The sequence below is a fragment of the Pseudomonas sp. 2,4-D genome, assembly GCF_030418155.1.
GTDB lineage: Bacteria > Pseudomonadota > Gammaproteobacteria > Pseudomonadales > Pseudomonadaceae > Aquipseudomonas > Aquipseudomonas alloputida.
In genome coordinates this window covers 115,344-158,061 of record NZ_JAUHUI010000008.1, presented here as the reverse complement: position 1 = coordinate 158,061, position 42,718 = coordinate 115,344, and the positions used below count along the sequence as shown (strand labels likewise).

Genomic DNA, 42,718 nt, shown 5'->3' with positions numbered 1-42,718 from the left:
ACAGGGCTGCGCGGAACCTGTAGGAGCGGGTTCACCCGCGAAGAGGCCGCCTCAGGAAATAGAAACGCCCCGGCGAGCCGGGGCGTTCTGGGAATCACACGGCGTTCAGTGATTTCAGCTTAGCGAATACCCGACTGACGCAGCGCCGCTGGCTGGAAATCGGCCTTGCTGGCACTGAAGCCGAAGTCGTAGGCACGTTTCTCTTCGTTCTTCATCCCAAGGGCCAGGTACCGACCGGACTGCAGGTCGTAGATGGCTTCCAGGGTGTACCAAGGCACTTCCATGTTGTAATAAGGCTGAGCATGGGCCTCGGACACGCGCCACAGTTGGCCGCGGCCGTCGTACTGGTCGATCACTGCGGCCTGCCAGGTGTCTTCGTCGATGTAGAAATCACGCTTGGCGTAGATGTGCCGCTGGCCTGGCTTCAGGGTTGCAACCACGTGCCAGACGCGGCGCAGCTCGTAACGGGACAGGTCCTGGTTGATGTGCCCGGCCTTGATGATGTCGGCGTACTTCAGCTTGGGGTCATCCAGCTTGAAGGCGTTGGAGGCGATGTACAGTTCCTTCTTGCCTTCCAGCTTCCAGTCGTAGCGGTCTGGCGCACCGTTGAACATGTCCAGGTTGTCCGACGTACGCAGGCCGTCGGCGGCGGTACCCGGGCCGTCGTACGACACTTGCGGTGCCTGGCGCACACGGCGTTGGCCGGCGTTGTAGATCCACGCCTTGCGCGGCTCCTTCACCTGGTCGAGGGTTTCGTGCACCAGCAGCACGGTCCCGGCCAGGCGCGCTGGCGCGGTCACTTCCTGCTTGAAGTAGAACAGGATGTTGCCTGGGTTGTTCGGGTCGTAGTCCTTCATCTTGTCGCGGAAGACGAACTGGTCGGAGAAGTATACGGGGTTGAACGAGCCATTCTGCTGCGGCGTGGCCTGGGTCACCAGGCGGCTGACACTGCCGCCGCGGTAGCGGGTGATGTGGTTCCAGATCACCTCAAGGCCGCTTTTCGGGATAGGGAACGGCACCGCCGTGCGGAAGTTGCTCAGGCCGTTGCCGCCTTCCACCAGGGTGGTTTTGGTGGCGTTTTCCTTGATGGCAGCAAACACATCGGCCGGGACGGTTGCGCCGCGATGGGTCTTGAACACCGGGATCTTGTAGGTGTTCGGGTAGCGTTTGAACATGGCCAATTGGCCGGGCGAGAGCTTGTCCTTGTACTGGTCGGCATTCTGCGCCGTGATGGTGAACAGCGGTTTTTCACTGCCGTACGGGTCGGACAGGAAGCCCTTGCCGTCGACGCTGCCTGCGGTCTTCGAAAGCGGCTCCCACGGGCCGATGGAGCCGTCGGCGTTGCCGGCCTTCTCGGCACCCATCGGGGTCAGGGTGCTGCCCAGCTTGGCCGCCTCATCGGCGGATACCGCAGCCATGACGCTGGTCGCCAGCAGGGACAGGCCCAGTACACCGGCTTGCAGCAGACTTCTGGTCTTGTTCATGTCGTGTCGTCCTGGATCTGTATGCTTAGAAGTTCACGCCGAAGCTGAGGGCGACGAAGTCGCGGTCATCCACGGTGCTGTACTTGCCGTCGAAGAAGTTGGTATACGACAGGCTCGCCGTATAGGTGTTCTGGTACTCGGCGTCCAGGCCCAGGCTGACAGCCTTGCGGCCTTCCTCGAAGTTGGCGCCAGGGCCAGGCGAATAGCCGGACACATCATGCGACCAGGCCACGCTCGGCTTCAGGTTGATACCCGCGAAAACGTCGTTGTAGTCCCAGATGACACGGCCGCGGTAACCCCAGGAAGTGCTGGTGGTGTAGCCGTCGTTCTCGCATTTACGGTTCAGGTTGGTGGTGGATGCCCCCGCACCAGCGCCAGCGATGGTGCTGCCGTTGAGCGCCTGGCAGGTATCGGCGCCACCGGTGGATGGCAACGGACCTGGGCCGAACACCGGGTCGCGACCGTAGCGGGTATCGTGGGCATTCTCCAGGCCGCCGACATGGGTAACACCCACTTCACCGACTACAGTCATCCGGCTGGCACCCATCACCTGGTCGAAGAAATGGGTCAGGGTGGTCTGGAACTGGGTGATCTCCTTACGGCGATACCCATGCAGGTCTTGCCCCGGAGTACCGGTCAGCAACGATGCGTTGCTCAACGCGCCGCCAATGGGACGGACACCGGCGAACAGGATATCCGTGGTATTGAGCTGCACTGGCGCATTGGGGCGGTAGCTGACTTCGCCGCTCCAGGCGGTGCCAGTGGGTAACGTGGTGGAGAAACTCAAGCCATAAAGGCGGATGTCCTCGGGGTATTCCACAAAGTACTCGGAATTACCCGCCACGATCAGAGGCGCCAATGCACGCAGCTGCGCAGGCAGGGCACTCAGCCCGGCGAACACGGACGGCGGGGCCCCTGTGGCACTGAAGATGGGTGCACGGCTATGGTAATTCATGAAGTAGGCGCCGAACTCCGTGTCCAACGGCTCGAACATATAGCGCATGGCCACACCGAACTGGCCGCTGTCACGCGCATCGCGGTCGGCACCACGGCGCACCATCACACCCTCTTCGTTGATGTTCACGCCCCGCGTGGCAAGGAACTGCTGCGCAGCGCCCGGCACCGTGCGGCTGCTATTGAGCACGCGCAAGTTGTCGGTACAGCCGTCGGCAATGATGTCCGGCTGGGAGAAGAAGGTGCCGCAGTTGTCGACGACCGTCTGGTCCCATTCGAGCTGGTAGAAGGCCTCGGCCGACAGGTTGTCGGTCAGGCTCTGCGAGATGTAGAACATGTTGACCGGAATCAGGCCTTCCTTGATCTCGGCCCCGGGACGGCGGAACGCCGACACGTCGATGGGGTTGATCGAGTTGATGCCGCCGCCGATGAAGGTACTTTCGCCCCAGCTCACTACCTGCTTGCCAAAACGCACCGAGCCAGGCTGATCGCCGATGGAGTAGTTGTGGTAGACAAAGGCGTCGAGCAGCTCGGCGCCGGACGACTTGGCGCCTTCCTTGCGGTTGGAGTCGCTGATGTCCTTGAACTCGCGGTTTTCGTCCTTCAGTTCGAAGTCGTACCAGTACTTGCCGCGCACGAACACACCGGTGTCGCCGTACTTGAGCTCCAGGTCATGAATGCCCTTGAAGATCTTGGAGAAGGTTTCGCCCTTCTTGAAGTTCAGGTGGCCATCGTCGGATGTCTGTGACAGGCCCTTGCCGCCGTTGTTCACCCCTATCAGGTTCTTGTTGGGGTTGGCCGTCGACCAGCTGGCGCCGATGGAGAGCGACGAGTCGAACTGGCCTTCGATTTCACCAATGTTGAAACTGACAGCGAAAGCAGGACTTGCGAGCGTGGAAGCAAGGCTGACGGCCAAGGGCAGCTTGGCCCGGCGCCAGAACAGGTTTGCAGATTTCATCGACGCTACTCCATGTACTTTTTTGTTATGGCAGTGAGTCCTTTCAAGAACGGCCCGAGCGACCGGATTGCAGGCTTGCACCTGCGGCGACACAGCTTGCGCATGTCGCCCTCCCCCATTCCTGAAAATCCCCTGGCCCCGACTATAGCCAGCAGGCACAGGCGCTTGATCCCTCTAAAGTGTGATTTGCGCTCCATGCCACCAACTCGCTGCAGTTTTGCTTCGGTTGCGGGCTGGTAGTGCTCAAGGATGGCGCATTTCTGTCGTTTGGCAAGGCGGCGGGCTCTCTAGCATGCGGGTCAGGCTCTGACGTGCGCGACCCGCACAATGGTTACAACGTGGAAAGGAACGCGCTGTTGCTGGCCTGCCACTGGACGATGTCCTGGCGGATGCGTTTCTTGTCGAGCTTGCCGACACTGGTCTTGGGAATTTCAGTAACAACGGCGATCTGGCTAGGAATCGCCCACTTGTTGATATGACCTTGCTCGACGAATGGCTTGAGGTGTTCCTTCAGCGCCTTGGCGTCGATATCGTGGCCGTCACGTACCACCAGCAGGGCAAACGGGCGCTCACCCCACTGCGGGTCGGCCACCCCCACCACCGCCACTTCGCGCACAGCCGGGTGGCGGCTGATCAGGTCTTCCAGGTCGAGCGAGGAAACCCACTCGCCACCGGTCTTGATCACATCCTTGATGCGGTCGCGGATGTCGATGTAGCCCATGCCGTCGAGGGTGGCGACGTCACCGGTGTGCAGCCAGCCGCCCTGCCACAGCTCCTCGCTCTTCTCCGGTTCCTTGAAGTAGCCCATGGTCAGCCACGGCGCACGCAGTACCAGCTCGCCCTGGGTTTCACCATCAGCGGGCAGGAAGTTGCCTTTGCCGTCGACGATGGCCGCTTCGACCAACGGCACCGGCACACCGGCCTTGATACGGTAAGTGACGCGCTCATCCTCGCTGCCGACCTGCAGTTCATCGTTCAGGTGTGCCGCGGAGATAAGCGGGCAGGTTTCCGACATGCCATACGCGGCGGTCAGCTGGATGCCGCGCGCCAGGGCGGCCTGGTACAGCGAACGGTTGAGCGAGCTGCCGCCGATGATGATCTTCCAGCCGCCGAAGTCCTGCCCCTGGGCGTTCGGGCAGTTGAGCAGCATCTGCAGGATGGTCGGTACGCAGTGGGAGAAGGTGACCTTCTCTTCACGCCAAAGCTTGACCAGCATGTCCGGCTCGTAGCGCCCCGGGTACACCTGCTTCATGCCGAGCATGGTGGCAGCGTAGGGGATGCCCCAGGCATGTACGTGAAACATCGGGGTGATGGGCATGTACACGTCGTTGCTGCCCAGCAGGCGCACGCTGTCGATACTGCCGGTGACCGAGGCCTCGGCCAGGGTGTGCAGCACCAGCTGGCGGTGACTGAAATACACGCCCTTGGGGTTACCGGTGGTGCCAGTGGTGTAGAAGGTAGTGGCCACCGAGTTCTCGTCGAAATCCGGGAAGTCGTAGCGCGGGCTGGCAGCAGCCAGCAGCTGCTCATACTCGCCGACCAGACCGGGCAGTTCGGCAGTCTTGTCCGGGCCATCGGTCAGCAGCAGGGTCTTGTCGACAGTGGTCAGCTGCCCGGCGATGGCCTGGTACAGGCCGACGAAGTCGCTGTTGACCAGCACCACGCGGTCTTCGGCATGGTTCATGGTGTAGAGGATCTGCTCGGGCGACAGGCGCACGTTGATGGTGTGCACTACAGCGCCGATCATCGGGATGGCAAACATGCATTCCAGGTAGCGATGGCTGTCCCAGTCCATCACCGCCACGGTGTCACCGGCCTTGACCCCGGCCTCCGTCAGCACATTGGCCAGGCGGGCAATGCGCTCGTTGAGCTGTGGATACGTCAGCCGCATCTGGTCGCGGTAGACGATTTCCCGGGTCTTTTCATAGCGGCTGCCGGACATCAGCAGGCGCTTGATCAGCAATGGATAGGCATAGGCGCCCTCGGCGGGCTTGATGATGCGTGTCTGCAACATGGGGATCCCTTTTCTGAAAAGCGGGCCGGACAAGTCTGGGTTTACTGTAGTTCGCCAATGTGACGGCCAAATCAGCCGAAGGAATGATTTGCGCGGCAAAGGTATGAGTGGCGGGCGTTGACGGGCAGCAAGGTTGAGCTAGACACTGCGGCGGCGGCTTCAGGTTTGCGCCGAAGCCGAGGGCCTCTTCGCCGGCAAGCCCGCTCCTGCAAGGTTTGTGGGGGCGAGCATGCCCGCAAATGGCCACAACGCCCTTATCCCTCCCTGCCACCGGAGATCTTCATGCCCAGCCCGCGTCGCGCCGTGTTTCTCGATCACCAGTCCCTGGACCTTGGCGACCTCGACCTTTCGCCCCTGAAGCAGCAGTTCGACCAGTTCGAACTGTTCGCCACCACCCGCCCGGAACAGGTCGCGGAACGCTTGCAGGGCGCCGTGGCAGTGGTCAGCAACAAGGTCATGCTCGACGCCGCAGCCCTGGCCGCCAACCCGCAATTGAAGCTGATCCTGGTGGCCGCCACCGGCACCAACAATGTCGACCTGGCCGCCGCCCGCGCCCAGGGCATCACCGTGTGCAACTGCCAGGGCTACGGCACGCCGTCTGTCGCCCAGCATACCCTGGCCCTGCTGTTGGCCCTGGCCACTCGGCTGTGCGACTACAACCAGGCGGTGGCCGATGGCCAGTGGGCCAAGGCCAGCCAGTTCTGCCTGCTGGACTTTCCTATCGTCGAACTGGAGGGCAAAACCCTCGGCCTGCTCGGCCACGGCGAACTGGGCGGCGCAGTGGCGAGGCTGGCCGAAGCCTTCGGTATGCGTGTACTGAGCGGGCAGATCCCTGGCCGCCCGGAGCGCGCCGATCGGCTGCCGCTGGACGAGCTGCTGCCGCAAGTCGATGCACTGACCCTGCACTGCCCGCTGAACGAGCACACCCGGCATATGCTCGGTGCCCGCGAACTGGCCCTGCTCAAGCCCAACGCGCTGGTGGTCAACACCGCCCGTGGCGGCCTGATCGACGAACAGGCGTTGGCCGACGCCCTGCGCGGTGGTCACTTGGGCGGCGCGGCCACCGACGTGCTGAGCGTGGAGCCGCCGGTCAACGGCAACCCGCTGCTGGAGCCCGGCATCCCGCGCCTGATCATCACCCCGCACAGCGCCTGGGGTGCCGTGGAGTCGCGCCAGCGCATCGTCGGCCAGCTCAGCGAGAACGCCCAGGCCTTCTTCGCCGGGCAGCCACGCCGCGTGGTCAGCTGAGCCAGGCGCCCGCCTCTGCTACACTGCGCCACTTTTTTCCAGGAGACGTCGTCCATGGACCCGCGCAGTGAAGTATTGCTCCGTCAGGCAGAGCTGTTTCAGGGGCCGCTGCTGATCGCCGGCGCCCCCGCCGACGACCTGCTCGGCCAGTTGCCTCAGGCCCAGGCCTGGACCTGGCATGCCGGCGATCAGGCCATGCTCGAAAGCCGCTTCGCAGGCCGCAGCCATTACGGCGTCGAGGCTCCTGAAGCAGCATTCGACAGCGCCGTGCTGTTCCTGCCCAAATCCCGCGATCTGGCCGCCTATCTGCTCAACGCCCTGGCATCGCGCCTGGCTGGCCGCGAGCTGTACCTGGTCGGCGAGAAGCGCGGCGGCATCGAGGGCGCGGCCAAGCAGCTGCAGGCCTTTGGCAAGCCACGCAAACTCGATAGCGCCCGGCACTGCCAGCTGTGGCAAGTGACCATCGACCAGGCACCGCAGGCAAAACCGCTGGAAAGCCTGGCCGAGCGCTTCGAGCTGGCCCTCGAAGACGGCCCGTTGCAGGTGGTCAGCCTGCCCGGGGTATTCAGCCATGGCCGACTCGACCGAGGTACCGCCCTGCTCCTGAAGCATCTTGACGGCCTGCCCGGTGGCCACATGCTGGACTTTGGCTGCGGTGCCGGGGTGCTGGGTGCCACGCTCAAACGCCGTTACCCACAAAGCCGGGTAACCTTGCTGGACGTGGATGCCTTCGCCGTGGCAGCCAGCCGCCTGACGCTGGCTGCCAACGGCCTGGAAGGCGAAGTGATCAGCGGCGATGGCATCGACGCCGCCCCTACCGAACTGAGCCTTATCCTGAGCAACCCGCCATTCCACACCGGCGTTCATACCAACTATCAGGCTTCAGAAAACTTGCTGAAAAAATCGGCCGTTCATCTTCGAAAAGGTGGCGAAATGCGCTTGGTCGCCAACAGTTTCCTGCGCTACCAGCCACTGATCGAAGGGGCGTTGGGCAACTGCCAGGTACGTGACGAGGCCGACGGTTTCCGCATCTACCAGGCAACTCGCGGATAAAAAACAGCGCTTGCCGAAAACGTTTTGCCTAGGCAGAATCCGCACCGTCCTAGGGGAGTAGTCTCCCGCGAGCACCCAGCTCGCCCGGTACGCGTCAACATACTTGGTCCACAGACCATGGCGCGTGCGACCCACCATGCACGCCTGCATGGCGAGATCCGCATAGACGGATCGAGGGTTTGACAAGACCTATGACACGCACACCTTACCCGGGGCGGGGAGGCTGTACGTGTCATAGCCGTGTCGACCCGCCCCCGTAGGAATCCTGATGCTGGAATCACTGCTGGTCCCCACCGCTATCGTTGCCCTGGCCGAGATCGGCGACAAGACGCAACTGCTCGCACTCATTCTCGCTGCTCGCTTCCGCAAACCCTGGCCGATCATCGCCGGCATCATCGCCGCCACCCTGGCCAACCATGCCGCAGCCGGTGCGGTGGGGGCGTGGGTCGGCAGCTTCTTCAGCGATTCGGCACTGCACTGGATCCTGGCCGCGAGCTTTACCGCCACCGCACTGTGGACCCTGGTACCGGACAAGATGGATGACGACGAGAACCCGGCTCGCCGTTTCGGGCCATTCCTGACAACACTGATTGCGTTCTTCCTGGCCGAAATCGGTGACAAGACCCAGGTCGCCACCGTGATGCTGGCTGCGCAGTATCCACACCTGATCATGGTCATTGTCGGCACTACCCTGGGTATGCTGATTGCCAACGTGCCGGTGGTACTGGCGGGTAACTTCGCGGCTGACAAACTGCCGTTGACGTTGATTCGCCGCCTGGCGGCTACGGCGTTCTTCGTGCTGGCGATCGTGGCCGTCTATTCGGCAATGAAGGCCAGTGGCTGGATTGGGTAAAGGGAAAACCGGGGCTGCCATGCAGCCCCAGGATTCAGGCATTTACTGCTTGGCGGCAGCCTGATAAAGCGGCATCACCTTCGGAATCGCCGCCTGCAGCGAAGCAATACGGCTCGCGGACGCCGGGTGAGTACTCATGAACTCAGGCGGTGCACCTTCGGAAGCCTTGCTCATCTTGTTCCACAGGGTGATCGCGGCATTCGGGTCGTAGCCGGCACGGGCCGACAGCTCCAGGCCAATCAGGTCGGCCTCGTTTTCGTTGGCCCGGCTGTTGGGCAAGGTCATGGCGTAGTTCACCACCGTGTCGGCCATGGCCATGCTGCTCTGGCCGAGGCCAAAGATGGCACCGGCACCCTGGCGAGCCATTTCCACACCGTATGCCTTGGACATGGCCTCGCGGCTATGCTCGCGCAAAGCGTGGGCAATTTCGTGCCCAACCACTGCGGCAATTTCCGCATCGGTGAGCTTGAGCTGATCGATCAGCCCGGTGTAGACGATGATCTTGCCGCCCGGGCCGCAGTTGGCGTTCAGTTCGTCACTCTTGATCACGTTGACTTGCCAGTCCCACTGCGCGGCATCCGGGCGGAATTTGGGTGCCTGGGCGATCAGGCGGTTGGCAATGGCCTGCACACGCTTGGCATCGGCGCTGGACTTGTCGAGCACACCCTTGCTCGACGCCTCACCCAGGGTCTGCTGATACGACTGCGCGTACATCTGGTTGACCTCATCGGTCGAGAGCATGCTGAACATGTACTGCTGGCGCTCGACGCCAACAGCACCGCCGCTGGTGGTATTCACCGCCTGGCAGCCGGCCAGCAGGATGCCAGCACTCAGCAGGCTGATGACAAAAGACTTACGCATGAAAACACTCCCTATCCACATGCGCCGTATCCTAGGCCGAGTCGCCAATGGCTGCCATAGCCGCAGGGAAGATTTTCGTCGCCTGTACCGGCCTCTTCGCGGGCAAGCCCGCTCCTACAGGGGTAACACGATCGTGGGTAGGAGCGGGCTTGCCCGCGAAAGGGCCGGTACAGGCACCCCATCAAGCCGGGGTAAGACACTCCGGCGCATCCAGCTTCGGGTCATTGACGAAATTGGCCAAGGCCCGTTCACGCAACGTCGCAGGTGGGCTGGCCAGCAGCTCGTGCAAGCGGGTAATCGGCGTGTCCGGGTCAAGCCAGGCCGCCTGCCCCGCTTCGTCGAGGATGAGCGGCCGACGCTGATTCATGGCCGCCTGAGTCACCACCGCGCAACTCAGCCAAACCTGGTCCTGCACCGGGTAGGCCTCCCACACCGCCGCAAAGTACAGCGACGCGCCCTCCCCCGGGGTCAACCAGAACGGGCGTTTGCGCACGCTGCCACGCCATTCGTAAAAGCCGTTGGCCGGCATCAGGCAGCGGCGCTGACGAAATGCATCGCGAAACATCGGCTGTTCGGCCAGCGTTTCGGCGCGGGCATGGGCAGGGGTGCGGGACAGGTCGGTGAGCCAGGCCGGGGTCAACCCCCAGCGCGCCTTGGCCAGTTGCTGCTGGCCATCAAGCTGACGCTGGATCAGCACCGACGCCCCAGGCGATATATTCCATTGGGCCGGCTGGCCGACGGGAAAGCCCGGCAGACTGGCAAGGGCCTGGGGCCAGCGAAACAGGGCATAACGTCCACACATGGGCGAATTCAGAACCTAGCAGATCAAGGTACCGGGGACATTCTCCGGTTCGTCGCCAACCAGTGGCTGGGCATCATTGTACGCATCGATCAGCAGCCGTGCGCATTCGGCCTGCTCATCAGCCGCGACGAGCCCCAGCAGGCCCTGCAAGGGCAGCTCGCCGGCGGCACCGAGCAGGTCGCGGCCTACCACGTGTACATCGATCCCCTCACTGGCAAGCATGCCCACCAGCATTTGCGCCTCGAGCAGGCTTTCCGGTTCGTAGATGCGCTGCATCAGGTGTCGTCCTCGCGGCGGACTTCAAGCATCCATTCGTCACCATGCACCTGCAGAATGCACACCACAGGCTGGCAGCACACCTGGCAATCCTCGGTATAAACCTGGTCGCCCGCAGACAGATCGACGGTAGTTTCCACACGTTCGCCACAATAAGGGCAATCATAGAAGTCGGTTTCCAGCATCGCGGCCTCCGCAGTGACTTATGCGTATAATTGCCGGTCTGTTTACAGGGTCTGTGTGCGTCCGAGCCGTTTTTCGGAGCCCGTCCCTACCTTATTACCCTAGCCGTTTCCAACAAGAGAGCATGATGGGCGAATTCGATGCCATCCGACCGTACGACGACGCTGAGGTCCCTGCCGTTCTGGCACGCCTGCTCAGCGACCCGGCATTCCTCGATATCCTCACTCACTTCCGCTTTCCGCGTGCGGCCGGTGCTCTCGGCTGGTTGCTCAAGCCCTTGATCGCACGCCGCCTGCGCAAGGAATTCGCCGGCGTTACCTGTGTCTCGACCCTGCAGGACAAAGTCGAGTACTACGTCGACCAGACCATCGATCGCGCCACCGACGGCGTCACCTACTCGGGTGTGGAACAGCTCAAGGCCGGCACCGCCTACCTGTTCCTGGCCAACCACCGTGATATCGTCATGGACCCGGCCTTCGTCAACTATGCCGTGTACCACGCCGGCCTGCCCACGCCGCGCATCGCCATTGGCGACAACTTGCTGCAAAAGCCCTTTGTCAGCGACATGATGCGCCTGAACAAAAGCTTCATCGTGCACCGTTCGATCAGCGGGCGGCGCGAAAAACTGGCTGCTTACCAACTGCTGTCGGCTTACATCAACCACTCGATCCGCAACGATGCCACCTCGATCTGGATCGCCCAGGCCGAAGGTCGGGCCAAGGACGGTGACGACCGTACCGACTCGGCGATCCTCAAAATGTTCCACATGAGCCGCAAGGACGAACCGTTCGGTGCAGTGATCCAGAGCCTGAACCTGACCCCGGTGTCGATCAGCTACGAATACGACCCGTGCGACCAGGCCAAGGCCCGCGAGCTGTACATCCGCGCCACAACCGGCACCTACAAGAAGGCGCCGGGCGAAGATGACAACAGCATTGCCAAAGGCATTACCGGCTACAAGGGCCGAGTCCACATCAACTTCGCGCCGCCGGTAACCGAGTACCACGAAGACACAAAACAGCTGGCGGCAGAGATCGACCGGCAGATTCTGGGGGGCTACCGACTGTTCCCGGTGCATTACCTGGCGTATGCGATGTGGGAGGGCAAGGACGAAGCCCTGCAGGTGCCAAGCGCCGAGAAGGTGTTCCCGGCGGATGAGCTGGCCAAGGCCAAGGAAGAATGGCAACGGCGTCTGGATGCCTGCCCGCAAGAGCAGCGGCCGTACCTGGTGTTGCAGTATGCGACGCCAGTGCGCAACCAGTATCAGGTCAGGCAGCAGGCACCTGTAGCCTGATCAGGTTTGGGGCTGCGTTGCAGCCCCGATGGTGCTCAGATCCAGGTGCTGAACCAGGACAGCAGCAGCGCCATCGCCAGGCACGAAAAGCCCAGGATGTAGAAGTATTTCGGCACCCGAAGTTCGAAAGCGTCCACTACCCCCTCGTCTACGGCCATGTACTCGCGGGTTTCGGCCTCGCGCCGCCGCGCACTGTGCAGCAGCAAACCGCCCGGGCAGGTCAGCAGCAGCGCCAGCAGGTTGATCAGCTTGGTGGGATGGGCGGCCAGGAACCCCCAGAGCACTTGCAAGGACATCACGCAACCTCGGTGTGAGCAGTGGCAAAGGCCAGCATTCTACCCAAGTCGCACCGTGGCGCCCGGCCTTGGCGACAAACTGTCATTAAATTTCATCTGTCATCCGCTCGTCATCCATACAGGCGACCCTGTCGACCTTTTGATGACCCGGAGCTTTTTCATGTTGCACGCCGAAAACCAGGACCGCCTCTACCTCGTTGCCCAGAGCGATGAACAACAGGCGCTGATCGATGGTTTTGCCATCAATGTGCAGGACCGCCAGTGGCTGGTCTACTGTGCGCTTGGCGGACATGTGCATGAGGACTTGCCTGAAGTGGATGCCGGCACCGGGTTCAGCTTGCTGGATTTCCACATAGAAGCTGCATAAATCTGTGCCGGCCAGACAACAAAAAACCCGCTGCCTGTCACTCTGGCAGCGGGTTTTCTTGCACAACCTGAAGCTTACTGACCCAGCACCTGCCCAATGCTCGGGTCCTTGAACAGGCGGGTCAGGGCATCGCTCAGCACATCACCCACCAGCTGGGTGTTGGTGTCCTGATTCGGCGCCATGCCGAAACGCTGGTCCAGCGAAGCGCCATAACGGCCGCTGTAACGGCGGCCGCCATTGATCACATCAGCGCGGAAGGTGGCGCCGATGGTGGCCTCGGTCACGTAAAGGTTGTCTTTCGGCGACTGGTACTTCAGCTCGGCCAGGGTCACGGTCAGCTGCGGTGCATTGCCGGCGTTCGGGGTCGGGGTGAAGCCGAGCAGGCGCACAGCAGCTTCAGCCTGAGCCTGCAGCTTGGGCACCACGTCATTACCGCTGACGCTGATGGTGCTGGTCTCGGGGTACATGCCACCGCGGGTACCCAGGGACTGCGAAGGCCGGCCATCAACTACCCGGACCACCACCGGCTGGCCATGACCGACCGGGGCCAGCTGGGCTTTGAGCGTGGGTTGCGGGTTGAGTTGTTGCGGACTGTGGGCACAACCGACCAGGCTAAGGCTGGCCACGGCGATCAAACCGAACAACAGACGTTGCAACATGCGCGTTTCTCCAGAAAATGCGGCAAAGGCCCACAGTATACCTAGCCAGGCACAGACCAGTCATCGGCCCGGCCCGCTTGTCACAATCGTTTCATCGCCACACCCTTATCCTTGCGCCAAGCCCTAACGCAAAGGACTCGCCGCCATGACCTCGCTCTGGACTCAGCTCTTCCAACGGCCGCGCTACAACGCTTATGCCCGCCTTGACGCTGATGGCAAATGCCTGGCGTTCAAGCAATGCAGCCAGGCACCAAGCGGCATCGACTGGGTGCAGATCAGCGAAATTCAGCTGGCCTGGCTGGGGCGCGAGCTGCCCATCGAAGCCCGGGTTTGCGCCCGCGCAAACCGCCGTTGGCACCAGCGCCTCCTCGCTGCCTGACAAACGCTGCAATAAAAACCACGAATGGCGACATTTCTGCCCGCGACATCGCTATAATCTCCCCCCGATTATAAGGACGTCTCCTGATCGGGCCCCGCATTCGCCGATTGACCCCGGCAACTTCACCGCTTCGCCCACAGAGAGCCTTCCACTCAGGTCTTGCATCGGCTGTCGTGCCTGCTTTTTCCGGCCCTTCACACTGCATGAACCTGCGGGTTGCCATCGCGCAGTCCCCTTTTGAGGTTCACGTCTCCAAAAGAGCGTGAAAAAACGGTTTTCACAACTTCACAAGAGTGTGGCGAGCAAATGAACAGTCTGGCATGTGCAAAAGCGGCAGATGTGTCCCGAACAGCCCTGAACAGGCGGCAGATGCGCTCATCCCGTATGAGTGTCTGAACCGTTCCATAACGCACGCACGACACCTTGACCATAAGTCGAATTGCCGCACCTGTGGCAAACGGCGTTCAATACACGAACCCGAAGACTGATTGGCGGTGTCCGCGGAAGTTGCAAGAACTGCGAAAAGTCGGACATGGCGACCCTGGCAAACCCAGGTCCTATGCTGTCAATTAGGTAGCTGTAGATTGTGGAGACGCGTTAAATGGCGCAGAACGAATCGGTTGATGTGGTACTGGTAGGCGCGGGCATCATGAGTGCCACCCTGGCCGTACTGCTCAAGGAGCTTGACCCGACCCTGAAGCTTGAGGTCGTCGAGGCGATGGACTCCGGGGCCGCGGAAAGCTCCAACCCCTGGAACAACGCAGGCACCGGCCACGCCGGCCTGTGCGAGCTGAACTACACGCCGCAGGCCGCCGATGGCAGCATCGACATCAAGAAGGCCGTGCACATCAACACCCAGTTCGAGGTTTCGCGCCAGTTCTGGGCCTACCTGACCAAGAAGGGCAACTTCGGCTCGGCGCGTGCCTTCATCAACCCTGTCCCGCACCTGAGTTACGTCGAGGGTGACAAGGGTGTTTCCTTCCTCAAGAAGCGCTTCGAGCTGCTCAAGCAGCACCACGCCTTCGCCGAGATGGAATACACCGAAGACAAGGCCGTGATGAACGACTGGATGCCGCTGATGATGCCTGGCCGCCCGGCCGACCAGCACATCGCCGCTACCCGCGTGGCCAAAGGCACCGACGTCAACTTCGGCGCACTGACCAACAAGCTGCTCAAGCTGCTGGGCGACTCGCCGGACGCGCAGGTCAAGTACAGCAAGAAGGTGGTCGGCCTGCGCCGTAACTGCAGCGGCTGGACCGTGAGCATCAAGGACGTCAACAGCGGCGGTAGCCGTGAAGTCGACGCCCGCTTCGTCTTCCTCGGCGCCGGCGGCGCGGCCCTGCCGCTGCTGCAGTTGTCCGGCATCCCGGAAAGCAAAGGCTTCGGCGGCTTCCCTGTCAGCGGCCAGTGGCTACGTTGCGACAACCCGGAGATCGTCAAGCAGCACCAGGCCAAGGTCTACAGCCAGGCCGCTGTCGGCGCCCCGCCGATGTCGGTGCCGCACCTGGACACCCGCGTCGTGGACGGCAAGACTTCGCTGCTGTTCGGCCCGTATGCCGGTTTCACTACCAAGTTCCTCAAGCACGGCTCGCTGATGGACCTGCCGCTGTCGGTGCGCATGGGCAACATCGGCCCGATGCTGGCCGTGGCCCGCGACAACATGGACCTGACCAAGTACCTGGTCAGCGAAGTGATGCAGTCGATGGAGCAGCGCCTGGAAGCCCTGCGTCGTTTCTATCCGCAGGCCAAGGCCGAGGACTGGCGCCTGGAAGTGGCGGGTCAGCGCGTGCAGATCATCAAGAAAGACCCGAAAAAAGGCGGCGTGCTGCAGTTCGGTACCGAGCTGGTCTCGGCCCAGGACGGCAGCCTGGCAGCACTGCTCGGCGCATCGCCAGGTGCCTCGGTAACCGTATCGATCATGCTGGAACTGATCGAGCGCTGCTTCCCCGAGCAGGCCAAGGGCGCCTGGGCTGCCAAGCTCAAGGAAATCTTCCCGGCTCGCGAGAAGACCCTGGCAACCGATGCTGCGCTGTACCACAAGATCAGTGCCGATAACGACGCGGCGCTGGATCTGGCAGAGAGCAGCCCGGCGGCCAAGCATTACGCCTGAACCGCCCGCTAACGAAAAAACGCCCCTCGGGGCGTTTTTTTGTGCCTGGCGCTTGATCAGCCTGTACCGGCCTCTTCGCGGGCATGCCCGCTCCCACAGGTTCGGTAATGCCCGCAGGTGCGACGCGACTCCTGTGGGAGCGGGCGCGCCCGCGAAGAGGCCGGCACTGGCTACAGATCAGCCGCGGGCTTTATCGATGATCTCGATGTACTCAGGGGCATTGCGCTGGTCGGCAATCTGCTCGACGAAGGTCTTGCCGTGCTCGTCCTTGCCATCCAGGTCCAGGCCAGCTTCGACGAAGAAGCCTACAAAGCGCTCGAAGTCGTCCACGCGCAGGCCACGGTAAGCCTTGACCAGCTTGTGCAGCGACGGCGAAGTCACACCATCGGCCGGCTCGAACTGAAGGAACGACTTGATGTAGTCGTCGCTGATTTCGTCACCGATTACCTGTTTCTTGTCTTTACGCATTGCCGACTCCAACTGGACCATCACGGAATTTCGAAGGCCGGCAGTTTACCCCCCGCAGGCTTCGCGCCTCAACGCGTACGTACCGTCCCGGTGTGCAAGTCGGCCCAGATGTGGCCGTTGCCGTAAGTCAGAAACTGCACGTACAGGGTTTCGTTACGCAGCAGGTCCATGACCACCCGGTAGTTGCTCACCGGGTAGTTCAGGCTCAAGGTGCGGTTTTTAGCGTCATACACAGGCTTTTTCAGGCTTTTGGCCGCTTCACCATCGAACGTCAGCAGCACCTGGGCAATGGTCGCACCCTTGCTCAGCGGCTTGCCCTTCAGGCGCACCTGCAACGACGATGTGATCGGGATCGGCTGCTGATCGGACTGGCGCTGGGCCCCTACAACCACCGAATAGTCAGTCACTTGCAGCAATTGCTGGCTGGTCGGTGCTTCCTGGCGCAGGGACTGGTCATCAGGAGGCAGGAACTGACTGTGCAGCGGTGCGGCAGCGAGCGGCAGGCTAACCACCAGCAGGAGGGGAAGAATCGCACGCATGTGAGGCTCCTTGTATGAAGGAGCACTCTAGCACGCCGGGTACAGGCGATATCAATCGAACTGCGCGCGCATCCAAGCCTGGTAATCGGCCACGCCGGCTTCACCCTCGCGCGGCGCCCAGTGTGCGTGCTCGCCCTCGCCCACTGGTCGGTATGGCCCAGCCTTGCACTCGAACAGAATACTGTCCGGCTCCAGCACCACCAAGCCATGGTAGGTACCAGGCGCAAGATCCACACCCAGACAGTCGCCACCGGCCTGCAGCACCCGCTTGTCAGTCACCGCGCCTTGTTCATCGAAGATCAACAGGCCAAAACGCCCCTTGAGCGCTATCAAGGTTTCAGCCTTGTCGGCGCTCAAATGGCGATGCGGCGGAATGTAGGTGCTCGGTTGCAGCCCGACAGCCATGCGGTGGCAGGGCTCTTCCATATCGTGAAAGTTATGGTGCTGCCGCCCGCGCGGGTTGGCAGCGGCCTTTTCGGCCAGCCCGGCGAACAGCGATTGGTCGATGAACGCAGGCTGGCGCACGGTTACAGCCCCTTTACGGCGAAGATGCCGTTAGCGTTGCGCCAGTAACCTTTGTAGTCCATGCCGTAACCGAAGATATAGCGATCGACACAAGGCAGGCCCACATAGTTGGCCTTGAGGTCAGGGCTTGCCTTGCGGTCGTGGTCCTTGTCGATCAGCACAACGGTGTACACCGAGCGGGCGCCGGCATGCTTGCAAAACTCGATGATGGCGCTGAGGGTGTGGCCTTCGTCGAGGATATCGTCAACGATCAACACGTCACGGTCGATGAACGACACTTCCGGCTTGGCCTTCCAGAAAAGCTCGCCACCGCTGGTCTGGTTGCGGTAGCGGGTAGCGTGCAGGTACGAGGCTTCCAGCGGGAACTGCAGGTGGGTCAGCAGTTTGCCGGAGAAGATGAGGCCACCATTCATCACGCAGAACACAACCGGGTTCTTGTCGTGCAGGTCCTTGCAGATCTGCTCGCCCACTTTGGCGATGGCCGCTTCGACTTCGGCTTCGGTGTACAGGCAGTCAGCTTCATGCATGACTTGACGGATATGCTCGAGATCGGCGGACATGGCGCGCTCCGGGGGGCATTTTGGAAAAGCGGGCAAAGGTACGCATCCGCTCGTCACAGATCAAGCATTTATGGACTAACGTCCAGAATGACCAGACGACAGCACAGGCTGAATAGATTAATCTAGCGCGGTTTTTTTGCCCGCCTTTCGGAGCCCTCCCCTATGCCCACTCGTGAGATCCGCCATCCGCTGATCCGCCACAAGCTTGGCCTGATGCGCCGTGCCGATATCAGCACCAAAAATTTTCGCGAACTCGCCCAGGAAGTCGGCGCGCTCCTGACGTATGAAGCCACTCAGGACCTGCCCCTCGAAACCTACGAGATCGACGGCTGGTGTGGCAAGGTCTCGGTTGAAAAAATCGCCGGCAAGAAGATCACCGTAGTACCGATCCTGCGCGCCGGCATCGGCATGCTCGACGGCGTGCTCAGCCTGATCCCGGGTGCCAAGGTCAGCGCCGTCGGCGTTGCCCGAAACGAAGAAACGCTCGAAGCCCACACCTATCTGGAAAAGCTCGCGCCGGACATCAACCAGCGCCTGGCCCTGATCATCGACCCGATGCTGGCCACCGGCGGCTCGATGGTTGCCACCATCGACCTGCTGAAAAAGGCCGGCTGCAAAGAGATTCGCGCCATGGTGCTGGTCGCCGCACCAGAAGGCATCGAGGTGGTGGAAAAAGCCCACCCGGACGTGAAGATCTACACCGCCTCGATCGACCAGCGCCTGAACGAGCACGGCTACATCGTGCCAGGCCTGGGTGATGCCGGTGACAAGATCTTCGGCACCAAGCAAAAGGACGCCTGACCATGCAGGACGGCTTCAACGACCCGCTCTGGCGCCAGGTCGTTTCGGGCGCGCAGATGCTCTTCGTGGCATTCGGCGCGCTGGTGCTGATGCCCCTGATCACCGGCCTCGACCCGAACGTCGCGCTGTTCACCGCCGGCATCGGCACCCTGCTATTCCAGCTGGTCACCGGTCGTCAGGTACCGGTGTTCCTGGCCTCGAGCTTTGCCTTCATCACGCCGATCATTCTTGCCAAAGGCCAGTTCGGCCTTGCCGAGACCATGGGTGGCGTAATGGCTGCCGGCTTCGTGTACACCTTCATGGGGCTGATGGTAAAAATCAAAGGCACCGGTTTCATCGACCGCATGCTGCCGCCGGTGGTGATCGGCCCGGTGATCATCTCCATCGGCCTGGCCATGGCACCGATCGCCGCCAACATGGCAATGGGCAAAGGTGGGGACGGTACGGCACTGATGCCTTACAAGACGGCCATGCTGATCTCGATGCCAGCGCTGCTGACAACCTTGATCGTTGCCGTATTCGGCAAGGGCATTTTCCGCCTGGTACCCATCATCTCCGGCGTGCTGGTGGGCTTTGCCCTGTCGTTCGCTTTTGGGGTGGTCGATACCGCCAGGATCGCTGCTGCACCGTGGCTGGAAATTCCCAATTTCACCGCCCCTGCGTTCAACTGGCAGGCCATTCTGTTCATCGTCCCGGTTGCGCTGGCGCCGGCGATCGAGCATATCGGCGGGGTGATCGCAGTGGGCAGCGTGACCGGCCGTGACTACCTGAAAAAGCCTGGCCTGCACCGGACGTTGCTGGGCGACGGCCTGGCTACCACTGCAGCCGGCCTGTTCGGCGGCCCGCCCAACACCACCTACGCCGAAGTGACCGGCGCGGTGATGCTGACCAAGAACTACAACCCGAAGATCATGACCTGGGCGGCGGTCTTCGCCATTACCCTGGCATTCATCGGCAAGTTCGGCGCGCTGCTGCAGAGCATCCCGGTGCCGGTGATGGGCGGCATTCTGTGCCTGCTGTTCGGCTCGATCGCAGCGGTGGGCATGAACACCATGATCCGCCACAAGATTGACCTGGGTGAGGCACGCAACCTGGTGATCGTCTCGGTGACACTGGTGTTCGGTATCGGCGGCGTGCTGATCGGCAGCGGTGACGGCCCGGATGACTGGGGCCTGAAGGGCATCGCCCTGTGCGCCATTGTGGCTATTGCGCTGAACCTGATTCTGCCGGGTAATGACAGCTGGAAGCACAAGAAGCTGGATGTATAACCGGTCGGAAGGGGCCGCAAAGCGGCCCCTTCGATTCAGGCCTTCTCACACATATCAGCCAACACCCTCACCCACTCCGGGTGATCATTCAGGCACGGCACCAGCACCAGCTCCTGGCCGCCCGCCTCGACAAACTGCTCGCTGCCACGCATCCCTATCTCTTCCAGCGTCTCGATGCAATCCGCCACAAACGCCGGGCACATCACCAGCAGCTTCTTCACACCAGCCTTGGCCAACTCATCCAGCCGCGTCTCGGTGTAGGGTTCGATCCACTTGTCCCGGCCCAGCCGCGACTGGAACGATACCGACCATTTGCCATCCGGTATGCCCATGCTCTGCGCAAAGGCTTTGGCAGTAGCCAGGCATTGCCCGCGATAGCAAACCGAACGTACTTCGGCGGTTGCACCGTGGCAGCAATCGGCAGCGCGCAGGTCGTGCTTGACCCCCTTCGGAAACAGTTTCTTCAGGTGCCGTTCCGGCAAACCATGGAAGCTCAGCAGCAGGTGGTCGTAACCCTGCTCCAGGTATGGCCGGGCGCTGGCTGCCAGCGCCTCGATGTAAGCCGGGTGCTCGTAGAACGGCTGCAGCACGCGCATCTGCAACGGTAACTGGCGCTCGCTGACCGTCTGTTTTGCCTGCTCGATCACAGTGGTCACCGTGCTGTCGGCGAACTGTGGATAAAGCGGTGCCAAAGTCACCTTGCGCACACCTTGGGCGGCCAGCCGCGCCAACACATCAGGCAAGGCCGGCTGGCCGTAGCGCATGGCGATTTCCACCGGGCCATGGGGCCAGTGCTCGGCCATCGCTGCCTGCAGGCGACGGGTCAGCACAACCAGAGGCGAGCCCTCCTCCCACCAGATCGAAGCGTAGGCATGTGCCGACTGCTCCGGGCGCTTGATCAGGACCAGCGACACCAGCAAGCGCCGCACCGGCCACGGCAGGTCGATCACGTACGGGTCCATGAGGAACTGGTTGAGGTAGCGGCGCACATCGGCCACCGAGGTGGAGGCCGGGGAACCCAGGTTGACCAGCAGCAGGGCGTGATCGGTCATGCAGCGTCCTATGTCAGAGGCGACTGGACAGGTTGTCCAGCGCCGATTGCAGATCGTTGAAGCGGAAGGTGAAGCCGGCTTCCAGCAAGCGTACCGGGCGCGCCCGCTGGCCTCCCAGCAGCAAGGTGGACATCTCGCCAAGCCCGGCCTTGAGCAGCAATGCCGGCACTGGCAACAGCGCCGGCCGATGCAGGGCGCGGCCCAGTCGTCTGGCAAACTCACGGTTACGCACAGGCTCCGGCGCGCAGGCATTATAAGGACCGCTGGCATCCTTGTGCTGCAAGAGAAAATCAATCAGGGCGACCTGGTCGTCTATATGAACCCAGGGCATCCACTGCCGCCCATTGCCCAAAGGCCCGCCCAGCCCCAGCTTGAAGGGCATGCGCAGGCGCGACAAAAAGCCGCCATCGCTGGCCAGCACCAGGCCGGTACGGACCAGTACCACGCGTATCCCCTGCGCTTGCGAACGCTGGGCGGTCTCTTCCCAGGCAATACACAACTGGCTGGCGAAATCTTCACGCACCGGGGGGGAAGCCTCGGTCAGTTCGCGTTCGCCACCGTCTCCGTACCAACCTACCGCAGAGCCGGAGATCAACACGTCCGGGCGCTGCTCACGGGTGCCCAACCAAGCCAGCAATTGCTCGGTAAGGGTGACACGGCTGGCCCACAGCACGCTGCGCCGGGCGGCCGTCCAGGGCCTGTCGGCAATCGGCGCACCGGCAAGGTTGACCACCGCATCAAGATGATCGTCGGCCTCCAGCTGCTCCAGGCGCGCGATACCACGCACCCCGCTACCACAGATTTTCGCCACCTGTTCAGGACGCCTGCTCCAAACCGTAAGCCGATGCCCTTGGCCCAGCCAGTACTGGCACAGATGCTTGCCAATCAAACCGGTGCCACCTGTCAGCAATATATGCATGGCTGTGTCCTCGCAGAATGCGTCGGTGGTCTATTTTTAACAGCAAGGCACTTTTTTGACCCGACGCTCTCGGATAAACATAGGCCAACCTGCCGCCAACACGGAATAACCTTATACATAATTTTGGCATTGTACAGGTTTGCCTGACAGCGTAGTCTGCTCACAGCAAGGTTTGAAGAGGCCATCATGACAGTACCTATCGCCATCATCGGGGCCGGCATCGCCGGTTTGTCAGCCGCCCAGGCCTTGCAGAAGGCCGGGCAATCCGTGCACTTGTTCGACAAAGGCCACGGCAGTGGCGGGCGCATGGCCAGCAAGCGCAGCGAAGCCGGCGCGCTCGACCTGGGGGCACAGTACTTCACTGCCCGTGACCGACGCTTCGTCGATCAGGTGCAGCAATGGGTCGCCGCCGGCTGGGCCGAGCAGTGGAAGCCTCAACTGTACAACTACCGTGATGGCGAACTTACCCCCTCCCCCGACGAGCAGACGCGCTGGGTGGGCGTGCCACGCATGAGCGCCATTACCCGCGGCTTGCTCAAGGACGTCACCGTCAATTTCGGCTGCCGCATAGCGGAAGTGTTTCGCGGCAAGCAGTACTGGCACCTGCAAGACACCGAAGGTTGCAGCCACGGCCCCTACAGCCGTGTGGTCATTGCCGTCCCGGCACCGCAGGCCACGCCACTTCTGGCCGCCACACCGAAGCTGGCAGCCGTGGCCGCTGGCGTGCAAATGGAACCTACCTGGGCCGTCGCCCTTGCCTTCGAGACACCGCTGGATACACCAATGCAAGGCTGCTTCGTGCAGGACAACCCGCTGGACTGGCTGGCCCGCAATCGCAGCAAACCTGGCCGCGACGAGCACCTGGACACCTGGGTACTGCACGCAACGTCAGACTGGAGCCGGCAACACATCGACCTGCCCAAGGACGAAGTGATCGAACAGCTGTGGGGCGAATTCGCCGAACTGGTCGGCTGCGTGGTACCACCGCCCACCTTCGCCCTGGCCCACCGCTGGCTCTATGCCCGCCCCAGTAGCAACCATGAGTGGGGCGCACTGGCCGATGCTGACCAAGGCTTGTACGCCTGTGGGGACTGGTGCCTGTCCGGCCGCGTCGAGGGCGCATGGCTCAGTGGCCAGGAAGCAGCGCGGCGCTTGCTCGAACACCTTGAGTGATGCCGAACTATACAAAAATACTAGTTTGCATAACTTCAGCGCTGTGCTGAAATAAACCTGTACAAGTTTCGAGTCACGTACAGGTTTATTTTCGGAGGCAGCCATGCACGACCCTTCCGCCCACAGCAAGCCGCGTATCGCCATCAGCGCCTGCCTGACCGGGCACAGCGTGCGCTACAACGGCGGCCACAAGGCCTCCGACCTGTGCCGTAAACAGCTGGAACAGCACTTCGACTGGCTACCCGTGTGTCCGGAAGTGGCAATCGGCCTGGGTGTCCCGCGCGACCCGATTCGCCTGGTCGGCAACCCCGAGCAACCCGAAGTGGTCGGCACCCGCGACCCTGGCAAGGACCTTACAGACCCGCTGCGCACCTATGGCGAGCAGATGGCCAACGAGCTTGACGACATCTGCGGCTACATCTTCATGCAGAAGTCACCTTCATGCGGCCTGGAACGGGTAAAGGTTTATCAGGACAACGGCCACCCGGCCGTGCATGGCGGCCGTGGCGTCTATGCCCAGGCTTTCTGCGCATTGCGCCCGGACCTGCCAGTAGAAGAAGAAGGCCGCCTGCATGACCCCGTGCTGCGCGAGAACTTCATAAGCCGCGTTTACGCCTACGCCGACTGGCAGCGCCTGCTGGCCGAGGGCCTGAACCGTGGCGCGCTGGTGCGCTTTCATTCGCGCTACAAGTATTTGCTGATGGCCAACAACCCCCAGGCCTATCGCACGCTCGGCCGCCTGCTTGGCAGCATGAGCAAGGCTGATGAACCACAGACCATCGGCCCGCGCTATTTCAGCCAGCTGATGCAGGCCCTGCGCCGCTGCGCCAGCCGCGGCACCCACAGTAACGTGCTGCAGCACCTGAGCGGCTACTTCAAGGATGCCCTGACACAGCAGGACAAGGCCGAGTTGCAGGCAGTCATCGGCCAATACCAACAAGGCGTGGTACCTCTGGTAGTGCCACTGACCCTGCTCAAACATCATTTGCGCAAGCACCCAGACCCCTACCTGCAGCAACAAGCCTACCTGCAGCCTCACCCCGAGAGCCTGGGCTTGCGCAATGCGGTCTGAGGACTTGCTGCCCATTGGCGAACTTGCCCGTCGCACTGGCGTCAACCCGGTCACCCTGCGCGCCTGGGAGCGCCGGTACGGGTTGCTCAAGCCACAGCGCACCGCCAAGGGGCATCGCCTGTACCCACTTGAGCAGGTCGAACGCGTCGAGTCCGTCCTGGCCTGGCTGCAGCGTGGCGCGTCGGTCGGCCAAGTCCGCGAGTTGCTCGACAAACCCGCCAGCACCCCACCGAAGGGTGACTGGCAAGCCCGGCAACTCCAGCTGATCGAAGCCATCGCCGGCCTTTCACAGCGCGCCCTCGACCAGCAACTCAACCAGGCCATGGCGCTGTACCCGGCAGTCACCCTGTGCGAGCAATTGCTGCTGCCGCTACTCGACATGCTCGACCTGCGCTGGCGCAATTACTTCAACGCTCGGCTGGAGCAGGTGTTTTTTCACAGCTGGCTGCGCAGCAAGCTCGGTGCCCGCGTGTACCACGACAACCAGCTGCTGCAAGGGCCTGCCGTGTTGCTGGCCGAAGACTGCGAACGCACCTTCAGCCCGGACTTATGGTTGTGCGCCTGGCTACTCACCAGCAATGGCTTCCCGGTCGAGGTGCTCGAGCAGCCTGTCGCAGGCCCGCAATTGCTAAGCGCCGTCAACGCGCTCAAACCACGCGCCTTACTCCTGCACCTGGGGCCACGCATCGACGACAAGGCGTTGCTGCGCACCCTGCAAGGCTTGCCGATCCCCAAGCTGCTGGGCGGTGCCACGCTGGCGCTGCATGAAGCCCGCTTGAAGGCTTTTGAGCTACCCGACCTTTTCCTGTTCGACACCCCGCAGGCGGCATTGCGCGTGCTTCAAGCCCATGATCGACAGCCTGTAGAGATAAATACCCCATGCACCTGACCTGGCTGCGCAGCGACCTGCGTATCGATGACAACACTGCACTCAGCGCCTCTACCGAACGCGGCCCGACCATCGCCCTGTGGCTGGTCAGCCCCGGACAATGGCAAGCCCATGACGATGCCGACTGCAAAGTCGACTTCTGGCTGCGTAACCTGCATGACCTGCGCCAATCACTGGAAAAGCTGAACATCCCCCTGCTGATCCGCACAATCGATACCTGGGACCAGGCGCCACAGGCGGTGCTCGATATCTGCCGCCAACATCAGGTGCAAAGCGTGCACTGGAACGAGGAGTACGGCATCAATGAGCAGCGCCGGGATGATGCCACCCGGGCATTGCTGGAAAAGTCGGCCATCCAGGCGCACAGCTACCTCGACCAACTATTCTTCCGTCCGGGCACCGTACTGACTCGCAGTGGCGATTACTTCCAGGTGTTCAGCCAGTTCAAGAAAACCTGCCTGGAGCATCTGCACCGCAGCCTGCCGTCCCTGGCACGGCGGGTGAAGCGCCAGGCCCCGCTGAACATCGGCAGCGACCCGATCCCGCAACATGTCGAGGGCTTCGGAAAAACCACGCACACACTGCGCGACCACTGGCCAGCCGGTGAAGCTGAGGCACAGTCCCGCCTGTCACGCTTCCTGGACGAAACCATCGACGACTACCACCACCTGCGCGACTTGCCTGCCAAGCCCGGTACCAGCCAGCTTTCCCCCTACCTGGCCGCCGGCGTGATTTCGCCCCGCCAATGCTTGCACGGCGCACTGGCCGGCAACCGGGGCGAGTTCGACAGTGGCAGCACAGGCGTGCAGACCTGGATCAATGAGCTACTCTGGCGTGAGTTCTACAAGCACATCCTCAGCGGTTATCCACAGGTCTCGCGCCACCGCGCCTTCCGCGCCCAGACCGAAGCCCTGCCCTGGCGTGACGCCCCGGCAGACCTGGAGGCCTGGGAGCAGGGCCGCACCGGCTTCCCGATCATCGATGCCGCCATGCGCCAGCTGCTGCACACCGGGTGGATGCACAACCGCTTGCGCATGGTCGTGGCCATGTTCCTCAGCAAGAACCTGCTGATTGACTGGCGCAAGGGCGAGCGGCACTTCATGCGCCACCTGATAGACGGCGACCTGGCCGCCAACAACGGGGGTTGGCAGTGGAGTGCGTCCACCGGCACCGACGCAGTGCCCTATTTCCGTATCTTCAACCCGGTTTCACAGTCGCAGCGCTTCGATCCACAGGGTCAGTTCATTCGCCACTGGGTACCGGAACTACAGGAGCTCGATGAAAAAGCCATCCATCAACCCATTAAACCGACGGACCTTTTCGGTAATACTTCGTACCTAAGTCCAATCGTAGATCTCAGCAGCAGTCGCCAGCGGGCCCTGGAAGCGTTCAAAGGGCTGCCACGCCGGCAGAATCAGGGGATAACGTCTTGATTAACTCGCGTAGTTTCTGGGTTACAGGCGCAAGCAACGGACTTGGCTTGGCTTTGGTGGAGCGGATGCTCGATGAAGGACATCGCGTTGCCGCGAGTGGCAAGGATAGCGATGCACTGGATGATTTGGGGACACGCTACGGCAGCCAATTGTTGCGTTTGCCGTGGCAGTTGCAGGAAGAACAACACGTCACCCATGCGTGCCAACAAATCTGCCATGCCTGGTGTTCGCTGGACGGGCTGATCCTCAACACCGGCACCACCGATTACCTGCCAGACAATGTCAGTGACAGTGAGCTGATCGAAGCAATCGTCACCACCAACCAGCTGGCCGCAGAGCATTGCCTGAGCAAAGCGCTGCCATTGCTGGCAAAGGGGCAGTCGCCCCAGGTGATGGGGCTTTTCAACCGCTATTCGGCGTTGCAGCTGTTTGCACCGACACAGGTGACTGCGGGCTGGAACAACTTGCCGCAATGGCTGCGTGAGCAGCGCAAGGCCCTTGAGGACCAAGGGATAGCACTGACCATCGTAGGGCCACAATCGTTGAAGGTTACGGTAACGTCGACACAGGCGATACCGGAGGCGTGGACGCCCGGCAGTGCCGCAGAGGAGTTGCTGCGCCGGTGGCCTCAGAGGGAACCCGAACTGGTCCTGGAGACGCTGGACCTCAGTAGCCTGTGGCCGCTGGCGCGTTGACCGCTGAAATCAGCATTACCTTCTTCGCGGGCAAGCCCGCTCCCGCAGATTACCCAGACCTTTAATGCTGTGGTATTCCGGCAGGAGCGGGCATTGCCCGCGAATGCAGGTGAACTCAGAGCGCCATTCTGTAATGCAGGCTGTAGCTTTCTACACCATCGTTGGGCTCTTTGATGCCGGCGTTGGAATAGTGAATCGCCCGCACCCCAATCTCATGCCCGCCGGCAAAGCGCAAACCAAAACCAATGCGGTCCTCGAACTGGAACGCCGAACCCAGCTCGTTGCTTTCCAGTTCGGTGCTGGAGAACGCCGCCACCCCGATGCCGGCTTCGATGTAAGGCTTCACCGACTCCCCGGCAAACTCATAGACGAACACCGGCGCGAAGGACAGGCTGTGATTGCTCGCGGTCTCGTCGCCATCCCAGTAGGTGTAGGCCCCATCCCAATAGCCGGTCAGCCGACCAACGCTGGTCTGCCACCAACTCGCGTCCCAATTCGATTGCAGCCCTAGCCGGTAGACCATTGTCGAATCGCCAGTCTGCCCCACCGAGAACGAAACATCGGCAGCTTGTGCCGACATCGCTTGCCCCAAAACAAAGGCAGCAGTCGCTGCCAAGCCGAGCAGTTTCCTCATAAGAAACATCCTTCTTTCTGATGCTGTTGTTAGTGTCCGCCTCATCTCAGGCAAAGCGGTAGAAAGCAGAAGTGGAACGATAGTTCAGCCTTTTTTCACGTTTTTTTCACAACGCAAAGCTTTGCACATCGTCAGACTTATGCCACAGCACAGGTAGGATTTTTCTTAAGGCTTCTGGGTCAGCGCTTGTCCAGAAGCGTGCAGCGCCGGCCGGGCCTTCGGCCAATAGATCATTGGCACCCAGCAGCCGTCGCAACTGACGCGCCACGGCCGCGCCGGTGTCGATGATGGCCACGTCATCCGGCACCATGCCGGCCAGCAATGGGCGAAGGAAAGGGTAATGGGTGCAGCCGAGGATCAGCGTGTCGCAACCTGCTGCCAGCAGCGGCTGCACGTAACCTTGCAGCATCTGGCGCAACGCCGGACTTGCAAGGTCACCGGTTTCGATCAGTTCGACCAGCCCCGGGCAAGGCTGGGTAATAACCTGTACGTCGTTGGCGAAGCGGTCGAGCAAGGCTGCGAACTTGGCACTCTGCAGGGTACCGGTGGTGGCCAGCACACCGACCACGCCCGAGCGGGTGGCTGCCGCTGCAGGCTTGACGGCCGGTTCCATGCCCACCAACGGCCAGGTCGGATACAACTCACGCAGGTCGGCCACTGCCGCCACCGTGGCGGTGTTGCAGGCCAACACCATGGCCTTTGCGCCTTGCTCATGGAAGAACCCGGCAATGTGCCGGCAGCGCTCGCGGATATAGTCCGGCGACTTCTCACCGTAGGGTATATGCCCGCAATCGCCCACATACAGCAACGTTTCGTTAGGCAGCAGGCGCTGGATCTCGGCCAGCACCGACAAACCGCCAACCCCCGAGTCCATGACGCCGATCGGCGCCGAGCGCTCAGCCATCGCGCTTACCACAGACCGTGCAAGCCGGGTCGCGCTTGACACGAAGCTCGCGGATACGGGTGCCGAGGGCATCGATCAACAGCAAGCGGCCGACCAACGGCTCACCGAAGCCAGCCAGCAGTTTCATCGCCTCCAGCGCCTGCAGGCTTCCCACCAGCCCCACCAGCGGGCCAATGACGCCTGCTTCGCTGCAGGTCAGTTCAGCTTCGCTACCATGCCCGTACAGGCAGTGATAGCACGGGCTGTAGTCACGCCGCGGGTCGAACACCGACAGCTGACCTTCCAGACGGATTGCTGCTCCGCTGACCAGCGGCTTGCCGGCGGCGACACAGGCAGCGTTGACCGCCTCGCGGGTAGAGAAATTGTCGGAGCAGTCCAGCACCAGGTCGACCGCCGCCACCGCAGCCACCAGCGAGTCCTCGTCCAGTGCCTGGCGGTGAGCAACCAGGCTGACTTCCGGGTTGATTGCCTGCAAGCGCTGCAAGGCCGAGTCGACCTTGCTCATGCCAACGCTGGCACTGTCGTGGATGACCTGGCGTTGCAGGTTGGTCAGGTCAACGGTGTCGAAGTCGGCCAGGTGCAGCTCACCCACGCCAGCGGCGGCCAGGTACAGGGCGACTGGCGAGCCCAGGCCACCCAGCCCGATGATCAGCGCTTTGCTCTGCTTGAGCCGCAGCTGGCCATCGATGTCGATCTGGGCCAGCAGCACTTGGCGGCTGTAACGCAGCAGTTCCTGATCACTCAGCATGGCAGTCGCCCCAGGGTAATGCGTTCATGGCCGCCCAGGTCCGTGCGGCTGGCCACCTCGATAAAGCCATGTTCAGCCAGCAGAGCGCGTACCGCTGCCGCCTGATCGTAGCCATGTTCCAGCAGTAGCCAACCACCTGGCAACAAGTGCGCGGGGGCCTGGGCGGCGATCACGCGAAGGTCGTCCAGGCCATCGGCACCGGCCACCAGGGCACTGCTGGGTTCGAAACGCACGTCGCCGGCCACCAGGTGCGGGTCTTCAGCGGCAATGTAGGGAGGGTTGCTGACAATGAGGTCGAAACGCTCCCCGGCCAGGCTGTCGAACCAGTGGCTTAGCCGTACCCGAGCGTTGGCCAGGCCCAACCGCTGGCGGTTGCGCTCGGCGAGGGCAGCAGCCTCCTCCACCCGGTCAACCGCTGTCACCTGCCACGCCGGGCGCTCGCTGGCCAGCGCCAGAGCGATGGCACCCGTACCGGTACCCAGGTCGAGGACCTTGGCTGGCGAAGCGGGTTGCAGTTCAAGCGCCGTCTCGACCAGCAGTTCGGTATCCGGCCGCGGGATCAGGGTATGCGGCGCGACCTCCAGGTCGATCTTCCAGAAGCCCTGCAGCCCAAGGATATAGGCCACTGGCTCGCCGCCACGGCGGCGCTTCAGGTAGCCGGCATAGGTCTCGGCATCTTCGCTGCTGACGATACGCTCGGGCCAGGTATGCAGGTAGCTGCGCGATTTACCGATGGCCGCAGCCAGCAGCAGTTCGGCATCCAGGCGCTCAGTGGGCGATTCAGGCAACTGCGCGTTGCGCAACAGGCTGGCGATGACAGTCATCAGTCCCCCAAGGCGGCCAGTTGATCGGCCTGGTATTCGGCCAGCAGCGGTTCGATCACCGCGTCTACGCCACCGCTGAGGATGTCGTCCAGCGAGTACAAGGTCAGGTTGATGCGGTGATCGGTCACCCGCCCCTGTGGATAATTGTAGGTGCGGATGCGCTCGGAGCGGTCACCGGAACCCACCAACAGCTTGCGCTCACTGGCAATGGCGTTCTGCGCGGCACTGGTCTGCATGTCGTTCAGCTTGGCCGACAGCCAGGACATGGCGCGAGCACGGTTCTTGTGCTGCGAGCGCTCCTCCTGGCATTCGACCACGATACCGGTGGGCAAGTGAGTGATACGGATCGCCGAATCGGTCTTGTTGACGTGCTGGCCGCCGGCACCGGAGGCACGGTAGGTATCCACGCGCAAGTCGGCCGGGTTGATTTCGATGGCGGCCTGCTCGTCCGGCTCGGGGAGCACCGCCACCGTGCACGCGGAAGTGTGGACACGGCCTTGGGACTCGGTCTCGGGCACACGCTGAACCCGGTGTGCACCGGACTCGAACTTGAGCTTGCCGTAGACATTCTCACCCTCGACGCGGGCAATGATTTCCTTGTAGCCGCCGTGCTCGCCTTCGTTCTCGGACAAGATCTCCAGGCGCCAGCCGCGCTTTTCGGCGTAGCGCGAATACATGCGGAACAGGTCACCAGAGAAGATGGCTGCCTCGTCGCCACCCGTACCGGCGCGGATTTCGAGAAACACGTTACGACCGTCGTTGGGGTCTTTAGGCAGCAGCATGCGTTGCAGCTGCGCCTCCAGGGTCAACAGTTGCTCCTTGGCTTCACGCACCTCTTCCACGGCCATTTCACGCAGGTCCGGGTCACTGTCCTTGAGCAGCGCCTGGGCGCCTTCGAGGTCGTCCTGGACTTTGCGCCACTCTTTATAAGCAGCGTAGACCGGCTCTACCTCGGCATACTCGCGGGAGTAGGCGCGAAAACGCGTCTGGTCGGAAATAACCTCGGCGTCACCGAGCAGGGCGGTGAGTTCTTCGAAACGGTCCTGGAGGATTTCCAGTTTGTTCAGCAGCGACGCTTTCATTGCGGGGATTTGTCCGTGGAGCCCTCATTGAGGGCAAAGAGTTCCTGGGCCATGGCCAGCGCATCGAGGCGGCCCTCGGCCGAGAGCTTTTTCAGCTGCACGCTGGGCGCATGCAGGAGTTTGTTGGTCAGGCCCCGGGCCAGCTGGGCCAGCACGTCTTCGGGGTTGCCGCCATTGGCCAGCAGGCGCAGGGCCTTTTGCAGTTCTTCGTCGCGAAGGCGCTCACTTTGCTGGCGATAGGCCCTGAGCACGTCCACTGCAGCCAGTTCGCGCAGGCGCAGCATGAAGTCTTCGGCGCCCACGGATACCAGCTCTTCGGCCGCCTGAGCCGCACCCTGGCGGCTCTTGAGGTTTTCTGCCACTACATCGTGCAGGTCGTCGACGGTGTACAGGTAGACATCGTCCAGCTCGCCTACTTCGGTTTCGATATCGCGAGGTACAGCGATGTCGACCATGAAAATCGGCTTGTGTCGGCGCTGTTTCAGAGCACTCTCGACCGCGCCTTTACCCAGGATCGGCAACTGACTGGCGGTGGAACTGATCACGATGTCACTGTTGGCCAGTTCCTGTGGGATGTCTGCCAGCAGCACGGCATGCGCACCGAACTGCTCGGCCAGGATGCTGGCACGCTCCAGGGTGCGGTTGGCCACCACGATACGGCGTACGCCCTGCTCGTGCAGGTGGCGGGCGACCAGGGTGATGGTTTCGCCGGCACCGATCAGCAGGGCCTGGCTGCGGCCCAGGTCGGCGAAAATCTGTTTGGCCAGGCTGACCGCGGCGAACGCAACCGAAACCGGGTTTTCACCGATGGCCGTATCGGTACGCACCTGCTTGGCGGCGCTGAAGGTGGCCTGGAACAGGCGCCCGAGCAACGGCCCGACGGTACCGGCTTCGCGGGCCACGGCGTAGGCGGACTTCATCTGGCCCAGGATTTGAGGCTCGCCCAGAACCAGCGAGTCCAGGCCTGAGGCCACGCGCATCATGTGCTTCACGGCGTCGTGCTCTTCATGCACGTAGGCGCTGGCGCGCAGCTCGTCGATGCTGAGGCGGTGATAGTCGGCCAGCCACTGCAGCACGGCGTCGGCGGACAGGTGGTCCTGCTCTATATAGAGTTCACTGCGGTTGCAGGTCGACAGGATCGCCGCCTCGCGGCTGGACGTCAGTCTGCAGAGCTGCTGCAGGGCGTCTACCAGCTGCTCTGGGGTAAACGCCACGCGCTCGCGTACGTCTACCGAGGCAGTCTTATGGTTGATACCAAGTGCAAGAAAGGCCATGCAAGGTCGCTGGTTGTGACGGGAAGCCGATAATTGTCCTCTTTCGCAGGTTTTTGGACAACCACCGTTCGCTATTGTGCTGATAGTCCTGCGGCTATCGCCTTTTCGTAGCCTGCCCTAGCGGTGTTTTCAGGTCTTGCCGGCTTTTGATCTGGCTTTTGATCCTGACCTTGATCTTCGCGACTTCAGGAGGCCGAACGCAGGCCTTGCGCAGGGAGGTGACGGGCATGGATGCCCGTCAAGCGCTGTGCCCCAGGATGGGGCCTGCAGCGCGGTCCTCCCGGGAGCAAGCCCTACGCTCGGCCTCCTGAAGTCGCAATCTGCAGCGCCTGATCAACCGCGCGCTTAGAAGCGACAGTAAGAGCAAAAGCCAGAGCCATCGGCTCGACATCGCCCTAGCCAACTACGCCGACCGGGTCGAGAAGACTTTTGACATATTTCCAAAAGATTTATCCACAGTCTTGTAGTCCATTTCCCAAATACATGCCCAGCTGTTGCCCTACCCTCCTTCCGGACCTAGTCTTGACGCCGCTACATCGATATTCCTCACTGAGACAGCGATACGAGTTGGATAGCATCGAGCTATCAGTCCGTCGGTTTATTTGTAGCTATTAATTTTGCCGATTATTAGAAGTTTTGTTGATGAGGATCAGCAGCGGTAATGATGAACTGAAATGATGCACACTTACTTGCTGACACACCAACAACAAGCATTTTTATATTTCAGTTTTGTTAAGCTTATCTTAAAACGATTTCCAATGCAGGGTATGCTTCGTGCATGGCAGGAAGCTATATAATAGGCGCGAGCAATGGAAGAATTTGCAGCATCTCGTAGGCACTCAATGCTTCTTTGGGGCGTTAACTTGTGTGCTATTTCGGCCTCTACGCTGAGCTATATTTATTTTTCCTACTATATTTATGCTCATACTGCTAGTCTAATACTTTCCCAAGTGGTGCTGTTTGCACCAATGGTTCTGCCGGTAATTTTTGTCGCTCCAATCTACCGACTGGCTGACTATCTAGCGCCACGCACCTTGCTGTGGAGTGCCAACTTGGCGTCGCTGGGCTGCGCGGCGGTCACCTACAAGATCCTGCCACATCATGTGGAAGTCGCCGTGTTAGGCGCGGTAGTCATTGGCACCCTGGATGCGCTGCAACGGGTAGGGCGTATTGTTGCCATCAAGTGTTATTTCCCGGGTGCGCAAATCGCCAGCTCAGTGCCTCTGACACTCACCGCACAATTCATTGCCGGCGGCCTGGCAGGCATCAGTCTGCTACTGTTCAAAGCCAACATGACGCCTGGGTTAGCCCTGCTCATTACTGTCAGTCTTTTTTCCATCGCGGCTTTGGCGGCCTATCTACTACCTGCGCCAACAAAGCCTCCGATCACCGTGCAGGTCGCACCAAGACTATTGACTGCCCTTGGTTCGCTTTTGCAGGAGTATCCCGCGCTACGCCTCAGCCTCTATCAGTTCATCGTCTTCGTCAGCCTTTTTCAGGGCTTCTTCAATGTGTCCAGGGTGCTGTTACCGGCCCATGTGCTGGGCTTGGGAGAGGTGTATGTCGGTTTGTTGCAGGCCGTCAATAGTGTGGCAGCTTTGGTGGGCGCAGTACTGTTCTATCGTTTGGGCAAGTGTAATGTGCAACCGCTACCTATGCCGATGGCTGTAGTCAGCGGCCTGTTCATGATGCTCGCAGCGTTCGGCCATGATATTCAGTCCAGTTACATCGCGTATTTTCTCTACATATTCTTTTTCGAACTGGCATTTTTCAAGTTGCAAGCCGATCTTGTCAGGAGCACACCTACCAGCGCCATGCCGTTGATGGCATCTGTCCAGTATGCGGGGGTCTACTTAGGCATGATAATCACCATCTTCGCCGGCTCAATACTGGTTAAGTATGTTGGCCTGTTCAGCACGAGCATTATCTTCATTGTTTTCTATTTCGTCGCATCCAACGCCCTGCGAACGACAGTTGCGATCAAGGGAAAACAATCTGTCTAAATAATTTCTTCAAGGAGAACAATATGCCCACATTGGCGCGTGTATTTCCGTTCGTCCGTCTTTTGGATTTGGCGAACATATTAACAATATTCAATATCGGCCTGGCCTTCGGTACTGTTTATTTTGCGTTGCAAAGACGGTTTGTTCTGGCGGCGACGGTGATTTGCCTGGCCGCGATGCTCGATTTCCTTGACGGCCACATAGCGCGGCGCTACCTGGCTGCGAACAGCGCGCAACGGGCCTTCGGCACGCATCTAGACAGTTTTGCCGACTTGCTCAATTTCAGCGTCACGCCAGCCCTTGTCATCCTGATCCTCGACCAGTCTCTTTCGGCCACGCTGGCCGCAGTAACTCTGGTTTTCACGGCCATTTTGCGGCTATCGCTGTTTGGCATGCCCGGCACATCGGCTGGCGGGGGATATCAGGGGCTACCCACCACATATTCAGGATTTGTCTTTGCGCTGGCGCTGATGGGGTTATCGGCCGGGCATTACGGTGCCGGTGTGATCGTCGGCCTAATGGCGCTGGTCGGCATCCTCCAGGTCACCAGCTTGAGAATTCCCAAGTATGGCGCACCTTCGACGGTCGCTTGCTTCGCAATGCTGTTCGGGCTCAGCACTATTTACTTTCATCCCTGGTAATCCGAGGTTCCAATGAAACACGTGGTTTTCGTCGACAGCACCGTAAGCGGCCTGCTGGCTTTTGAGGCAGCCAAACGGCTTGGCTGCCACGTCACCTTCATTCATCAGCGCGACGCCTCGTTCCTGACGATCTCGATCAAGGACGACACCTCCCGTCTCGAGCCTTACCTGCGATATGTGGATGCTTATTTGCGTATCGATAATCTGGAAGGCGGCGAATTCAGCCGGTTGTTGGCAAACCTGCACGCAGAGCGCCCTATTGACGCCCTGATCTCTACCTCTGAAGCAGCCATAGTACCGGTGGCGCGTGAGGCCCAGCGCCTCGGCACCCTCTACCCGAGGTACGAAGCTCTGTGCGGGGCGGTATACAAGAGTCGACTGCGCGAAACGCTGCGGGCACACGGACTACGCTCTCCTGATTTTGAAGTACTAAGCGAGGAGCAACTGATCAATGGGGTCGTTCCGAGTTTGTCGCTGCCATTCGTTGTCAAGCCGACCCGAGGATTCGCCAAGCAGTTTTCCGCCATTTGCCATAGCCAGACCGACTTTGACGCCTTTCTCGCCGAGTTGCGCCAGAGTCGCAAGGGTGCTGATCCTATGATCGACCACTTGGTAAGCCGCGACTATCTGGTCGAGCAATACATCGACGGTACATTGCATTCAGCGGAAGTCATCGTCCAGGACACCAAGGTCTCCTGCTTTGCGACCACCATCCGTTTCCGCGCCGACTATAGCGAAATATTAGAAATGACCGCGACCATGCCGTCAGGCCTTGACGCAGCACAGCGCGACGAGATCAAAGCATATGTGCAGGCAGTGTTCAGCGCTCTGGGGCTGGATGTTGGCCTTTATCATGTTGAACTGTTGCGCGATGCCAAAGGGCCCTGTCTAGTGGAGATCAACGCACGCATGATGGGTAGCGTAGCGCCGCAGATGTACCGGATGCTGACCGGCATCGACCCGTTCGAACTGCTAGTCCGTCTGCACCTGGGCGAGCCCATTCTAATTGACGACTCAGTGCTTCAGCGCGCAGGTAGCGTCGTAACTGTCGCCTCCCGCAATGGCGGTCATATCGCCCACGACTATGACCCCGACACCCTACAGCCATTACTGGACAAGTACGCCATCCGGTTTTGCACCGCCCACGTTGCGCCTGGCCAGGCGGTAAACGTCTATAGCGGCAACATCGGCACAATTGGCCACGTCATCGTTGAGGACGACTGCCCCCACTCTGCGGCGAAAAAGGGCAATCGCTTCCTGCGCGAGCTGTCCTCACTTTACGGCCTTGAACTCGCGACTTATACCGGCGCCGAGTTGGCTTAAACCTGACATGAACTGACAGCCCCCTGCAACGGACTGATTCGACTGATTAGGGAAGACATATGCACTCATTAAATCCTTCTCCCGTGTTCGCTTTTTCCGGCAAGGCCGATACCCTGCAGCAACTGGCACCACTTCTGAGCACCGGTCAAGTGTTGCCCCTTCATCGATTCACCGTGGCACAGTGGCGGGAGGACTGGCAGGCAGTGATCGCGCACTGTCAGGCGTTCTTTGGCGATGAGCCGCTGATTGTACGATCCAGCTGCCTAGCCGAAGACCGCGACGGCCATTCCGGTGCAGGAATGTACGCGTCAGTTCTAGATGTGTGTGGCGGCCAGGCACTCGGCGAAGCCATCAAGACGGTGATCGCCTCCTACGGCCTAGCTCGCGAGCGCGATGAGGTGCTGGTGCAGCAGATGGCGAGAGGAGTATTGGCCAGCGGAGTGGCGATGACCCGTGATCCAGAGACGGGTTTGCCATATTACGTAGTTGACTATGTACCAGGTGCCAGTACTGACGGTGTCACTACCGGCAACGAGACTGTGCACTCTTTCGTCTCCCTTGGCAGCGAGGCGGCAAGCGAGCCTGCGGAATTACTAGGGCTGTTTGCGTTGCTCGAAGAGGTACAAGTTCTAACCGGGCGCGATGCCTTGGACATAGAGTTCGCGATCACTGTCGATGGCCCTCTACTATTCCAAGTGCGTCCCATGACCGCAGATGGGCCCCGTAATGCCAACGCACTTGCCGACGCCCAACTACGCAAAGTTTTGGAGCACGAGGTTTCCCAGTTCGAAGAGCTGATCTGCAAGCAACACCATCTGCGTCCTACGTCGACCGCCTTCCTTGGCCTTATGCCGGACTGGAACCCAGCGGAAATTATCGGTACCAAGCCGCGGGCGCTAGCCTACTCGCTATATAAGGAGCTGATCACTGACCTTAATTGGGCCTCTGCCAGATTCCGATACGGCTACCGGGATCTGCGGCGCAAACCGCTGATGTACCAGGTGGGTGGCTCTCCTTACATCTGCATTGCCCACAGCATCGAGTCATTCATCCCTGCCTCGGTACCTCAAGATGTTGCCGAGCGCGTAGTCGAACAGTGCGGCGAGTACTTGGCCATGCATCCTCATCTGCATGACAAGATCGAGTTCGCGATCATTCCTACGTGCTTCACGCCAGAGCTTACTAGCCCCGATGCCGCTGCCGCGCTGCCGGCGCTCCGGACTCTTAGTACCGAGCAGCACGAATGCTACTTGAACGAGCTACGCCAGTTGACCGAGCACATTATTTCCCCCAGCGGCCCGTTCTTCTCCGACCTGACACGTCTACCGAGTATTACTGACAAGGTGTAGAGTTTAATGGCGAGGCAACCTCGGGGCGAGTCCTTGCAACGTATGAGGAATGCTCTATCGGCGGCCAACGTAGTCGCTGAAGTATTCGCTGGCGCTGCCCGTGCAGCGTTCGTAGGTACCGCAATAATTAAATCGCTGGAAACAGCGGGGGTAGTATCTGCCGGTTTCATCGATCATGTGACCGGAGGGGTCAATAGTATCGGTCGCGAGATGGCCAGCGATTTCCAGACGTTGCATAAGGACGATTTCCTAAAGCTCCACGGTCATGTCCGGCCCGGTACCTACGATATACGTGTGGCGCGCTACGACGAGACTCCGGAGAGTTATTTTGACTGGCAGCGCCCATTACAACGCCCCCCAAAATCTACGAACGGGCCAACTGTATCTCGGGCCCAGGTCAACGCCATGCAGCAAGCTTTCGACCAGTGCGGTCTTAACGTTTCCGCCGAGCAGTTCCTCCAATTTGCTCAGGCCGCTATTGCATCGCGCGAGAAGCTCAAATACCTCTATGCAGCGTTTGTTTCGGATGTTTTGCGCTCACTATGCGATTGGGGTGAGGTACATGGTCTTGACCGCGACCAACTCAGCTTTGCGCAAATCACCGACTTTACCAGCGGTTACGCCGACATCGATCGCAAACGTTTGCACCAAGCGATTGCTCACAACCGCAGCCGCTGGTATGAAACGCAGTTAGTCCGTACGCCAAGCATCATCTGTCAGCCGCAAGATCTATTCGGCCATCGAGTGCACTGGTGCAATCCCAACTTCATCACTCGAAGTGCCACTCATGCGCGGGTGGCCCATGTGCTTCCAGGGCAATTGGCACCGGACATAGAGGGTTGCATTGTCTTAATCGAAAACGCTGATCCGGGTTTTGATTGGATTTTTACCCACCGCATTGCTGGTTTCATCACCGCCTACGGAGGCGAGAACTCGCATATGTCGATCCGAGCCCGAGAGTTCGCCATTCCCGCAGCTATCGGCGTGGGCGATACTCGATTCAAAACCCTATTGGCGGCGACAAGCCTGCTGCTCGACTGCGCCGAGCGGCGTATACAGGTGCTGGCATGATTTTGGTTGGGCTGACCATGCTCAGGCAGTTCAACGCCGAACGCCAGGAATGGCGGGACGCGCTTGACCAGCGCTGGGTTGAATTCTTAGGCCAATGTGGGCTGACCCCGCTGTACCTTCCAAACGATCCGAGAGTCAGCATGGCGTTAGTCCAATCATTGCGCCCTCAGGGCCTCCTGCTTACTGGTGGAGGGAGTTGCCAGGCCCTGAGTGGGTCAGCCGACACACGCGACGTCACTGAGAGGGTCTTGCTTGATCTTGCGGAAAATCTAAGGCTTCCGGTGCTCGGTGTATGCCGCGGCATGCAGGTAATGTTGACGCGAGCTGGCGGCACTTTGGAACGCTTGGCCGGCCATGTAGGTGAGCACATGATCAACATGCAAGAACAACGGCGGCGAGTGAATTCCTATCATGAATACGGCTTTCGCGAGGCGCCCGACGGCTACCACGTACTAGCCCTGGCCGACGACGGCGTGATCGAGGCTGTGTATGACGACCACCGTCGGCATACCGGGATCATGTGGCACCCCGAGCGAGAACTACCTGCAGATCCATTGGATATTCAACGCGTGCGACATGCCTTTGGAGCTTTTTCATGAAAGCCATCATTCTTGCTGCTGGTCGCGGGAGCCGCTTACAAGCCCTGACCGATGAACGCCCCAAGGCCTTGGTACCCTTTAACGGTGCGCCATTGCTACAGCGCGCGATTGAAACGCTCCGTCGATGCGATGTCAGCGAGGTTGGCATCGTTGCAGGCTATCGAAGCGAAATGCTTGCGCCATTCGCCGACACTTTGTTTCACAACCACCGCTGGCATAGCTCCGGTATTTTCAGCTCTCTAAATTGCGCCAGCGATTGGTTGAGCGCAGAGCCTTGCCTTGTTAGCTACGGTGACATCTTCTACGACAGCACCCTAGTATCCGAGCTAATTAACCATCCAGCCGATATTGTTCTGGGCTACGATCCCGCCGCAGTGCGTCTCTGGCAGCAACGCTTCAACGATCCGCTACCAGATCTGGAGAACTTCCGCTTAGTCGATGGATGGGTGAGCGCTATTGGACAGACCGCTACCAGTCTTGAAGTCATTCAGGGCCAGTACATGGGCTTGTTCAAAGTCACGCCAGCGGGTTGGCAGGCATTGAAAAAACAATTGCAAGGGCTCACGCCTCAGGCACGAGACCAAACTGACATGACATCGCTTTTAGGGACACTAGTCAGCGAAGGTTTTCCAGTCGCCGGCGTGGCGACGCACGCTCCCTGGGGAGAAATTGACTGCCCCAGCGACGTGGCACTATATGAGCGGATCTATCCTGACCGGTGATCTCGACAAAATTGTCGGTGCGACTAACCCTGACGGTAGATTCGAGGATCGCGGCGGGTAAATGGCTCAAGGTTTTTCAGGCTGCACCTGGTTGAAAACGCCTTCGCCCGGTTGAAACACTAGCGGGCGGCCGCATCGCGCTTCGACAAGCTCAAGCGGAATTATGAAAGCGCAGTGGCCATGGCCTGCGCCTTTCTTTGGCTACCCATGTGAACCGGGAACAGCCCGTAACTCCGCACATTACGCTTCTCATGGCGCTTGTGCTCTCCCATTTCCTGCTTCCAGGGACGTAAAATATACAGGCAGGGGCTGGGTCATTGCGTCAGAAGCCCCCAGCGAACCTCTCCCCCACCCCGCTGTCCTACTCAGCACCACCCAGCCTGTAAACCACGACCTTCGCAGGTGGGTTTGCCCCCGCGCTTGTGTCATCATGCTCCGACCGCCGGTGAGTCCTCCTATAAGCCTTTCTATGAACAAACCATACGCATTGCTGCTTGCCTTCGCCCTGCTCCAGGGCTGCCAAAGCCTGGCCCCGCAAAAGGCCGAGCCTCCCGTCGCCGAAGCTGGCAAGGCAGAGGCGGAAAAGCCCGTGGTGTATGGTTCGTTCAAGCAGGACACACTCTATAGCCTGTTGGTGGCAGAGCTGGCCGGCCAGCGCAACCGTTTCGACATCGCCCTGGCCAACTACACCGATCAGGCGGCAAAAACCCAGGACCCAGCAGTTTCCGAGCGCGCCTACCGCATTGCCGAGTACCTCGGCGCCGACGAGCCGTCACTGGAGAATGCACTGGTCTGGGCGCGCAACGACCCGCAGAACCTCGACGCCCAGCGCGCCGCCGCCATCCAGCTGGCCCGCGCCGGTCGCTATGACGAGTCCATGACCTACATGGAAAAGGTACTGCAGGGCCAGGGCGACACCCACTTCGACTTCCTCGCCCTGTCCGCAGCCGAAACCGACCAGAGCACCCGCGACGGCCTGCTACACAGTTTCGAACGCCTGCTGGTGAAATACCCCGACAACGGCCAGCTGATATTCGGCAAGGCCCTGCTGCTGAACCAGGACGGCAAGACCGAAGAAGCCCTGGAACTGCTCGAGTCGCACCCGGCACAAAACGGCGAAATCGCCCCGATCCTGCTGCGCGCCCGTCTGCTGCAGGCCCTGGACCGTGGTCCGGAGGCCCTGCCACTGCTGCGCGGGGCGATTCGCGACAACCCGGACGACAAACGCCTGCGCCTCACCTACGCTCGCACCCTGGTCGAACAGGACCGTATCGCCGATGCCAAAGGCGAGTTCATCAGTCTGGTCCAGCAATACCCCGATGATGACGAATTGCGCTACTCGCTGGCGCTGGTGTGCCTGGAGAACAAAGACTGGGATGAAGCCGAAGGCTACTTGCAGGAGCTGATCGAGCGCGACAGCTACGTTGACGCCGCGCACCTGAACCTGGGCCGCATCCACGAGGAGCGCCACGACCCTGCTGGCGCTCTGGATGAATACGCCCTGGTCGGCCCAGGCCCAGACTACCTGCCGGCACAGCTGCGCCAGGCCGACATCCTGATCGCCAACGGTCGCGGCAGCGATGCCTCGCGCCTGCTCGCCGAAGCGCGCGAAGCCCAGCCAGACTACGCCATCCAGCTATTCCTGATCGAATCGGAAAGCTACAGCAACAACAACAAGGACGCCCAGGCCAATCAGGTGCTGCAGCAAGCCATCCAGCGCTACCCGGACGACCTCAACCTGCTTTACACCCGCGCCATGCTGGCCGAGAAGCGCAACGATTTGACGCAGATGGAAAAAGACCTGCGCGCCATCATCGCCCGCGAGCCAGAAAACGCCATGGCGCTGAACGCCCTGGGCTACACCCTGGCCGACCGCACCACCCGCTATGCCGAAGCCAAGGCACTGATCGACAAGGCCCACCAATTGACCCCCGATGACCCGGCAGTGCTCGACAGCCTGGGTTGGGTCAACTATCGCCTGGGCAACCTCGACGTCGCTGAAACCTACCTGCGCCAGGCCTTTGCCAACTTCCCCGACCACGAAGTGGCCGCCCACCTGGGCGAAGTACTGTGGGCCAACGGCAAGCGCCGCGAAGCTCGCCATGTATGGGCCAAGGGCTTCGAGGCCCAGGCCGACAGCCCTATCCTGCGCAAGACCCTTTTGCGCCTGACCGGATCCGAGACTCTTTAACGTTATGTTCCTGCGCCATTGCATCACCTTTACCATGATCGCCCTGCTGGCCGGCTGCGCCGGCTTCGGTAGCCGTGAGGCCCTGCAGGGCCACGGCGACCCGCAGCAGTGGCGCGCCCACAAAGCGCAGCTGAGCAGCCTCGATGGCTGGCAGATCAACGGCAAAGT

The 42,718-nt window shown here is 61.0% G+C and carries 44 protein-coding genes, 1 pseudogene and 1 riboswitch (1 of these 46 running past the window's edge); of the genes and pseudogenes, 24 read left to right on the top strand and 21 right to left on the bottom strand.

Features of this window, described 5'->3' with window-relative positions; all coding sequences use genetic code 11:
- Positions 1–119 precede the first annotated feature (119 nt).
- The 3 genes from QYE47_RS09025 to QYE47_RS09015 all read right to left on the bottom strand — a co-directional run bounded on the left by QYE47_RS09025 (position 120) and on the right by QYE47_RS09015 (position 5,410).
- Complete coding sequence (locus QYE47_RS09025; protein WP_014589690.1) at positions 120–1,484, bottom strand: DUF1329 domain-containing protein; 1,365 nt, start codon at positions 1,482–1,484, stop codon at positions 120–122.
- Between the two features lie 25 nt (positions 1,485–1,509).
- Positions 1,510–3,396 (bottom strand): DUF1302 domain-containing protein, encoded by a 1,887-nt coding sequence (locus tag QYE47_RS09020; RefSeq protein ID WP_014589689.1) that lies wholly within the window; start codon positions 3,394–3,396, stop codon positions 1,510–1,512.
- Between the two features lie 331 nt (positions 3,397–3,727).
- Positions 3,728–5,410, bottom strand: coding sequence for a fatty acid--CoA ligase (locus QYE47_RS09015; protein WP_070383450.1), 1,683 nt, complete (start codon positions 5,408–5,410; stop codon positions 3,728–3,730).
- A gap of 282 nt (positions 5,411–5,692) precedes the next feature.
- Here QYE47_RS09015 and QYE47_RS09010 point away from each other — a divergent pair, with 282 nt between their 5' ends.
- From QYE47_RS09010 to QYE47_RS09000, 3 genes are all read left to right on the top strand, one after another.
- The gene (locus QYE47_RS09010) at positions 5,693–6,658 is read left to right on the top strand and encodes a 2-hydroxyacid dehydrogenase (RefSeq protein WP_014589687.1); all 966 of its coding nucleotides are present in this window, start codon (positions 5,693–5,695) and stop codon (positions 6,656–6,658) included.
- Between the two features lie 54 nt (positions 6,659–6,712).
- Complete coding sequence (locus QYE47_RS09005) at positions 6,713–7,711, top strand: class I SAM-dependent methyltransferase (RefSeq protein WP_014589686.1); 999 nt, start codon at positions 6,713–6,715, stop codon at positions 7,709–7,711.
- 40 nt (positions 7,712–7,751) lie between these two features.
- Positions 7,752–7,891, top strand: a riboswitch (yybP-ykoY riboswitch).
- 88 nt (positions 7,892–7,979) lie between these two features.
- Positions 7,980–8,564 carry a TMEM165/GDT1 family protein gene (locus tag QYE47_RS09000; RefSeq protein ID WP_014589685.1) on the top strand — a complete coding sequence of 195 codons (585 nt, stop codon included), beginning with the start codon at positions 7,980–7,982 and terminating at the stop codon, positions 8,562–8,564.
- A gap of 42 nt (positions 8,565–8,606) precedes the next feature.
- Here the strand turns inward: QYE47_RS09000 and QYE47_RS08995 are convergent, their stop codons facing one another.
- From QYE47_RS08995 to QYE47_RS08980, 4 genes are all read right to left on the bottom strand, one after another.
- Positions 8,607–9,425, bottom strand: coding sequence for a M48 family metallopeptidase (locus QYE47_RS08995; RefSeq protein ID WP_014589684.1), 819 nt, complete (start codon positions 9,423–9,425; stop codon positions 8,607–8,609).
- A gap of 181 nt (positions 9,426–9,606) precedes the next feature.
- Positions 9,607–10,227: an SOS response-associated peptidase gene (locus QYE47_RS08990; protein ID WP_010952000.1), complete on the bottom strand. Its 621-nt coding sequence runs from the start codon at positions 10,225–10,227 to the stop codon at positions 9,607–9,609.
- Positions 10,228–10,242: 15 nt separating this feature from the next.
- Entirely contained in the window at positions 10,243–10,503 is a 261-nt protein-coding gene (locus QYE47_RS08985; RefSeq protein ID WP_014589683.1) for a DUF2007 domain-containing protein, read from the bottom strand.
- The gene (locus QYE47_RS08980; protein WP_010951999.1) at positions 10,503–10,688 is read right to left on the bottom strand and encodes a CPXCG motif-containing cysteine-rich protein; all 186 of its coding nucleotides are present in this window, start codon (positions 10,686–10,688) and stop codon (positions 10,503–10,505) included. Before QYE47_RS08980 ends, QYE47_RS08985 begins: the two co-directional genes overlap by 1 nt.
- Before the next feature lie 122 nt (positions 10,689–10,810).
- Between QYE47_RS08980 and QYE47_RS08975 the strand changes: the two genes are divergently transcribed.
- Positions 10,811–11,980 (top strand): 1-acyl-sn-glycerol-3-phosphate acyltransferase, encoded by a 1,170-nt coding sequence (locus QYE47_RS08975; protein ID WP_014589682.1) that lies wholly within the window; start codon positions 10,811–10,813, stop codon positions 11,978–11,980.
- Between the two features lie 35 nt (positions 11,981–12,015).
- Here QYE47_RS08975 and QYE47_RS08970 read toward each other — a convergent pair whose 3' ends face one another.
- Positions 12,016–12,276 (bottom strand): hypothetical protein, encoded by a 261-nt coding sequence (locus QYE47_RS08970; protein WP_014589681.1) that lies wholly within the window; start codon positions 12,274–12,276, stop codon positions 12,016–12,018.
- A gap of 160 nt (positions 12,277–12,436) precedes the next feature.
- On the opposite strand from QYE47_RS08970, the gene QYE47_RS08965 reads away from it, so the two are divergent.
- A complete protein-coding gene (locus QYE47_RS08965; protein ID WP_003247353.1) occupies positions 12,437–12,643 on the top strand; it encodes a hypothetical protein in 207 nt (68 codons plus the stop codon).
- A 74-nt stretch (positions 12,644–12,717) separates the two neighbouring features.
- On the opposite strand, the gene QYE47_RS08960 is transcribed toward QYE47_RS08965, so the two are convergent.
- A complete protein-coding gene (locus tag QYE47_RS08960; protein WP_070383449.1) occupies positions 12,718–13,302 on the bottom strand; it encodes a YajG family lipoprotein in 585 nt (194 codons plus the stop codon).
- A 145-nt stretch (positions 13,303–13,447) separates the two neighbouring features.
- Between QYE47_RS08960 and QYE47_RS08955 the strand changes: the two genes are divergently transcribed.
- Positions 13,448–13,681, top strand: a complete 234-nt coding sequence (locus QYE47_RS08955; RefSeq protein ID WP_014589680.1) for a hypothetical protein — start codon at positions 13,448–13,450, stop codon at positions 13,679–13,681.
- A 601-nt stretch (positions 13,682–14,282) separates the two neighbouring features.
- Positions 14,283–15,791 carry a malate dehydrogenase (quinone) gene (gene mqo / locus QYE47_RS08950; RefSeq protein WP_070383448.1) on the top strand — a complete coding sequence of 503 codons (1,509 nt, stop codon included), beginning with the start codon at positions 14,283–14,285 and terminating at the stop codon, positions 15,789–15,791.
- Positions 15,792–15,968: 177 nt separating this feature from the next.
- Here the strand turns inward: mqo and QYE47_RS08945 are convergent, their stop codons facing one another.
- From QYE47_RS08945 to QYE47_RS08930, 4 genes are all read right to left on the bottom strand, one after another.
- A complete protein-coding gene (locus QYE47_RS08945) occupies positions 15,969–16,259 on the bottom strand; it encodes a PA4642 family protein (protein ID WP_003247360.1) in 291 nt (96 codons plus the stop codon).
- 68 nt (positions 16,260–16,327) lie between these two features.
- Positions 16,328–16,798, bottom strand: coding sequence for a hypothetical protein (locus tag QYE47_RS08940; protein WP_014589679.1), 471 nt, complete (start codon positions 16,796–16,798; stop codon positions 16,328–16,330).
- A 51-nt stretch (positions 16,799–16,849) separates the two neighbouring features.
- A complete protein-coding gene (locus QYE47_RS08935; protein WP_014589678.1) occupies positions 16,850–17,323 on the bottom strand; it encodes a WbuC family cupin fold metalloprotein in 474 nt (157 codons plus the stop codon).
- Positions 17,324–17,325: 2 nt separating this feature from the next.
- A complete protein-coding gene (locus QYE47_RS08930; RefSeq protein WP_070383447.1) occupies positions 17,326–17,883 on the bottom strand; it encodes a hypoxanthine-guanine phosphoribosyltransferase in 558 nt (185 codons plus the stop codon).
- Between the two features lie 162 nt (positions 17,884–18,045).
- On the opposite strand from QYE47_RS08930, the gene upp reads away from it, so the two are divergent.
- Positions 18,046–18,684: a uracil phosphoribosyltransferase gene (gene upp, locus QYE47_RS08925; protein WP_003247366.1), complete on the top strand. Its 639-nt coding sequence runs from the start codon at positions 18,046–18,048 to the stop codon at positions 18,682–18,684.
- A 2-nt stretch (positions 18,685–18,686) separates the two neighbouring features.
- Positions 18,687–19,952, top strand: coding sequence for a uracil-xanthine permease family protein (locus tag QYE47_RS08920; RefSeq protein ID WP_003247369.1), 1,266 nt, complete (start codon positions 18,687–18,689; stop codon positions 19,950–19,952).
- Between the two features lie 35 nt (positions 19,953–19,987).
- Here QYE47_RS08920 and hemH read toward each other — a convergent pair whose 3' ends face one another.
- Positions 19,988–21,004 carry a ferrochelatase gene (gene hemH, locus QYE47_RS08915; protein WP_019437887.1) on the bottom strand — a complete coding sequence of 339 codons (1,017 nt, stop codon included), beginning with the start codon at positions 21,002–21,004 and terminating at the stop codon, positions 19,988–19,990.
- Between the two features lie 13 nt (positions 21,005–21,017).
- Positions 21,018–21,923 (bottom strand): TIGR01777 family oxidoreductase, encoded by a 906-nt coding sequence (locus tag QYE47_RS08910; RefSeq protein WP_019437888.1) that lies wholly within the window; start codon positions 21,921–21,923, stop codon positions 21,018–21,020.
- A gap of 186 nt (positions 21,924–22,109) precedes the next feature.
- Here QYE47_RS08910 and QYE47_RS08905 point away from each other — a divergent pair, with 186 nt between their 5' ends.
- The 5 genes from QYE47_RS08905 (at position 22,110) to QYE47_RS08885 (ending at position 27,185) form a co-directional block, all read left to right on the top strand.
- A complete protein-coding gene (locus QYE47_RS08905) occupies positions 22,110–23,096 on the top strand; it encodes an NAD(P)/FAD-dependent oxidoreductase (RefSeq protein ID WP_010951987.1) in 987 nt (328 codons plus the stop codon).
- A 103-nt stretch (positions 23,097–23,199) separates the two neighbouring features.
- Positions 23,200–24,168: a DUF523 and DUF1722 domain-containing protein gene (locus QYE47_RS08900; RefSeq protein WP_014589675.1), complete on the top strand. Its 969-nt coding sequence runs from the start codon at positions 23,200–23,202 to the stop codon at positions 24,166–24,168.
- Entirely contained in the window at positions 24,158–25,057 is a 900-nt protein-coding gene (locus QYE47_RS08895; RefSeq protein WP_041166843.1) for a MerR family transcriptional regulator, read from the top strand. Before QYE47_RS08900 ends, QYE47_RS08895 begins: the two co-directional genes overlap by 11 nt.
- Positions 25,048–26,490 carry a deoxyribodipyrimidine photo-lyase gene (phrB, locus tag QYE47_RS08890; protein WP_070383446.1) on the top strand — a complete coding sequence of 481 codons (1,443 nt, stop codon included), beginning with the start codon at positions 25,048–25,050 and terminating at the stop codon, positions 26,488–26,490. The genes QYE47_RS08895 and phrB overlap by 10 nt, the downstream gene beginning before the upstream one ends.
- Positions 26,487–27,185, top strand: a complete 699-nt coding sequence (locus tag QYE47_RS08885) for an SDR family oxidoreductase (protein WP_019437891.1) — start codon at positions 26,487–26,489, stop codon at positions 27,183–27,185. Before phrB ends, QYE47_RS08885 begins: the two co-directional genes overlap by 4 nt.
- 115 nt (positions 27,186–27,300) lie before the next feature.
- Here QYE47_RS08885 and QYE47_RS08880 read toward each other — a convergent pair whose 3' ends face one another.
- The 6 genes from QYE47_RS08880 to hemA form a co-directional block, all read right to left on the bottom strand.
- Positions 27,301–27,819, bottom strand: a complete 519-nt coding sequence (locus tag QYE47_RS08880; protein ID WP_014589671.1) for an acyloxyacyl hydrolase — start codon at positions 27,817–27,819, stop codon at positions 27,301–27,303.
- Positions 27,820–27,925: 106 nt separating this feature from the next.
- Positions 27,926–28,723 carry a glutamate racemase gene (murI, locus tag QYE47_RS08875; RefSeq protein WP_014589670.1) on the bottom strand — a complete coding sequence of 266 codons (798 nt, stop codon included), beginning with the start codon at positions 28,721–28,723 and terminating at the stop codon, positions 27,926–27,928.
- Positions 28,716–29,471 (bottom strand): molybdopterin-synthase adenylyltransferase MoeB, encoded by a 756-nt coding sequence (locus QYE47_RS08870; protein WP_014589669.1) that lies wholly within the window; start codon positions 29,469–29,471, stop codon positions 28,716–28,718. Before QYE47_RS08870 ends, murI begins: the two co-directional genes overlap by 8 nt.
- A complete protein-coding gene (gene prmC / locus QYE47_RS08865; protein ID WP_014589668.1) occupies positions 29,465–30,295 on the bottom strand; it encodes a peptide chain release factor N(5)-glutamine methyltransferase in 831 nt (276 codons plus the stop codon). The genes QYE47_RS08870 and prmC overlap by 7 nt, the downstream gene beginning before the upstream one ends.
- Entirely contained in the window at positions 30,295–31,377 is a 1,083-nt protein-coding gene (prfA, locus tag QYE47_RS08860) for a peptide chain release factor 1 (protein ID WP_003247392.1), read from the bottom strand. Before prfA ends, prmC begins: the two co-directional genes overlap by 1 nt.
- Positions 31,374–32,651, bottom strand: coding sequence for a glutamyl-tRNA reductase (gene hemA / locus QYE47_RS08855; RefSeq protein ID WP_010951977.1), 1,278 nt, complete (start codon positions 32,649–32,651; stop codon positions 31,374–31,376). The genes prfA and hemA overlap by 4 nt, the downstream gene beginning before the upstream one ends.
- 809 nt (positions 32,652–33,460) lie before the next feature.
- Here hemA and QYE47_RS08850 point away from each other — a divergent pair.
- From QYE47_RS08850 to lolB, 10 genes and pseudogenes are all read left to right on the top strand, one after another.
- The gene (locus QYE47_RS08850) at positions 33,461–34,654 is read left to right on the top strand and encodes a hypothetical protein (protein ID WP_070383445.1); all 1,194 of its coding nucleotides are present in this window, start codon (positions 33,461–33,463) and stop codon (positions 34,652–34,654) included.
- 23 nt (positions 34,655–34,677) lie between these two features.
- Positions 34,678–35,295: a phosphatidylcholine/phosphatidylserine synthase gene (locus QYE47_RS08845; RefSeq protein WP_070383444.1), complete on the top strand. Its 618-nt coding sequence runs from the start codon at positions 34,678–34,680 to the stop codon at positions 35,293–35,295.
- A 12-nt stretch (positions 35,296–35,307) separates the two neighbouring features.
- Positions 35,308–36,618, top strand: a complete 1,311-nt coding sequence (locus QYE47_RS08840) for an ATP-grasp domain-containing protein (protein WP_019437896.1) — start codon at positions 35,308–35,310, stop codon at positions 36,616–36,618.
- Positions 36,619–36,677: 59 nt separating this feature from the next.
- Positions 36,678–37,967 carry a PEP/pyruvate-binding domain-containing protein gene (locus QYE47_RS08835; RefSeq protein ID WP_172830913.1) on the top strand — a complete coding sequence of 430 codons (1,290 nt, stop codon included), beginning with the start codon at positions 36,678–36,680 and terminating at the stop codon, positions 37,965–37,967.
- A 6-nt stretch (positions 37,968–37,973) separates the two neighbouring features.
- A complete protein-coding gene (locus QYE47_RS08830) occupies positions 37,974–39,038 on the top strand; it encodes a PEP-utilizing enzyme (protein ID WP_172830912.1) in 1,065 nt (354 codons plus the stop codon).
- A complete protein-coding gene (locus QYE47_RS08825) occupies positions 39,035–39,637 on the top strand; it encodes a type 1 glutamine amidotransferase (protein WP_019437897.1) in 603 nt (200 codons plus the stop codon). Before QYE47_RS08830 ends, QYE47_RS08825 begins: the two co-directional genes overlap by 4 nt.
- Complete coding sequence (locus tag QYE47_RS08820) at positions 39,634–40,359, top strand: phosphocholine cytidylyltransferase family protein (RefSeq protein WP_014589662.1); 726 nt, start codon at positions 39,634–39,636, stop codon at positions 40,357–40,359. The genes QYE47_RS08825 and QYE47_RS08820 overlap by 4 nt, the downstream gene beginning before the upstream one ends.
- A gap of 84 nt (positions 40,360–40,443) precedes the next feature.
- Positions 40,444–40,572, top strand: a pseudogene (locus tag QYE47_RS08815) (IS5/IS1182 family transposase); the annotation flags it as partial.
- 256 nt (positions 40,573–40,828) lie between these two features.
- On the top strand, positions 40,829–42,550 hold the full coding sequence (locus QYE47_RS08810) for a tetratricopeptide repeat protein (RefSeq protein ID WP_014589661.1): 1,722 nt from the start codon (positions 40,829–40,831) through the stop codon (positions 42,548–42,550).
- 4 nt (positions 42,551–42,554) lie between these two features.
- On the top strand, positions 42,555–42,718 hold the 5' end (the start) of the coding sequence (gene lolB / locus QYE47_RS08805) for a lipoprotein insertase outer membrane protein LolB (RefSeq protein WP_003247402.1). It continues 454 nt past the right edge of the window; 164 of the gene's 618 nt are visible here — the first part of the coding sequence; it begins with the start codon at positions 42,555–42,557; its stop codon lies off the right edge, out of view.

Excerpts from the sequence above, each read along its gene's own strand:
- QYE47_RS09025 (WP_014589690.1), bottom strand. The coding sequence starts at position 1,484 with ATGAACAAGACCAGAAGTCTGCTGCAAGCCGGTGTACTGGGCCTGTCC.
- QYE47_RS09020 (WP_014589689.1), bottom strand. The coding sequence starts at position 3,396 with ATGAAATCTGCAAACCTGTTCTGGCGCCGGGCCAAGCTGCCCTTGGCC.
- QYE47_RS09015 (WP_070383450.1), bottom strand. The coding sequence starts at position 5,410 with ATGTTGCAGACACGCATCATCAAGCCCGCCGAGGGCGCCTATGCCTAT.
- QYE47_RS09010 (WP_014589687.1), top strand. The coding sequence starts at position 5,693 with ATGCCCAGCCCGCGTCGCGCCGTGTTTCTCGATCACCAGTCCCTGGAC.
- QYE47_RS09005 (WP_014589686.1), top strand. The coding sequence starts at position 6,713 with ATGGACCCGCGCAGTGAAGTATTGCTCCGTCAGGCAGAGCTGTTTCAG.
- QYE47_RS09000 (WP_014589685.1), top strand. The coding sequence starts at position 7,980 with ATGCTGGAATCACTGCTGGTCCCCACCGCTATCGTTGCCCTGGCCGAG.
- QYE47_RS08995 (WP_014589684.1), bottom strand. The coding sequence starts at position 9,425 with ATGCGTAAGTCTTTTGTCATCAGCCTGCTGAGTGCTGGCATCCTGCTG.
- QYE47_RS08990 (WP_010952000.1), bottom strand. The coding sequence starts at position 10,227 with ATGTGTGGACGTTATGCCCTGTTTCGCTGGCCCCAGGCCCTTGCCAGT.
- QYE47_RS08985 (WP_014589683.1), bottom strand. The coding sequence starts at position 10,503 with ATGCAGCGCATCTACGAACCGGAAAGCCTGCTCGAGGCGCAAATGCTG.
- QYE47_RS08980 (WP_010951999.1), bottom strand. The coding sequence starts at position 10,688 with ATGCTGGAAACCGACTTCTATGATTGCCCTTATTGTGGCGAACGTGTG.
- QYE47_RS08975 (WP_014589682.1), top strand. The coding sequence starts at position 10,811 with ATGATGGGCGAATTCGATGCCATCCGACCGTACGACGACGCTGAGGTC.
- QYE47_RS08970 (WP_014589681.1), bottom strand. The coding sequence starts at position 12,276 with ATGTCCTTGCAAGTGCTCTGGGGGTTCCTGGCCGCCCATCCCACCAAG.
- QYE47_RS08965 (WP_003247353.1), top strand. The coding sequence starts at position 12,437 with ATGTTGCACGCCGAAAACCAGGACCGCCTCTACCTCGTTGCCCAGAGC.
- QYE47_RS08960 (WP_070383449.1), bottom strand. The coding sequence starts at position 13,302 with ATGTTGCAACGTCTGTTGTTCGGTTTGATCGCCGTGGCCAGCCTTAGC.
- QYE47_RS08955 (WP_014589680.1), top strand. The coding sequence starts at position 13,448 with ATGACCTCGCTCTGGACTCAGCTCTTCCAACGGCCGCGCTACAACGCT.
- mqo (WP_070383448.1), top strand. The coding sequence starts at position 14,283 with ATGGCGCAGAACGAATCGGTTGATGTGGTACTGGTAGGCGCGGGCATC.
- QYE47_RS08945 (WP_003247360.1), bottom strand. The coding sequence starts at position 16,259 with ATGCGTAAAGACAAGAAACAGGTAATCGGTGACGAAATCAGCGACGAC.
- QYE47_RS08940 (WP_014589679.1), bottom strand. The coding sequence starts at position 16,798 with ATGCGTGCGATTCTTCCCCTCCTGCTGGTGGTTAGCCTGCCGCTCGCT.
- QYE47_RS08930 (WP_070383447.1), bottom strand. The coding sequence starts at position 17,883 with ATGTCCGCCGATCTCGAGCATATCCGTCAAGTCATGCATGAAGCTGAC.
- upp (WP_003247366.1), top strand. The coding sequence starts at position 18,046 with ATGCCCACTCGTGAGATCCGCCATCCGCTGATCCGCCACAAGCTTGGC.
- QYE47_RS08920 (WP_003247369.1), top strand. The coding sequence starts at position 18,687 with ATGCAGGACGGCTTCAACGACCCGCTCTGGCGCCAGGTCGTTTCGGGC.
- hemH (WP_019437887.1), bottom strand. The coding sequence starts at position 21,004 with ATGACCGATCACGCCCTGCTGCTGGTCAACCTGGGTTCCCCGGCCTCC.
- QYE47_RS08910 (WP_019437888.1), bottom strand. The coding sequence starts at position 21,923 with ATGCATATATTGCTGACAGGTGGCACCGGTTTGATTGGCAAGCATCTG.
- QYE47_RS08905 (WP_010951987.1), top strand. The coding sequence starts at position 22,110 with ATGACAGTACCTATCGCCATCATCGGGGCCGGCATCGCCGGTTTGTCA.
- QYE47_RS08900 (WP_014589675.1), top strand. The coding sequence starts at position 23,200 with ATGCACGACCCTTCCGCCCACAGCAAGCCGCGTATCGCCATCAGCGCC.
- QYE47_RS08895 (WP_041166843.1), top strand. The coding sequence starts at position 24,158 with ATGCGGTCTGAGGACTTGCTGCCCATTGGCGAACTTGCCCGTCGCACT.
- phrB (WP_070383446.1), top strand. The coding sequence starts at position 25,048 with ATGCACCTGACCTGGCTGCGCAGCGACCTGCGTATCGATGACAACACT.
- QYE47_RS08880 (WP_014589671.1), bottom strand. The coding sequence starts at position 27,819 with ATGAGGAAACTGCTCGGCTTGGCAGCGACTGCTGCCTTTGTTTTGGGG.
- murI (WP_014589670.1), bottom strand. The coding sequence starts at position 28,723 with ATGGCTGAGCGCTCGGCGCCGATCGGCGTCATGGACTCGGGGGTTGGC.
- QYE47_RS08870 (WP_014589669.1), bottom strand. The coding sequence starts at position 29,471 with ATGCTGAGTGATCAGGAACTGCTGCGTTACAGCCGCCAAGTGCTGCTG.
- prmC (WP_014589668.1), bottom strand. The coding sequence starts at position 30,295 with ATGACTGTCATCGCCAGCCTGTTGCGCAACGCGCAGTTGCCTGAATCG.
- prfA (WP_003247392.1), bottom strand. The coding sequence starts at position 31,377 with ATGAAAGCGTCGCTGCTGAACAAACTGGAAATCCTCCAGGACCGTTTC.
- hemA (WP_010951977.1), bottom strand. The coding sequence starts at position 32,651 with ATGGCCTTTCTTGCACTTGGTATCAACCATAAGACTGCCTCGGTAGAC.
- QYE47_RS08850 (WP_070383445.1), top strand. The coding sequence starts at position 33,461 with ATGGAAGAATTTGCAGCATCTCGTAGGCACTCAATGCTTCTTTGGGGC.
- QYE47_RS08845 (WP_070383444.1), top strand. The coding sequence starts at position 34,678 with ATGCCCACATTGGCGCGTGTATTTCCGTTCGTCCGTCTTTTGGATTTG.
- QYE47_RS08840 (WP_019437896.1), top strand. The coding sequence starts at position 35,308 with ATGAAACACGTGGTTTTCGTCGACAGCACCGTAAGCGGCCTGCTGGCT.
- QYE47_RS08835 (WP_172830913.1), top strand. The coding sequence starts at position 36,678 with ATGCACTCATTAAATCCTTCTCCCGTGTTCGCTTTTTCCGGCAAGGCC.
- QYE47_RS08830 (WP_172830912.1), top strand. The coding sequence starts at position 37,974 with ATGGCGAGGCAACCTCGGGGCGAGTCCTTGCAACGTATGAGGAATGCT.
- QYE47_RS08825 (WP_019437897.1), top strand. The coding sequence starts at position 39,035 with ATGATTTTGGTTGGGCTGACCATGCTCAGGCAGTTCAACGCCGAACGC.
- QYE47_RS08820 (WP_014589662.1), top strand. The coding sequence starts at position 39,634 with ATGAAAGCCATCATTCTTGCTGCTGGTCGCGGGAGCCGCTTACAAGCC.
- QYE47_RS08810 (WP_014589661.1), top strand. The coding sequence starts at position 40,829 with ATGAACAAACCATACGCATTGCTGCTTGCCTTCGCCCTGCTCCAGGGC.